Below are 57384 nucleotides of genomic sequence, written 5' to 3' on the forward strand. Positions count from 1 at the left end.
CCGATGGTACTGCCCTGGAGACGGGGTGGGAGAGTAGGACGCCGCCGGACAACCATTCCCGGAAGGGCCCCAGCACACGTGCTGGGGCCCTTCCGTCGTCGTCGTGGAGTGCCCCGCCTTTCCGCGGAGAAGCGGCCCGCACAACCGCGGAAAAGCAGGAGTGCAGGGAGGCGTCAGCGGCGGGGCTCCTTGGTGCTCGCCCCGACGTTGTCGGCCAGCCACGCGTTGAGCGTCGCCAGGTCCTGCCACGCCTCGCGGACGCGGGCGGCGACGGCGCGGGTGTGCAGCCAGTCCTCGTCCGGGGTCCAGCTCCGGGTGGCGTGCAGCGCCTTGTGCTTGAGCAGCTCGATGCGGTCGGCGTCGGCCGGGTACCCGGCGGGTACGCGCACCAGCCGGTCGCCCTCGATCGTCCAGCCGGCCTCCCTGAGCCGCTGGACCTCCCGCTCCAGGCGCCCACCCTGGACCGGATCGGCGACCGCACGGCGGTAGCGCGCCACCTGGTCGCTCTCCAGCCGCCAGCTCCCGCCGGAGACCAGCAGGCCGTCGGCCGAGATCTGCACGTACCAGGAACCGGCACCCCGCCCCTCGGGCGTCACGACCGCACCCTGGTGCGTCTTGTACGGCGTCTTGTCGTGCGAGAAGCGCACGTCGCGGTAGGGCCGGAACACCTTCGCCGCCCCGAAGTCGGACAGCTCCTCGAGCAGGGCCAGCACCGGTGCGCGGACGAACGCCTCGTAGTCCGCCTTGTGCGCCGTCCAGTAGGCCTTGGTGTTGTCGGCCTCGAGGCCCTCGTAGAACACCAGCCCCTCGTCCGGGAAACCGGAGAAGCTCACGTCGGGTCTCCTCCCTCGTCGTCGCCGAGCACGGTGTGCCAGCGGAGCTCGCGCAGGGGCGTCCCGCCGGTGTCGAGCGTGCGGGCCCACCCGTCGGGCTCCCAGCCGGCCGACTCCAGGAACGAGGCGGTCACGGCATCCGCCTCCGGCACCCATGTGCGCAGCCGGACGACGCCCTGCGACCGGACGAGGTCGACGACGGCGGCCAGGAGGCGGCTGCCGTGACCGCGCCGGCCCCAGCGCGGCTCGACCAGCAGCGTGGAGACGTCCGACATGGGGCCGGCCGGGTCCGCGGGCTCGCCGTCGGTGAGGTCGGCGGGACCGAAGGCGGTGAAGCCGACGACGGTGTCGCCCTCCAGCGCCACGAGCACCAGGTGCGCCGGTGTCGGAGGCGATCGCACCGCGGCCCGCCACGTGTCGGCGGCGGCCTGCTCGTCCCAGGTGTCCAGCAGCTCGGGGGGCAGCACCGAGCGGTAGGCGGTCCGCCAGGCGATCGCCTGCACCCGGGCGATGTCGGCGGCCTCGTCCGCGCGGGCCGGCCGCACCTGCACGTCGGCGGAGCCGGTCAGGCGGGGGAACGGCGAGGGGTCCACGTCCGCGAGCCTAGGCAGCTCCGGGCAGCGCGTTGTCGGTGGTGGACGGCAGGATCGCCCCGTGACGTCCGGAGAACGGCTGCCCGCAGCACTCGCCCGCCGCATCGCGCTGGGCGCGCAGGGCTTCGCCGTCCCCCGCCCGGCGACGCCGGTCGGCACCCGGCAGCTGCGCGGGCTCGCCGATCGGCTCGGCGTCGTGCAGATCGACTCGGTCAACGTGCTCTCCCGCGCGCACTACCTGCCCTTCTTCAGCCGGCTCGGCTGCTACCCCCGGGAGGCCCTGGACTCGCTCACCGACGGCCGCGGCGCGCTCTTCGAGTACTGGGCGCACGAGGCCTCGTTCCTGCCGGTCCGGCTGCACCCCCACCTCCGCTGGCGGATGGCCGACGCCCAGAGCCAGGCCTGGGGGTCGATGACCCGGGTGGCGCGCGAGCGACCCGAGTACGTCGCCGGCCTGGTCGAGCGGGTGCGCACCGGGGGCCCGCTCCGGGCGGCGGAGCTCGGCGAGGAGCGGCCAGACCGGCCCGGCAGCATGTGGAACTGGCACGCCGGCAAGGCCGCGCTCGAGTACCTCTTCTTCACCGGCGTCCTGACCACCCGCGGGCGGACCGCCGGCTTCGAGCGGGTCTACGACCTCACCGAGCGGGTGATCCCCGCCGCGGTGCTCGCCCAGCCGGTGCCCGACCGGGCCGACGCGGTGCGCGAGCTGGTCCGCACCGCGGCCCGCGCCCTCGGCGTCGCCACCGCGACCGACCTGCGCGACTACTTCCGGTTGACCCCCTCCGACGCGCGCACCGCGATCGAGGAGCTCACCGACGCGGGGGAACTGGTCCCCGTGCAGGTGGACGGTTGGGGGAAGCCGGCCTGGCTGGACCCGGCGGCGCGCCGCCCGCGCTGGATCCGGGCCCGGGCGCTGCTCAGCCCGTTCGACTCGCTGGTCTGGGAACGGCCGCGGGTGGAGCGGATCTTCGGCTTCCGCTACCGGCTGGAGATCTACACCCCGGCAGCCAAGCGGGTGCACGGCTACTACGTCCTGCCCTTCCTGCTGGGCGACCGGCTGGTCGGCCGTGTGGACCTCAAGGCCGACCGGCAAGCGTCGGTGCTGCGCGTGCAGTCGGCCTTCGCCGAGGAGGGCGCGCCACGCGCCGAGGTCGCCGCGGAGCTCGCCGCGGAGCTGCGGCTGATGGCGGACTGGCTGCAGCTGGAGGACGTCGAGGTCGTCGGGCGGGGTGACCTGGCCGGGGAGCTCAGCCGCGCGGTGGCCCCGCCGCGGGCAGCCCGGCCAGCCGGCTGACGAGCGCCAGCCCCCGCGGGTCGCCCGGCCAGTGCCGGGCCAGCGCGTCGGGCCCGGCGGTCCGGACGACCGAGCGCAGCGTCCAGGCGACCAGCACCACGTCGTCCGCGTGCCCGAGCAGGGGGATGACGTCGGGCACCAGGTCCAGCGGGGAGACCAGGTAGCCGAGCAGCAGCCACAACCGGACGCGCACGCCCCGGGGCAGCGTCCGGTCCGCGGCGAGGCGGCGCACCAGCCGGACGAGGTCGGGGAGCAGGCGCAGCGCCTCCCGGGGCGCCAGGGCGCGCGACCGCCAGACAGCGAGGAGGAGGGCCAGCCACAGCAGCACCAGCCCACCGAGGACGGCGACCACGGTGCCCAGCAGGTCCACGCCGGCAGTCTGCCGTGCGGCCCGGGGGCGCGGGTGCACCGCCGTAGGCTCGGCGGCGTGCCCGACATCGTGCCGCTGAAGGTCCAGGTCGTCGCCCAGACGCAGTTCACCCCGCCGGCCGACGTCCCGTGGCGGACCGACGCCGACGGCGGGCAGGCACTGGCCGAGTTCGCCGGGCGGGCGTGCTACCAGTCGTGGGGCAGGCCCAACCCGGCCACCGCCACGAACGCCGGGTACCTGCGGCACATCCTCGAGGTCGGCCACCTCTCCGTGCTCGAGCACGGGACGGTGAGCATGTACCTGACCGGGGTCTCCCGGTCGCTGAGCCACGAGCTGGTCCGGCACCGCCACTTCTCCTACAGCCAGCTCTCCCAGCGCTACGTGCCCGAGGGTGACGCCGACGTCGTCGAGCCCGCGGTCATCGCCGAGGACCCGGAGCTGCACGCGCTGTTCCTCGCCTCCACCGCGGCCGCCCTGGAGGCCTACGAGCAGCTGCTCGCCGGGCTGGAGCAGCGGTTCGCCGACGCGCCCAACGCCACCCTGCGGCGCAAGCAGGCGCGGCAGGCCGCGCGGTCGGTGCTGCCCAACGCCACGGAGACCCGGATCGTGGTCACCGGCAACTACCGCGCCTGGCGGCACTTCGTCGCCATGCGCGCCAGCGAGCACGCGGACGTCGAGATCCGAGAGCTGGCCATCGCGTGCCTGCGGGAGCTGCAGCGGGTGGCCGGCAACGTGTTCGGGGACTTCCGCATCAGCGCGCTGGCCGACGGCACCGAGGTGGCCGCGAGCCCGCTCGTCGGGGAGGGCTGAGCCGCCTGGGGCGGGTGCGCCGGGCCGCTGCCGGTCGTCCGACCCCGGCCGTAGTCTCGGGCACGTGGCAGCGCCGATCGACACCCAGTACGAAGACCTCCTCCGACGGATCCTGGAGCAGGGCACGCCGAAGCAGGACCGCACGGGCACCGGCACGGTGAGCCTGTTCGGCGAGCGGCTGCGCTACGACCTGTCGGAGACCTTCCCGCTGGTGACCACCAAGAAGGTGCACTTCAAGTCGATCGCCGTCGAGCTGCTGTGGTTCCTGCGCGGCGAGAGCAACGTCGGCTGGCTGCGCGACCAGGGCGTGACCATCTGGGACGAGTGGGCGTCCCCGGAGGGCGAGCTCGGCCCCGTCTACGGCGTGCAGTGGCGGTCCTGGCCGGCGCCGGACGGGCAGCAGATCGACCAGATCTCCGCGGTGCTCGACACCCTGCGCTCGGACCCGGACTCGCGGCGGATGATCGTCTCGGCCTGGAACGTGGGCGCGCTGCCGGAGATGGCGCTGGCGCCCTGCCACGCGCTGTTCCAGTTCTACGTCGCCGACGGGAAGCTCTCCTGCCAGCTCTACCAGCGCAGCGCCGACATGTTCCTCGGCGTCCCCTTCAACATCGCCAGCTACGCGCTGCTCACCCGGATGGTCGCCGACCAGGTGGGGCTGGCGCCCGGCGACTTCATCTGGGTCGGCGGGGACTGCCACGTCTACAGCAACCACGTCGAGCAGGTGACCGAGCAGCTCTCCCGCGAGGCGCTGCCGTTCCCCACCCTGGAGCTCGCCCCGGCGCCGTCGCTGTTCGACTACACCTACGAGCACTTCGGCCTCCGCGACTACCGCTCCCACCCCGCCATCCGCGGCGCCGTGGCCGTCTGACGGCGGGCGGCCGGTGGTGACCGTGGGCATGGTGTGGGCGCAGGCGCGCGGCGGCGTGATCGGCGCCGACGGCGGGCTGCCCTGGCACCTGCCCGAGGACCTCGCGCTCTTCCGCCGGCTCACGACCGGGTCGACGGTGGTCATGGGGCGCCGCACCTGGGAGTCGCTGCCCGAGCGGTTCCGCCCCCTGCCGGGCCGGACGAACGTCGTGCTGACCTCGGACGAGGGCTGGGCGGCCGACGGCGCGGAGCGCGTCGGCTCGGTGGACGAGGTGCTCGCCCGCCACGGCTCGTTCTGGGTGATCGGCGGGGGAGAGGTCTACGCCGCGTTCCTGCCGCACGCCGACCGGCTCGTGGTCACCGAGGTCGACCTCGCCGTCGACGGCGACACGTGGGCGCCGCCGCTGGACGGCGGCTGGACGTGCACCGTCCGGACGCCGAGCAGCGGCTGGACGCGGTCCGGGTCGGGCGGCCCGGCGTTCGCCGTGTCCGAGTACGAGCGCGCCGACGCCACCGGGACCGTGCCCCCGCGACCGGCTCGGTAGATTCAGCCCATGCCCACCGACCCCGCCCGGCCCTTCGGTCGCGTGCTGACGGCGATGGTCACGCCGCTGGCCGAGGACGGCTCGATCGACCTGGCCGGGGCGCAGGAGCTGGCGGCGCACCTCGTCGACCGCCAGGCGCACGACGGGCTCGTCGTGCTCGGCACGACCGGTGAGGCGCCCACCCTGAGCGACGGGGAGTCGCACGCCGTCCTCGAGGCGGTGCTCGACGCCGTCGGCGACCGGGCCGCCGTCCTGGCCGGGGTCGGCACCAACGACACGGCGCACACGGTGGAGCGCGCCCAGGCGGCCGAGCGGCTCGGCGCCGACGGCCTGCTCGTCGTCACGCCGTACTACAACAAGCCCCCGCAGGCCGGTCTGCTGCGCCACTTCGGCACGGTCGCCGACAGCACCGACCTGCCGGTGATGCTCTACGACATCCCGCACCGCTCGGTCGTCCCGATCGAGGTCGAGACGCTCGTGCGCCTGGCCGAGCACCCGCGCATCGTCGCGGTGAAGGACGCCAAGGGCGACTTCGGCGACCTGGCGTGGACGCGATCGCGCACGGACCTGGCCTTCTACAGCGGCGACGACATGCTCAACCTGCCGATCCTGGCCATGGGCGGCGTCGGCGTGGTCAGCGTGGTCGGCCACCTGGTGGGGCCCCGGCTGGCCGAGCTGGTGGCCGCCGTGGAGGCCGGCGACCTGACCCGGGCCCGGACGCTCAACGACAGCCTGCTGCCGGTGTACACCGGCATCTTCCGCACCCAGGGCGCGATCCTGGTCAAGGCGGCGCTCAACGCTCTCGGCCTGCCGGCCGGCCCCCTGCGGCCGCCGCTGGTCGAGGCGACCGACGAACAGCTCGCGCAACTGCGCATCGACCTCGCCGACGGAGGCGTTGACCTGTGAGTGGCACCCGATGAGCGGCGTGGTCACCCAGCCGCACCTGGACCTCAAGGCCCCGCCCCCGCTGCCCGAGGGCGGCCTGCGCGTCATGGCGCTGGGCGGACTGGGTGAGATCGGCCGCAACATGGCCGTCCTCGAGTTCGACGGGCAGCTGCTCGTCATCGACTGCGGGGTGCTCTTCCCCGAGGCCGAGCAGCCCGGCGTCGACCTGATCCTGCCGGACTTCGGCGTCATCGAGCACCGCCTCGACGACATCGCCGCCGTCGTCCTCACCCACGGGCACGAGGACCACATCGGCGCCATCCCCTACCTGCTGCGGCTGCGGGGGGACATCCCGCTGGTCGGCTCCCGGTTCACGCTGGCGCTGGTCAGGGCCAAGCTGCGCGAGCACCGCATCGACCCGACGCTGGTCGAGGTCGCGGCCGGTGACGACCACCTCGCCGGGCCGTTCCACTGCGAGTTCATCTCGGTGAACCACTCGATCCCCGACGCGCTGGCCGTCGCGGTGCACACCCCGGCGGGGCTGCTCGTGCACACCGGCGACTTCAAGATGGACCAGCTGCCCCTCGACGGCGTCCTCACCGACCTGGGCGCGTTCGCCCGGCTCGGCGTCTCCGGCATCGACCTGCTGCTGGCCGACTCGACCAACGCCGAGGTGCCCGGCTTCGTCACCCCCGAGCGCAGCATCGGCCCGGTGCTGGACGACGTCTTCGCCCGTGCGACCCAGCGGCTGATCGTCTCCAGCTTCGCCAGCCACGTGCACCGCATCCAGCAGGTGCTCGACTGCGCGCACAAGCACGGCCGCAAGGTGGCGCTCGTCGGCCGCTCCATGGTCCGCAACATGGGTGTCGCCCGCGATCTCGGGCTGCTGCACGTGGCGCCGGGCCTCATGGTGTCGCTGGACGACGCGGCCAAGATGCCGCCCGAGCAGGTGGTGCTGGTCAGCACCGGCTCCCAGGGCGAGCCGCTGTCGGCGCTGGGCCGCATGGCCCGGGGAGACCACCACCAGGTCACCATCGAGGCAGGCGACACCGTCGTGCTCGCCTCCTCGCTCGTGCCGGGCAACGAGACCGCCGTCTACAAGGTCATCAACGGGCTGTCCCGGCTCGGCGCGACGGTGGTGCACAAGGAGACCGCGCGCGTGCACGTCTCCGGGCACGCGCCGGCCGGCGAGCTGCGCACGCTGCTCAACGTCGCCAAGCCCCGCTACCTGATGCCGGTGCACGGCGAGTGGCGGCACCTGCGCGCGCACGCCAAGCTCGCCGAGGAGACCGGCATGCCGGCCGACCGGGTGCTGCTCGCCGAGGACGGCGTGGTCATCGACCTGGTCGACGGCAAGGCCTCGATCGTGGGCAGCGTCCCGATCGGTGACGTCTACGTCGACGGGCTCAACGTGGGCGACGTCGGCGAGGAGTCGCTGCAGGCCCGCCGCATCCTCGGCGACGAGGGCTTCGTGGCGCTCACCGTGGTCGTCGAGCCGTCGACGCGCACCATCGTGCGGCCGGTCCACCTGTCCACCAAGGGCTTCTCCGACGACCCGTCGGCCTTCGACGAGGTGCTCAGGCTGGTGGAGGAGAACCTGCGCCGCGCCCTCCAGGACGACGACGAGGTCGACGCCCACCGCATGTCGCAGATCATCCGCCGGACCGTGGGCAAGTGGGTGTCGGACAAGCACCGCCGCCGCCCGATGATCATCCCGACGGTGCTGGAGGTCTGAGCTCGAGCACCATGGCCGTCCGCGGCCAGCGGTCCAGGCCGTGCGCGGCCTCGTGCCGGCGGATCTCCCGCAGGCCGGGGGTGAGCTCCGCCGGGTCAAGCGGCCGGAAGCCGAGCCGCCGGTAGTACGGGCCGTTCCACGGGACGTCGTCGTACGTGGTCAGCGTGACGGCGGGCAAGCCGCAGCTGCGGGCCCACGCCACCAGGTGCTCGACGAGCACGCGGCCGTGGCCGGCGCCGGCGGCGTCCGGGTGGACGCTCACCTGCTCGAGGTGCGCGCAGCCGTCGACGACGTCGGCCAGCAGGTAGGCCAGCGGGCGGTCGGCGCCGTCCGCGCGCACCCACGCGCGGCCGTCCTCGGCGTACCCGCGCAGCGTCTCGAGCGACGGGGGCTCGTCCTCGGCCACGAGCTGCATGCCGAGCGCGGCGAAGGCCTGCCCGGCAGCGCGCTCGATGTCGCGCAGCCGCGGCAGGTCGTCGTCGCGCGCCGGGCGGGTCGTGGTCACGGCCCCACGACGGCGATCGGGACCACGGCCTCGTCCGCCGGCAGGTCGAAGCCCCACACCTGCGCGTAGAAGGACAGCTCGCCGTCCAGCGCGGCGCGGATGTTCTCCGCCTTGCGGAAGCCGTGCTGCTCGCCGGGGAAGAGCAGGTAGGCGTGCGGCACGCCCTTCGCGCGCAGCGCGGCGACGATCGCCTCGGCCTGGTCGGGCGGCACGATCGCGTCCTCGTCGCCCTGGAAGACCGCGAGCGGGGTGCCCAGCGCGTCGACGTGGTTGATCGGCGAGCGCTCCGCGTAGACCTCGGCACCCGCGGGCCACGGTGCGACCAGCCCGTCGAGGTACCGGGACTCGAACTTGTGCGTCTCCGCGGCCAGGGCGCCGAGGTCGGCGACGCCGTAGTGGCTGGCGCCCGCGGTGAAGACGCCGGGGCGCATCGAGAGGGCGGCCAGCGTCGTGTACCCACCCGCCGAGCCGCCGCGGATCGCCATCCGGGCGGGGTCGACCCGGCCGGCGTCCGCGAGGGAGCGGGCGCAGGCGACGACGTCGTCGAGGTCCACCACCCCCCACCGGCCCTGCAGCGCGTCGCGGTACCGGCGCCCGTAGCCGGTGGAGCCCCGGTAGTCGACGTCCGCGACGCAGAAGCCGCGGGAGGTCCAGTACTGCACGGCGAGGTTGAGCACCGGGGACGCCGCCGACGTCGGGCCGCCGTGGACGAGGACGAGCAGCGGTGGGAGCTCGCCGTCCGGGACGACCGCGTCGGGGTTGGCCGGCGGGTAGACCAGCGCGTGCGCCTCGCCGATGCCGGTGCCGGCGTCCTCGGTCGGGAAGGTCATGTGCTCCGGACGGGAGAACCACGCCGGGTCCAGCCCGAGGTCGCGGGCCGGGCGAAGCACCTCCGGCGCGGTCCCGTCGAGGGGCACCCGCAGGACCACCGGCTCGCTGTCCGGCCCACCGGCCACGCACACGACGCCGTCGCCGTGCGCCGCCAGGTTCCGCAGCGAGGCGTAGGGGACGTCGACCTCGCGCAGCGACCCGTCCGCCTCGACCACGGCGAGCCGGTCGTGCCCGGCGCGGCCGTACGCGAGCACGACCCGGCCGTCGGCGAGCAGCGCGACGCGGCTCTGCCCGAACACCCACTGCGGCCCGGCGATGTCGGCGCCCACGTCGACGACGGGCTCGGCGGTCCCGTGCGGGCGCTTCCGGTACAGCGACCAGAAGTTCGTGCGGTCGCTGAACCACCACAGCGCCAGGTCCCCGCCCCACGTGGGCTGGACCACCGACTCGCCGGGCCCGCCGGCCAGCACGTGCTCGGAGCCGTCGGCGGCCCGCACGACGAGCTGGGCTGCGTCCCACGGCATGTGCGGGTGGTCCCACTGCAGCCAGGACAGGGTGACGCCGTCCGGGGCGAGGCGCGGATCGGAGACGAAGTCCGGACCCGAGACCAGGACCTCGGTGCCGCCGTCGGTGACGCGGACGACCTCGTTGACCACGTCGGCCGCCCCGCCGTGGGCCGGGTGGGTCTCCCGCACGGCGAGGATCCCCGCGGGGGTGACGTGCAGGTCGGCGTAGCGGACGCCCGACGGGACCTCGGGCGCCGGGGTGACGGCCACGGGTGCCTCGGCGCCGGCGTCGAGCCGGTACAGCCGCTGGTCGGAGAACTCGGTGAACCACAGCGTGCCGTCCGCGACGGTCCACGCCCCGCCGCCGTACTCGTGCACGCGGGTGCGGGCGTTCCACGGGGCGGGCAGCGCGTCGGTCACCGTGCCGTCCGGGCGGCGGCGGACCACGACCGACCGGCCGCCCTCGTCGGGCCGGGACTCCGACCACCACACGTCGGCGCCGTCGACGACGACCTCGCCGATCCGGGCGGCCGCGCGGACCACGAGCTCGGAGGTGATCGGGGTCGGCCAGCTGCCGGGCCGGCGGGGGAGCGAGGGGCTCATGCCTGTGACGTTATGAGATGGGCGACCGGTGCGGGACACGACGCCCGGCCTGCCCGTCCGGGACCTCCACGCGGATTACCGTTCGACGCATGCCTGCCCGCAGCACGTCCACGCGCCCGGCGTCCGGCCGGAGCCGCTCGGGGTCGACCGCGGCGAGCAAGAAGCGGCCGGCCGCCAAGCGCTCCGGCAACCGCCGTCCCGCCGCCGCAGCCCGGAAGAAGCAGTCCTCCGGGCTCTGGGGCGTGGTCTCCGGCAGCTGGAACCTGCTCGCCCGCGGCGCCGGCGGGCTGGCCCGGTCGGTCGCCCGCCCGGAGGAGGCCGAGCCGCTCGCGCCCGAGCACCGCCGCGACGGCGTCGGGCTCGCCGTCCTCGGGCTGGCCGTCGTCCTCGGCGCCGCCGCCTGGAGCAACGGCATCGGCCCCGTCGGCGCCGCCCTGACCGACGGCGTCCGGTGGGTCATCGGCGCGCTGGTCGTGGTGCTGCCGGTCGTCCTGTTCTTCACCGCGCTCCGGCTGCTGCGCCGCGGCCCCCGACCGGAGGCCCGCGGCCGGCTGGTCATCGGCTGGGTGTGCACCGTCGCCTCGGTGCTCGGCATCGCGCAGGTCGTGGGCGACCCCGCCGTCCCCGAGGCCGGGGTGCCCGGGTCGGGTGGCCTCATCGGCTGGGGCGTCGGGACGCCGCTGGTCACCGGGATGGGCAGCGCCGTCACCGTCGTGCTGCTCGTCCTGCTGGCCTTCTTCGGGCTGCTCGTCATCACCGCGACCCCGGTGCACCAGATCCCCGAGCGGATGCGGGAGCTGGCCGACCGGCTGCTCGGGCGCAACGACGAGTACGACGACGACGAGTACGACGACTTCGACGAGTACGAGGACGAGCAGGCCGAGCCCGCGCCGACCGGCCGCCGGTCCCGCCGCAAGCTGTCCGAGGACCTGCTCTCCACCGGGCCGATCGACCACGGGGCGATGGCCGCGGCCGCCGACGCCACCCTCACCACCGAGCCCGAGCACACCGAGCTCCGCCCGGCCCCGCCCCGGCCGCCGGTGGTCGACCGCACCTCCCCGCCGGAGGACCTGCCGCCGATCACCGAGCCGCAGCAGCTCTCCATCCAGCCGGTCGAGGGCGACTACGCGCTCCCCGCGCTGTCGATGCTGCGGCCCGGCGACCCGCCGCGGGCCCGGTCCAAGGCCAACGACGTCGCCATCGAGGCGATCAGCGGGGTGCTCGAGCAGTTCAACATCGACGCCGCGGTCACCGGCTTCACCCGCGGCCCGACGGTCACGCGCTACGAGGTGGAGCTCGGCCAGGGCGTCAAGGTCGAGAAGATCACCCAGCTCACCAAGAACATGGCCTACGCGGTGGCCAACGACAACATCCGCATCCTGGCGCCGATCCCGGGCAAGTCGGCCGTCGGCATCGAGGTGCCCAACACCGACCGCGAGAAGGTCAGCCTCGGCGACGTCCTCCGGTCCGGTGCCGCCAAGCAGGACCCGCACCCGATGCTGGTCGGCCTGGGCAAGGACATCGAGGGCGGCTTCGTCTGCGCCAACCTGGCGAAGATGCCGCACCTGCTGGTCGCCGGCGCCACCGGTGCCGGTAAGTCCAGCTGCGTCAACTCGATCCTGACCTCGCTGCTGCTGCGGGCCACGCCCGACCAGCTGCGCATGATCCTGGTCGACCCGAAGATGGTGGAGCTGACGCCCTACGACGGCATCCCGCACCTGATCACGCCGATCATCACCGACCCGAAGAAGGCGGCCACCGCGCTGGCCTGGCTGGTCGAGGAGATGGAGCAGCGCTACCAGGACATGAAGTCCACCGGCGTGCGGCACATCGACGACTTCAACCGCAAGGTCGAGAAGGGCGAGATCACCGCGCCCCCCGGCAGCGAGCGGGTCTACCGGCCCTACCCCTACATCCTCGCGATCGTCGACGAGCTCGCGGACCTGATGATGGTGGCCCCGCGCGACGTCGAGGAGCACATCGTCCGCATCACGCAGAAGGCGCGCGCCGCGGGCATCCACCTCATCCTCGCCACGCAGCGCCCGTCGGTCGACGTCGTCACCGGCCTGATCAAGGCCAACGTGCCCTCGCGGCTGGCGTTCTCGACCTCCAGCCTCACCGACAGCCGGGTCATCCTCGACCAGCCGGGCGCGGAGAAGCTCATCGGCATGGGTGACGCGCTGTTCATGCCGATCGGCGCGGGCAAGCCGATGCGCGTGCAGGGCGCCTTCGTCACCGACGCCGAGATCGAGGCGGTCGTCGAGTTCACCAAGCGACAGGCCGAGCCGGAGTACCGCGAGGAGGTCTTCTCCGCCGGGGCGGCGGGCGAGAAGAAGGAGATCGACGAGGACATCGGCGGCGACCTCGACCTGCTGCTGCAGGCCGTGGAGCTCATCGTCACCAGCCAGTTCGGCTCGACCTCGATGCTGCAGCGCAAGCTGCGCGTCGGGTTCGCCAAGGCCGGCCGGCTGATGGACCTGATGGAGAGCCGCGGCATCGTCGGACCCTCCGAGGGCTCCAAGGCGCGCGACGTGCTGATCAAGCCCGACGAGCTGGAGTCGGTGTTGTTCACGTTGCGCGGGGGAGAAGCCTGAGCAACGTCACCCTCGCCGACGCCGGGGAGTCCGCCCCCGGCGACTACGATGGCCGGGTGACACCTGCGCCGCAGCCTGCCCGGACCGTGGCGGTGGTGACCCTCGGGTGCGCCCGCAACGAGGTCGACTCCGAGGAACTGGCCGGGCGGTTGGCCGCCGGCGGCTACCAGCTGGTCGAGGACGCCGACGCCGCCGACGCGGTGCTCGTCAACACCTGCGGCTTCATCGAGTCGGCCAAGAAGGACTCCGTCGACGCGATCCTCGCCGCCACCGACAGCGGGGCGCCCGTCGTCGCCGTCGGCTGCATGGCCGAGCGGTACGGCTCCGAGCTCGCCGGCGCGCTGCCCGAGGCGACCGTCCTGGGCTTCGACGACTACGCGCAGATCGGCGACCGGCTCGATGACGTCCTCGCCGGGCGCCCGCTGGTCCCGCACACCCCGCGGGACCGACGCACGCTGCTCCCGATCAGCCCGGTGCAGCGCACCGCCGCCACCGTCGCCCCCGACGCCCCCGCGATCCCGGGCCACGGCTGGTTGCGCCGGCAGCGCCTGGCCTCCGGCCCCACCGCGGCGCTGAAGCTGGCCTCGGGCTGCGACCGGCGCTGCGCGTTCTGCGCCATCCCCACCTTCCGGGGCGCCTTCGTGTCCCGCCCGCCGGCCGAGGTGCTCGGCGAGGCCCGGTGGCTGGCCGAGCAGGGCGTCACCGAGCTGGTGCTGGTCAGCGAGAACTCGACCTCCTACGGCAAGGACCTCGGGGACCTGCGCTCGCTGGAGAAGCTCCTGCCCGAGCTGGCCGCCGTCCCGGGGATCGCCCGGGTGCGGGTGGCCTACCTGCAGCCGGCCGAGCTGCGGCCGGGGCTGCTGGAGCTGATCGCCGGGACCAGCGGCGTCGCGCCCTACTTCGACCTGTCTTTCCAGCACTCCTCGCCCACGCTGCTGCGCCGCATGCGCCGGTTCGGCGGCACCGACGACTTCCTCGCGCTGATCGCACGCGCCCGGGCACTGGCCCCGGGCGCCGGTTTCCGCACCAACGTCATCCTCGGGTTCCCCGGCGAGACCGAGGAGGACGTCGCCGAGCTCGAGCGCTTCCTCACCGAGGGGCGGCTCGACGCGGTCGGTGTCTTCGGGTACTCCGACGAGGAGGGCACCGAGGCCATCGGGCTGCCGGGCAAGCTCGACCAGGCCGAGATCGACGCCCGCGTCCGCCGCATCACCGACCTCGTCGAGGAGCTGACCGCCCAGCGGGCCGAGGACCGGGTCGGCGAGCGGGTCGAGGTGCTGCTGACCGAGGACCTCTCCGCCGACGATGGCCCCGGGGTGTGGCTGGGGCACGCCGCCCACCAGGACCCCGACGCCGACGGCACGACGACCGTCGCCGAGGTACCCGCGGGAGCGGTGGCCGGCGAGCTGGTGCAGGCGCTGGTGGTCGGCACCGAGGGCATCGACCTCGTGGCCCGGGCCGTCGTCCCCGCCGTGGCCGGATCCGGTCGGTGACCGCATGAGCGAGGTGCTGCCCGACCCGGCGGCGACGCCGCCGCAGACGGCGCGCCTCGTGAACCTGCCCAACGCGCTCACCGTGCTGCGGCTGGCGGTCGTGCCGCTGTTCGCCTACCTGCTGCTCCGCGACGACGGCCTCGACGACGCCGGCCGCTACTGGGCGACGCTGGTCTTCGGGCTGGCCATCATCACCGACCGGTACGACGGGATGATCGCCCGCCGCACCGGCCAGGTGACCGAGTTCGGCAAGCTGGCCGACCCCATCGCGGACAAGGCGCTCACCGGCACGGCGCTGATCGGGCTCTCCGCGCTGGGGATGCTGCCCTGGTGGGTCACCGGGGTGATCCTGGTCCGCGAGGTCGGCGTCACCGTGCTGCGCTTCTGGGTCATCCGGCACGGGGTGATCGCGGCCAGCCGCGGCGGCAAGGCCAAGACCGTGGCCCAGGCGCTGGCCATCGGCCTCTACATCCTGCCCCTGACCGGGCTGGCGGCCACCGGCCGCTGGTGGGTCATGGCGATCGCGCTCGTGCTCACCGTCGTCACCGGGCTGGACTACGTCGTGCGCGCGCTGCGGCTGCGCCGGACCAGCGCCCGTGCCATGCGGGCCGCGGCCGCGCGTCGCTCGGCCGCGGACAGCGCGGGCACCGCCGACGCGCGGACCGACACCGCCGCCTGATGGCCTCGTCCGCCGAGCTGCACCGGGCGCTGCTCGCGCGGGGCGAGACGGTGGCGGCGGCCGAGTCGCTGACCGCAGGGCTGTTCTGCGCCGGGCTGGCCGAGGTGCCCGGTGCCAGCGCCACGCTGCGCGGGGGCGTGGTCGTCTACGCGACCGACCTCAAGGCGGCGCTCGCCGGCGTCCCGTCCGGGCTGCTGGCCCAGCACGGGCCGGTGAGCCGGCCGACGGCCGCCGCGCTCGCCGAGGGCGTGCGCGAGCGGTGCACCGCCACCTGGGGCGTCGGCCTGACCGGTGTCGCCGGCCCCGCCGCCGTCGACGGGCACGCGCCCGGCCGGGTGTACGTCGGCATCTCCGACGGCCGGCGCACCGACGTCGTCGAGCTCGACCTGCCCGGCGACCGGGCGGCGGTGCGCGCGGCCGCGGTCGCCGCGGCGACCGATGCGCTGCTCGTCCGGCTGGGCCGCGGCGGGAACGCCATCCCGCCCGGCCGCGTTACGCCGTGAGAGGACGCGAGCCGGGTGGGCCAGCCACCGGCCGCGGCGCCGCGTACGGTGGGCGCACGGCGCCCGCGAAGGGCTCCGTGCTTCCCCGCTCGCAGGACAGGAGAGTGGCCATGTTGCTGCTGCGTACACAGCTCGGGAGCACCCTGCGGGGTCACCGGCTGCGTCAGCACCGGACGCTGCGCGACGTCTCGGGCGCAGCGAGGGTCAGCCTCGGCTACCTCTCCGAGGTCGAGCGCGGGCAGAAGGAGGCCTCCTCCGAGCTGCTCGCCTCCATCTGCGACGCCCTCGACGTGGAGCTCGCCGACCTGCTCGCCGAGGTGAGCCTGGAGCTGCGCGTGGCCGGTGCCGGTGGCGTGCGCGCGCTGGCCCACCCCGTCCCGGACGACGCCGCCGACGCGGCCGCGTCCGCCACCGAGGCCCCGGCCGAGGAGGCCGGGGTGCCCGCGGCCGAGCCCGCGCTGGCCCTGGTCGGTGCGCCCGCCCGCTCGGCCCTGCGCCGGGGCGAGGCGGTCTCGCTCGCCGCCTGATGCGGCACGGCGTCCCGGCGGCGCCGTCGTGAACCCGACCCGCCGCGGCCTGCTCGAGGGCGCCGCCCGGGCGTTCGCCGAGAGCGGCGTCCGGCGCAGCACCATGCAGTCGATCGCCGCCGCCGCGGGCGTCGCGAAGGCCACGCTGTACAACCACTTCCGGACCAAGGACGAGGTCGCCCGCGAGCTCCTGGCGCGCGAGCTGGACCGGCTCGGTCAGCTGGCCTCTGGGCTCCCGCCGGCGCAGGCGCTGGCCGCGCTCTCCGACGAGCTGGGCGGTCACCCGGTGCTGCGCCGCGTCGCCGGCACCGAGCCGGAGCTGCTCGCGGGCCTGCTCGCCGTCGACCCGGACGGCTGGCGGGCCCTCTGCGGCCGGCTCGCCGCGGCGCTGTCCACCGACGACGACGGGGCCGAGCTGGCGGCGCGGTGGCTGCTGGGCGTGGTGCTGCAGCCCGGCCGGTCGATCGACCGGCACCGCCAGGCGGCGCGGCTCGCGGCGGCACTGACCGGGCGTCAGGCGGCTCGCACGGAGCGGGTGTAGACGACCCGGTCGGCACCCGGGCCCGCGTGGTCCGGGGACGGCGCCGACGACGCGCCGACGCGCTCGGCGAGCCCGCGCGCCGCGGCGTCGTCCGGGCGCGCCACGGCCTGGACCGCCCGCGCGCCGGCACCCGCCGCGAGCCCGGTGAACCGGTCGAGCAGGCGCGCGGCCACCCCGCGGCCCCGGTGGTCGGGGTGCACCGCGACGGCGTGCACGACGGCCAGCCGGTCGGCGCTGACCACGCCCAGCAGGTAGCCGGCGTCCTGGTCCGTCGGGGTCAGGGCGACCGCGCCGAAGCCGCCGAGCTGGTGGAAGAACAGCGGGTCGTGCAGGCACCGGACCTCGTCGTCGGCCAGCACGCTGCTGGACCAGAACTCACCGCGGCGGGCGAGCAGGCGGGCGCGCAGGACGCTCGCGGACAGCTCCTCGAAGCCGACCAGCCGGAGGCTCCCGGTCATCCGGCGGCCCGGGCTGCGTCGAGCTCGGCCCGGGTGGGCGGGTCGGCGCCCACGCGCGTGCAGTTCAGGGCGGCGACCAGGGCGGCGTCGTCGACGACCGCGAGCAGCCGGTGGTCGTCCAGGGCCTCCAGGGCGGCCCGGTCGGTGACGCCTGCTGCCAACAGCCCGGTGAGCAGCCCGGCGGCCAGCGAGTCGCCCGCGCCCACGGTGTCGGCCACCTCGACGGTCGAGGGCTCGCGGTGCAGCACCGGCCGCCCGGGCCGGGCGACCCGCAGGGGGGCGCCGCCGTCGGTGAGCAGCACCAGCGCCGGGCCGCGGTCGGCCCAGCGGCGGGCGGCGTCGTCGAGGTCCCGGGCGCCCGGCTCGAGCCACTCGAGGTCCTCCGCGCTCACCTTGACCACGTCGGCGCGGGCGACGAGGCGGTCGAGCCGCGCGGTGACGCCCGCGCGGTCGTTGCCGAGCGGTGCGGCGACGGGCCCGTCGGCCAGCGGCGGCCGGATGTTGGGGTCGACGCTGATCAGCGCCGTCCCGGCGAGCCGGTCCACCAGCGCTGCGATCGCGCCGGCACCCGGCTCCGTCCAGCTGGAGATGGAACCGACGTGCAGGACGGCGGTGCTCTCCGGGAGCGACCGGTCCAGCTCCTCGCCGGTCCACTGCCAGTCGGCGGCACCGAGCACGTGGAAGCCGTAGTCGGGGGAGCCGTCCGGGTGCAGGCCGATGACGGCGAGGCTCACCGGTTCCGCGGCGTCCACGAAGCCACGGACGTCCACCCCGGCGAGCTCGGCGTGCCGGCGGAGGGCCGCGCCCAGCGGGCCGGTGCCCAGCCGCGCCACCAGGGCCACCGGGGCGTCCAGCCGGCCGGCGGCCACCGCCACGTTCAGGGCGTTCCCGCCCGGTCGGGCGACGTACTGCGGTGCGGTTCCCTCCGGGCCGGCGTCGGCTCCCGGGACGGGCAGCAGGTCGACGACCAGCTCACCCAGGACGCACAGGGTCGGCGGGGCTGCGGGCACGGGGTCAACCGTAGGGGGCCGCGTCCGTGTCGACCCGTTGGCCAGTCCGGGCAGTCACCTGGGACGATGGGGGCGACGAACACCGCCGCGCCGGCCACCCACCCCCGGCCCCGGTGCCGGAGCAGGAGGAACCCATGCCCAACCCGTTCGTGAAGTTGTGGAAGTACCTGACGGCGTCGGCCAACGCGCAGATCGACCAGCGGGCCGATCCCAAGATCCAAATCGCGCAGGCGATCGAGGCCGAGCAGCAGCGGCACCAGTCGCTGGCCAACCAGGCGGCGGCCGTGCTGGGCAACCAGCGCCAGCTGGAGATGCGGCTGAACCGGCAGCTCGGCGAGGTCGAGAAGCTGCAGGCGTCGGCCCGCCAGGCCCTGACGCTGGCGGACAAGTCGCGCGCCGGGGGCGACGCGGCGAAGGCCGGCGAGTACGAGAACGCCGCCCAGGCCTTCGCGACCCAGCTGGTCGCGGCCGAGCAGGCCATGGAGGACCTCAAGCGCAGCCACGACGAGGCGCTGCAGGCCGCCGAGCAGGCGCGCGGCGCGGTCGAGCAGAGCCGCATGCGGCTCCAGACGACGCTGGCCGAGCGCACCAAGCTGATGAGCCAGCTCGAGCAGGCCAAGATGCAGGAGCACGTGGCCAGCTCGCTCAAGCAGGTCAACGAGCTGTCGGCGCCGGGCAACACCCCGAGCCTGTCCGAGGTCCGCGACAAGATCGAGGCGCGCTACGCCAACGCCCTCGGGCAGGCCGAGCTGGCCCAGAACTCGGTCGAGGGCCGCATGCTCGAGGTCGAGAAGGCCACCCTGGACGTGGCCGGTGCCTCGCGGCTGGACGCCATCCGCGCCTCGATGGGCGGCGGCACCCCGGCCGTGGAGAGCGGCGCCCCGGCGGCGGCGCTCGAGCAGGGCTCCCCGGCGGTCGGCCAGCCGGCCGCCACGCAGCAGGAGGCGCAGCCGGCCGAGCGGCCCGCCCAGCCGTAGCGGCCGGTGGCGGCGCCGGTCAGCCCGGCGTCGCCACCGGGCGCGGCCGGCCCGGCTCCCCGGTGCGCGCGAGCGGGTCGACCGGGGAACGCGCCGCCTGGCAGCGCGGGCACCAGTAGGTGACGCGTTCCTGCAGGTGCGGACCCTGGTCGCCGACGAGGACCGGCGTGCCGCAGCGGCGGCACGGCTTGCCCTTGCGACCGTAGACCCAGTGGTCCTGGCCGCGGCGCAGGTCGCCGGTGGTGCTCTGCTCCGGGTGGTCGCGGTTGGCCAGCATGAGGGTGCGGGCGCGCGTGACCAGCGGCTCGAGCCGGTCGTCGACGTCGGCCACCCGCGCCCACGGGTGGACCCCGCAGAGGAACAGCGCCTCGGCCTTGTACAGGTTCCCCGGACCGCAGAGGTTGCGCTGGTCGAGGATGGCGACGCCGACCTGCTCGTCCGGGTGGCCGCGCAGCCGCCGCAGCGCCTCGTCCAGGTCCCAGTCCGGCCCGAGGACGTCGGGGCCGAGATGCCCCACCAGCCGCCCCTCGTCGGCGGTCGGCACGATCTCGACGTCGTGCAGCCGGTAGCCGACGCACTCCCACTCGTCGGTCGCCAGCACCACCCGGACGTCGTGGGCCGGCCCGCCGCGCCACCGCGCGCCCGGCCGGTAGATGTGCCAGCTGCCGTCCATCCGGTAGTGGGTGCGCAGCGTGCGGTCGTCGGCCAGCCGGATGAGCATGTGCTTGCCGCGCGGCACGACCTCCCGGACCGTGACGCCGGCGAGGTCGAGCGCGGCGAGCTGGGGCAGGCGGAACTCACCCCGGCGCAGGGTCGCGCCGGCCAGGGCCTGGTCCATGCGCTTGGCCGCCAACCAGACGGTGTCTCCCTCGGGCACGCCGACCATGATCCCCTCGCGGTGGGAGCACCGCTGCCCGGTGTGCGGGCCGCTGCGTCCGCGCCCGGACGTGGCAGCATCGCCGGGATGACAGCGGGGCCGCCCACCGAGCCGGTGCCGGTGCCCTCGGCCGTGGCCGCCGTGGCCGGCGCGGTGCCGCTGCGCGCGGTCTGGCGCAACCAGCTCGGCGGGCTCACCTGGCAGCTGGGCGAGGGCCCCGGGCGGCGCTTCGCCAAGTGGGCGCCGGCCGGCAGCGGGCTGCAGCTCGGCGACGAGGCCGAGCGGCTGCGCTGGGCCACCGGCTTCGCGGCGGTGCCGGTCGTCCTCGCGCACGGTCGCGACCGCGAAGGCGAGTGGCTGGTGACCGCGGGGCTGCCCGGTCGCAGCGCCGTCGACGAGCGCTGGCTGGCCGAGCCGGGCGTCGCCGTCCGGGCGGTCGGCGCCGGGCTGCGGGCGCTGCACGACGCGCTTCCGGCGGACGGGTGCCCGTTCGACTGGTCGGCGCCGGCCCGGGTGGCCGAGGCGCGGCAGCACGCGGCGCGGCGGCCGAGGGACCTGTGGCAGCCCGAGCACGCCGGGCTGTCCGCGGTCGAGGTGCTGGCCCGCCTGGCCGATGTGCCCGACGTCGACCGGCTGGTCGTCTGCCACGGCGACGCCTGCGCACCGAACACCCTGGTCGGTGACGACGGGACGTGGTCCGGGCACGTCGACCTCGGCGCCCTGGGCGTCGCCGACCGCTGGGCCGACCTCGCGGTGGCCGCGTGGAGCGCCGGGTGGAACTACGGGCCGGGCTGGGAGCGGCCGCTGCTCGACGCGTACGGCGTCGACCCCGACCCCGAGCGGATGGCGTACTACCGGTTGCTCTGGGACGCCGGCCCCTGAGCCGTCCGCTCGGGCTGCCGCCGCTCAGCCGCGCAGCCGCAGCCCCCGCGGCGTGGCGCTGAAGCCGGCCGCCTGCAGCGCCGCGGACAGCGGTGTCGACTCGTGCACGGAGGCGCCGTCGGCCTTCTGCACGATCATCCGGCCCAGTGCTCCGGCGCTGACGGCTCCGGACAAGGCGGTGGCGGCCTCCTTGAGGGTCTGCTCGTCCTCGGTCCAGGAGAGCAGCGTCTTGCCGCCGCGCTCGACGTAGAGGACGAGCTCGCCGTCGACCAGGACGACCAGTGCCCCGGCCTTGCGCCCCGCCCGGTGGCCGTTCGCCTTGCGGGTGGATCCGGTGCCCTCACCGAGGTCGACGGCGTCGACATCGGCCGCGGAGGGCCGGTCCGGCCACGGCAGCGCGGCGCCGTAGACGTTCGCCGGATCGGTGGCGGCGAGCACGACCGCGCCGCCGGGTCCCCGGTCCGGCGCGGCGAAGCTGCGCAGCCGGTCGACCGAGCCCGGGGTGCCGAACTGCGCGGCCCCGAGGGTCTCGACGAAGTACCCGCGCCGGGCGCGGCCGTTCTCCTCGAAGGCGCGCAGCACCGGGTAGACCGCGGGGAAGCCGCCGGCCACCTGCTCGGCCATCACCGCGCCGCGGGTCAGCACGCCGTGCCGCTCGATCAGCGCCTCGGCCCGGGCGGTCGTCCGCCGGGTGGCGTTGGGCTCGCGGTCGGGCAGCCGGGACCAGCGCCCGGCGACCGTGGGCGGGCCGGTGCGGGTGGGCATCGCCGGCCGGCCCAGCCGGGTGCGCCCGGCCCGGCCCCGGTCCAGCCGGGCCCGCGGCGGCGCGGGCGCCCTCTTGTGCGTGCCCCCGCCGCCCAGCCGGGTGCGCAGCGGCGCCAGGGTGTCGTTGGTCAGCGCGCCGGCCCAGACGAGGTCCCAGACCAGGTCGGCCAGCCCGGTGTCGTCGGTCGCGCCGAGCAGGTCGGACAGGCCGCGGAAGAACAGCGCCTGGCCCCCGGCGAGCAGGTCGAGCAGCGGACCCCCGGCCTCGGGCAGCTCCAGCGGCTCGGGCAGCAGCAGCGGGGCGAGGTCGGCCGGCACGAGGCTGATCCAGCCGTCCCCACCGGGCAGGCCACCGGCACCGGCCCAGAGCACCTCGCCGGCGCTGGTGAGCTCGTCGAGCATCGCGGGGGAGTAGTCGCGCACCCGCGAGGGCAGCACCAGCGACTCCAGCGCGCTGGCCGGCACGATCGCGCCGGCCAGCTGCTCGACGACGGCGAGGACCCCGTCGGTGCCGCGCAGCCGGCCCCCGATGCCCTGCCAGGAGGGGGTGAAGCGGGCCAGCGTGCCGATGGGGACGGGCTCGACCTCCTGGCGGAGCCTGGCCAGGCTCCGCCGGCGGATGGAGCGCAGCACCTCGGCGTCGCACCACTCCTGCCCGGTGCCGCCCGGCCGGAACTCGCCGGCCACCAGCCGGCCGGTGGCGGTGAGCCGCTGCAGGGTCGCGGTGACCACGGCGACGCCCAGCCCCAGCCGGGCCGCCACCTCGGCCGGCTGGAAGGGGCCGTGGGTGCGGGCGTACCGGCCGACGAGGTCGCCGAGCGGGTCGGCGACCGGCTCGGTGAAGACCTCGGGCACGCCGACGGGGAGCGCCGTGCCCAGGGCGTCGCGCAGCCGGCCGGCGTCCTCGATGGCGACGTGCCGTTCCTCGCCGGCGATGCGCACCCGCAGGGCACGCCGGGCGTCGACCAGCTCGTCCAGCCACTCCTGCGGCACTCCGCGGAGCGCCGCCTCGGCCGGGCTCAGGTCGCCGAGGCCGCGCAGCAGGTCCGAGGCGCCGTCCACGTCGCGCGGGTGCCGCTGCTCGGGGAGCCGCTGCAGCTCGGACTCGACTTCGGCCATCGCCTCGCCGTCGAGCAGCTCGCGCAGCTCGGTGCGGCCGAGCAGCTCGGCGAGCAGACCGGTGTCGAGGGCCAGCGCCTGGGCGCGGCGCTCGGCCAGCGGCGCGTCGCCCTCGTACAGGAACTGTCCGACGTACCCGAACAGCAGCGACTGGGCGAAGGGCGAGGCGGTGTCGGTCTGCACGTCGACCACGCGCACCCGGCGGGACCGCACGTCGCGCATCAGCTCGACCAGCCCCGGGACGTCGTAGACGTCCTGCAGCACCTCGCGGGCCGCTTCCAGCGTGATGGGGAACGACGCGAACTCGCTGGCGACCGAGAGCAGCTGGGCGGCCCGCTGGCGCTGCTGCCACAGCGGCGTGCGGCGGCGCGGGTCGCGGCGGGGCAGCAGCAGGGCGCGCGCGGCGCACTCGCGGAAGCGGCTGGCGAACAGCGCCGAGGTGCCGACCTCCGCGGTCACCTCGCGCTCGACGTCGTCGGGGTCCAGGACGGCGAGGTCGGCCTCGGGCGGCTCCCCGGTGGTGTCGGGCAGGCGGAGCACGATGCCGTCGTCGGAGTGCATGCTCGCCACGTCCACGCCGTAGCGCTCGCGCAGCCGCGCGGCGAGCACGAGCGCCCAGGGCGCGTTGACCTGCGCGCCGAAGGGGGAGTGGACCACCAGCCGCCAGTCGCCGAGCTCGTCGCGGAACCGCTCGACCAGCAGCGTCCGGTCGTCGGGGAGGTGGCCGGTCGCGGCCTTCTGCTCGGTCAGGTAGGCGAGCAGGTTGGCCGCGCCCCACTCGTCGAGCCCGGCGGCCGCCGCACGCTCGAGGCCGGTCTCGGGCGCCGCCGTCCCCACCTCGCGCAGGAAGGCGCCCAGCGCCCGCCCGAGCTCCAGCGGCCGGCCGGGGGCGTCGCCGTGCCAGAACGGCATCTTGCCGGGCTGCCCGGGGGCCGGCGTGACGAGCACCCGGTCGTGGGTGATGTCCTCGATCCGCCAGGAGGAGGAGCCCAGCAGGAAGACGTCGCCCACGCGCGACTCGTAGACCATCTCCTCGTCCAGCTCGCCGACCCGGCGTCCACCGGTGCCCTCGCCGCCCACGAGGAAGACGCCGAAGAGCCCGCGGTCGGGGATCGTGCCGCCGCTGGTGACCGCCAGCCGCTGCGCACCCGCCCGCGCGGTGAGGGTGTCGGTGACCCGGTCCCACGTCAGCCGCGGGCGCAGCTCGGCGAAGGCGTCGGAGGGGTAGCGCCCGGCCAGCATGTCGAGGACGGCGTGCAGCGCGGAGTCCGGCAGCGAGCTGAAGGCGGCCGACCGGCGCACCAGTCCGGCGACCTCGTCGACGGTGCGGGGGCGCTCCGAGACGATGGCGACGACCTGCTGGGCGAGGACGTCGAGCGGGTTGCGCAGGTAGCGGATCGACTCGATCGCGCCCTCCTTCATGCGCTCGGCGACCAGGGCGCACTGCACCAGGTCGCCGCGGTACTTGGGGAACAGCACGCCGCGGCTGACCGCGCCGACCTGGTGCCCGGCGCGGCCGACGCGCTGCAGCCCGGCCGCGACCGTGGGCGGGGACTCGACCTGCACGACGAGGTCGACCGCGCCCATGTCGATGCCGAGCTCGAGGCTGGAGGTCGCGACGACGGCGGGCAGCCGCCCGGACTTGAGCGCCTCCTCCACGATGGCCCGCTGCTCGCGGGAGACCGAGCCGTGGTGGGCGGCGGCGACCGGCTGGAAGCCCTCGGGCGTGCCGCCGCCCGAGCCGGCCTGCGCCATGAGGGCGGCCGCGTTGGTCCCCGGTGGGACCGGTTCACCGGTGGCGCGCTCGTACGCCAGCTCATTGAGCCGGCTCGTCAGCCGCTCGGCCAGCCGCCGGGAGTTGGCGAAGACGATGGTGCTGCGGTGCGCCTCGACCAGGTCAAGCACCCGCTCCTCGACCGCCGGCCAGATGGAGCTGCGCGGCTGGTTGCCGGCCGCCGAGCCCTCCAGCTCGCCGGTGGGCTGCCCCAGCTCGCTCATGTCCTCGACCGGGACGACCACCGAGAGGTCCCACTGCTTGGTGGAGGCCGGGGCGACCACGCGCACCGGCCGGCCGCCGGCGAGGAAGGAGGACACCTCCTCGATCGGCCGCACCGTCGCGGACAGGCCGATCCGCTGCGCGGGGCGCTCGAGCAGCTCGTCGAGCCGGTCGAGCGTGACCGCCATGTGCGCGCCGCGCTTGGTGGAGGCGACGGCGTGCACCTCGTCGACGATCACCGTCTCGACGCCGCGGAGCGCCTCGCGGGCGGCGCTGGTCATCAGCAGGAACAGCGACTCGGGCGTGGTGATGAGGATGTCTGTGGGCCGCTTGGCGAAGGCGCGCCGCTCGTCGGCGGGGGTGTCGCCGGACCGGATGCCGACGCGGATCTCGGGGCGGGGCAGGCCGAGGCGGGCCGCGGCCTGCCCGATGCCGGTCAGCGGGGCGCGCAGGTTGCGCTCGACGTCGACGGCGAGCGCCTTGAGGGGGGACACGTAGAGCACGCGGCAACGCGACTGCTCGTCCACCGGCTCGGTCGTGCTGAGCCGGTCCAGCGACCAGAGGAAGGCGGCCAGCGTCTTGCCCGACCCGGTCGGGGCCACGACGAGGGCGTGCTCGCCGCTGCTGATCGCGTCCCAGGCGCCGTCCTGCGCCGCGGTCGGCTGCTGGAAGGCGCCCGTGAACCAGGCTCGGGTCGGTTCCGAGAACCGGTCGAGCGCCGAGGTGGGGGCGGGACGGCGGGCCACGCGACCAGTGTCCCCGCGGGGTACGACAGTTCGCCGGTCGGAACGGGCCGGGACACCCGACCGGGGACCTGCTGGTGCGGTGCCCGGGACCGGTCCGGTGCGGCAGACTCCCGGCCGTGCGGCCGGAGGCTGGGATCGAGGGCACCGACGTCGCTGCGGCGCAGCAGCGGACGGTGCGCGTCCTCGGCGGCGCGGTGGCCCTCGCCGGGCTGGGCGTGACCGTCGGCATCACCGCCGGCGGGCTGCTGGCCCGCGACGTCGCCGGCACCGACAGCGCGGCCGGGCTCGGCCAGACCGCCGGCGTGCTGGGCGCCGCCGTCCTCGCCGTCCCGCTCGCGCGGATCAGCGGCACCGCCGGCCGGCGCGCCGGGCTGGCGGTGGGCTACGCGCTGGGCGTCCTCGGCGCGGTGCTCACCGTCGCGGCCGCCGCGGCCTCCTCGCTCCTGCTCCTGCTGGTCGGGCTGTTCCTCTTCGGCGCGGCCACCGCGTGCGGGTTGCAGGCCCGCTACGCGGCGGCCGACCTGGCCACGCCCGAGCACCGCGGGCGGGCGCTGTCGCTCGTGGTCTGGGCGACGACCGTCGGATCGGTCCTCGGGCCGAACCTGGCGGCGCCCGGCGCGGACCTGGGCACCGCGCTCGGGCTGCCGGCGCTGGCCGGGGCCTTCGTCGTCTCCGCGGTGGTCTTCGCCGTCGTCGCCCTCGGGCTGTGGGCGCTGCTGCGCCCCGACCCGCTGCTGGTCGCCCGCCGCCTGGGGGGCGGGACCGGCGGGCCGCCCCCGCGCACCGGGACCGGGACGGCGCTGCGCGCGGTCTGGGCCACCCCGGCCGGGCGACTGGGTCTGGTCTCGGTCGTCGTCGCCCACTCGGTGATGGTCGGCGTCATGGTCATGACCCCGGTGCACATGGGCCACGCCGGGGGAGCGGAGGACGCCGTCCTGCGCGTCGTCGGCCTGGTCATCAGCGTGCACGTCGCCGGCATGTACCTGTTCTCCCCGCTGGTCGGGCTGCTGGCCGACCGGGTGGGCGCCGCGACCGTCGTGGCGCTGGGCGGGGTCCTCCTGCTGGCCGCTGCGGCGGTGGCCGGGACGGCCGGGCCCGCGGACTCGGTCCGGCTGGGCGCCGGCCTGCTGCTGCTCGGGATCGGGTGGTCCTGCGGCCTGATCGCCGGGTCGGCGCTGGTGACCGGGGCCGTGGACGCCGACCTGCGACCGACCGCCCAGGGCGGCGCGGACCTGCTGATGGGGCTCGGCGCGGCCCTGGCCGGCGTGGTCGGCGGTCCGCTCCTGGCGGAGGGCGGCTTCGGGCTGGTGGCCGGGGTGTCCGCGGCGCTCGTCCTGCCGCTGGCCCTCGTCTGGGCGCAGGTGACCGTGGGCGGTCAGCGGTCCCGGTAGTTGCGGATGAGCAGGATGATCGTCACCACCAGGGCGGCGGCGATGCCGATCTGCAGCACGAGGTCGAGCGTCCCGGACCCGCTGCTCGGCACCACCTGCTCATCGTATCGGCGGACGGCCGCGGCGGGCAGGCGCTGCGGCGCGCTAGCGTCGGGGTGTGCGTCTGCAGGAGTTCTGGTCCCGCCTGGAGGAGCAGTTCGGGGCGATGCGCGCCCAGAGCGTCACCCGCGACCACCACTTCTCCGGCCTGGGCGGGCGCACCGCGCTCGAGGCGATCGACGCCGGCGTCCCCGTGCGGAAGGTCTGGCTGGCGATCTGCGAGGCCTACGACGTACCGCCGAAGGAGCGCTGAACCGGGCTCGTCGGCGGGCCGTCCGGTGCCGGTGTGACCGGTGGTCCGCGGTCGGCACGGCGTGGGCGTGTCGACCTGGCAGTCGAACACGTGTTCGGCCTACAGTGGCGTCCACAGGTGATCGGGATGTCCACAGTTCCGGTCGCCACCCGAGAACTGTCGGTGGCTCGTCCTAGCGTCGGACCCGACCCGCTTCCCCGCGAACCGAAGGTGACCACGATGGCGACACTGGACCGCGACAAGGCCCTCGACATGGCCCTCGCCCAGATCGACAAGCAGTTCGGCAAGGGCTCCGTCATGCGCCTGGGCGACAGCCCCGAGGTGGCCATGAAGGTCATCCCGACCGGCTCGATCTCCCTCGACATCGCCCTGGGCATCGGCGGCCTCCCGCGCGGCCGCGTGATCGAGGTCTACGGCCCGGAGTCCTCCGGCAAGACCACGGTCGCGCTGCACGCGGTGGCCAACGCCCAGGCCGCCGGCGGCATCGCCGCCTTCGTCGACGCCGAGCACGCGCTCGACCCGGAGTACGCCCGCGCCATCGGCGTGGACACCGACGCCCTGCTGGTCAGCCAGCCGGACACCGGTGAGCAGGCGCTCGAGATCGCGGACATGCTAATCCGCTCGGGTGCGCTGGACATCATCGTCATCGACTCGGTCGCCGCCCTGGTGCCCCGCGCCGAGATCGAGGGCGAGATGGGTGACAGCCACGTCGGTCTGCAGGCCCGCCTCATGAGCCAGGCGCTGCGCAAGATCACCGGTGCGCTGAGCAACTCCGGCACGACCGCGATCTTCATCAACCAGCTGCGCGAGAAGGTGGGCGTCGTCTACGGCTCGCCCGAGGTGACCACCGGTGGTCGCGCGCTGAAGTTCTACTCGTCGGTCCGCCTCGACGTGCGCCGCATCGAGACCCTGAAGCAGGGCACCGACGCGGTCGGCAGCCGCACGCGCGTCAAGGTCGTCAAGAACAAGGTGGCCGCCCCCTTCAAGCAGGCCGAGCTCGACATCCTGTGGGGTCAGGGCTTCAGCCGCGAGGGCGGGCTCATCGACGTGGGCGTCGAGCAGGGCATGGTGAAGAAGTCCGGCGCTTGGTACACGTACGAGGGCGACCAGCTCGGGCAGGGCAAGGAGAACGCCCGCAACTTCCTGAAGGACAACCCCGACCTCGCCGACGAGATCGAGAAGCGCATCAAGGAGAAGCTGGGCATCGGCCCGACGCTCGACGCGCCGGTGACCGACGCCGTCGACTTCTGAGTCGCCGGTGACCGAGCGATCCGCCGGCCGCCGTCGCGGCCCCGGGAGTTCCTGGGGCACGCGGCGGCGGACCACCCCGGCCGCCGGCGCCGAGGGCGCCGAGGGCGCGGACGGAGTCGACGGCTCGGGTGCCGGCCCGGCGGTGATGAAGGACCCCGAGTCGGTCGCCCGCGACCTGTGCTTGCGGGCGCTCACGGGCGCTCCGAAGACACGGCAGCAGCTGGCCGATCTGCTCGAGCAGCGCGAGGTCCCCGCGGACGCCGCCGAGAGGGTGCTCGACCGGCTCGTCGAGGTCGGCCTCATCGACGACGAGGCGTTCGCGGAGGCGTGGGTCCGGTCGCGCCAGTCCGGCCGGGGTCTGGCCCGTCGGGCGCTCAAGGCCGAGCTGCGGGCCAAGGGCGTCGACGACGAGGTCGCCGCCACCGCGGTGCTCGCGGTCGACGACGACGACGAGCGGGAGACCGCCCGGCGGCTCGTGGACCGGAAGCTGCCGAGCATGCGGCGGCTCGACCGGGCGACCGCGACCCGGCGGCTGATGGGCATGCTCGCCCGCAAGGGCTACAGCGGCGGGCTGGCCGCCGGCGTGGTCCGCGAGGCCCTCGACGACGACGGCGCGGACGAGGCCGCGGTCCCGGGCTTCGACGAGCTCGACGAGGACGCGCTGCTCCCCTGACGGAGGCACCCTCGTGCCCTCACCGCCCGCGAGCCCGCGGCCTGCCCGTGCAGAGCCCGTGGGGTCAGGTGGGGTCGGGGTCGTTGGGGCCCTGACGGGGGCCTGCACTGGCGCCCACCTCGCTGACGCCGGCGTAGGGCTCGTGGCGCTTGCCCGCGTGCGCCTCGTCCTGCAGCCGGTCGATCAGGTGCGGGTAGTGCGCCTCGAACGCGGGCCGCTCGGAGCGGATCCGCGGGATCTCGACGAAGTTGTGCCGCGGCGGGGGAGAGGAGGTCGCCCACTCCAGGGAGTTGCCGTGGCCCCAGGGGTCGTCCCGGAGTGCCAGCTTCCCGTACTTCCACGACCGCACCACGTTGTAGAGGAACGGGATGATCGAGGCGCCGAGCACGAAGCTGAAGATCGTCGAGATCATGTTCAGCGTGGTGAACGTGTCGGTCGGCAGGTAGTCCACGTACCGGCGCGGCATGCCCTCGTTGCCCAGCCAGTGCTGCACGAGGAACGTGCCGTGGAAGCCGACGAAGGTCATCCAGAACTGCAACTTGCCCAGCCGCTCGTCGAGCATCCGGCCGCACATCTTCGGGAACCAGAAGGCGATGCCGGCGTTCGCCGCGAAGACCACGGTGCCGAAGACGACGTAGTGGAAGTGCGCCACCACGAAGTACGAGTCGTTGACGTGCCAGTCCAGCGGCGGGCTGGCCAGCAGCACGCCGGTCAGGCCTCCGAGCAGGAACGTCACCATGAAGCCGATCGACCAGAGCATCGGCGTCTCGAAGCTCATCTGGCCGCGCCACATGGTGCCGATCCAGTTGAAGAACTTCAGCCCGGTGGGCACGGCGATCAGGTAGGTCAGGAAGGCGAAGAAGGGCAGCAGCACCGCGCCGGTGGCGAACATGTGGTGCGCCCACACCGCGAGCGAGAGGAACCCGATCGCGAGCGTGGCCCCGACCATGCCCTTGTAGCCGAACAGCGGCTTGCGGGCGAAGACCGGGATGATCTCGGTGATGATGCCGAAGAACGGCAGCGCGATGATGTAGACCTCGGGGTGGCCGAAGAACCAGAACAGGTGCTGCCACAGCATCGGCCCCCCGTTCTCCGAGGAGTACACGAGCGACCCGAGGTTCCGGTCGGCGAGCAGCGCCATCAGCGCCGCGGTGAGGATCGGGAAGGCCAGCAGCACGAGGACCGACGTCACCAGGGTGTTCCAGGTGAAGATCGGCATCCGGAACATCGTCATGCCCGGGGCGCGCAGGCAGACGATCGTGGTGATGAAGTTGACGCCACCGAGGATCGTGCCCAGGCCGCTGACGGCCAGCCCGCCGATCCACAGGTTGCCCCCCACACCCGGCGAGTGCACGACGTTGGACAGCGGCGTGTAGGCCGTCCAGCCGAAGTCGGCCGCCCCGCCGGGCGTCAGGAAGCCGGAGACCACGGTCAGGCTGCCGAAGAGGAACAGCCAGAACGACAGCGCGTTCAGCCGCGGGAAGGCCACATCGGGGGCGCCGATCTGCAGCGGCATGATCAGGTTCGAGAACGCGAAGAACAGCGGCGTCGCGAACATGAGCAGCATCAGCGTGCCGTGCATCGTGAACAGCTGGTTGTACTGCTCCGGCGACAGGAACTGCAGCTCCGGCCGGCCCAGCTCGGCGCGGATCAGCATCGCCATCAGGCCGCCGAGGATGAAGAACGCGAACGACGTGACCAGGTACATCAGGCCGATGGTCTTGTGGTCGGTCGTGCGCAGCAGGTTCGACAGCCGGGAGCCGCGGGTCGGCGCGGCGGCGGGGCTCGGCCGGCTGACGATGGGCCGGGGGGCGATGGCGGTCACGCGGCTGCCCTCCCCGTGCGGCGGGCGCCCACCCGGCGGTGGTCGGTGCAGGTGCGGGACATGCTGAGCCCCCGGAGGTCAGTTCCACGGTGCGGTCGCCGACCGGCTGTACGAGCGGCACCGCCATCGTCGCCCACCTCGGCGGGTTCGGAAACCCGGAACGCCCCGTTCCCTCGCCCCGGCGTGCCGTCGCACCCGGCGGGTCGTGTCAGCGCGCTGCGCGCCAGGCGCTCAGGTCGACGGCCACGCCGTCGGGCGAATCGGTGTCGGGCACGAGCCAGGCCGCGTCACGGGCCTGGCCGGCCGCCAGCCACCCGCTGATGTCGAGGTCGAACCGCGGGTGCTCGTCGGCGGAGGGCCGGCCGACCGCGCCGAGGAAGGTCACGTCGGTCTCGCGGCCGTCGGCCGAGCGCAGCACCACCCGGCAGCGCGACCGCCGGTGCCGGGCCGGGGGGACGGCCTCCCGCACGACGGCGGACTCGGCGCCCGCTGCGGCGGCGAACGCGCCGGCCGCGCCCCGGAGGCGGGCCACGAAGCGCTGGGCGTCGTCCACGGCCGCGTCGTCCAGCGGCGCGGCGGGCTCGACCAGGGCCAGGAGGGCGCTGGCGCTCGCGACGGTCTCCAGGGGCAGCGCGCTGTCGATGGCGGTGCGTGGAACGGGGGGAAGGCTGCGGCGCCGACCGGCGTGGATGGTCTCCATGGTGACGGTCAGTCTCATCACGACGACACGCCGTGCTGCGAGGGCGCGCCGACCATGGGACCCGAGGGGCGGGCGGGGTACCGGTGGGACGGTCGGGCCTCAGGCGGTGGCGAACGCGACGACGTCGTCCGCGGTGCCCGCCGCCGACCTGCGCCCCCGAGTCGTGACGCCGACCAGCACCAGCACGGCGCCGGCACCCAGCACCGCGACCCCGCCGACGACGTCGAGCAGGTAGTGGTTGCCCGAGCCCAGGACGACGAAGAACGTGCTCAGCGGGTAGCCCGCGCCGACGAGCCGGACCCAGGTGCGCCGGGCCAGCAGCAGCACGACGGCCCCGCACCACACCGCCCACGCGCAGTGCAGCGAGGGCATGGCGGCGAACTGGTTGGAGATGGCGTCGGACCCCGGTGTCCCGGATGCGGGCCACCAGCCCCAGGTGGAGGTCTGGCTCATCACGTCGACGAAGCCCTCGTCGGAGAGCAGCCGCGGCGGCGCCGTCGGCAGCCAGTAGAAGCCGATCAGCGCCAGGGCGGTGGAGACCATCAGGACGCCGCTGGCCACCCGGTAGCGGGCGGGGCGGGCGAAGAACAGCCAGACGAGCACCGCCGGCGTCACCAGGAAGTGCAGCGTGGCGTAGTGCAGCGCGACCGCGCCCGCGACGACCTCGGTGCGGTGCACCCAGTCGTTGAGCGCCCGCTCGAGGGCCAGCCCCCAGCCGTCCTCGACGGCGAGGATGCGGCGGCCGTTGGCGTACGCCCGCGCGACGACGTCGCCGACGCTGTTGCGCACCAGCGAGTAGACGCCGTAGAGGACGCCGATGATCGCGAACTCGGCCCACCAGCGGGGGCGGGTGGGCGACGGGTCGGCGACGGGTGCGGGGGCAGCCGGTACCGGCGGGGCGGTGGTCACCGGGGAGGGGCCCACGGTTGCGGTCACGGTCGCATCGGCCCTTCCGGTCGGGGGCTGCCTGCCTCTCCCATCGGACGGCGACCCGGTCTCCTTGACCCGTGCGCCGCAACGATCTGAGCGGTCGACCGCGGAACCCTAGCGGTCGAGCGGCCCCCGGTGGTGCCTCCGCGGCGTATCAGACCGGTCCGCCGCCTCCGCCCATCTGCACATCGGCAGGCAGCTCGAGGTCGTCGGTGGCCGCGGCCTTCCGGTTCCGGCGGGTGCGCTGCTCGAGGTACTTGGCCAGCTGCGAGAGCAGCACGTTGACCAGGATGTAGATGAGCGCCGCACCGACGTAGAGCTGGAACGTGTAGGTGTTGCCGAAGCCGAGGTTGTAGAACTCGACCAGGCTGCGCGCCTGACGGAGCAGCTCGAAGTAGCCGATGATGAAGCCCAGCGAGCTGTCCTTGAGCAGGACGACGAGCTGGGCGACGAGGACCGGCAGCATCCGGCGGACCGCCTGGGGGAGCAGCACCAGGGTCATGACCTGTGACTTGCGCATGCCCAGCGCGAAGCCGGCCTCGCGCTGCCCGCGGTCGACCGACAGGATGCCGGCCCGGAAGATCTCGGCGAGGACGGCGGAGTTGTAGAGGACCAGCCCGCCGGTCAGGGCCGTGAAGGCGCTCAGGTCGATGCCGAAGCCGGGCAGCACGAAGAACAGCGCGAAGATGACCACCAGCAGGGGCACAGCGCGGAAGAACTCGATGAAGGTCGCCGACGGGATGCGGACCCACCGGTGGTCCGACAGTCGGCCCACGGCCAGCAGCAGCCCGAAGAGGGTCGCGAACACCATGCCGACCGCGGCCACCTGGAGGGTGCGCAGCAGAGCCTCCCAGAGGCGCTGCGGCACGCCGCTGTTCGCGTCGAAGAGGATGGCCCAGCGCTGGCCCTCGAGCTGGCCGTTGGCGTTCAGCCGCACCAGCACGAAGGCGAGGATGCCCAGGATGGCCAGGACGCCGATCGCCGTGCCGATGCGGATGCGGCGGCGGGCCCGCGGGCCCGGGACGTCGAACAGGACCGGGGTGCTCATCGAAGGATCGCCACCCGTCGCTCGAGGCGGTGCACGGCCCAGGCCGACGGCACCGTGATGATCATGTAGCCCACGACCACGCCCACGAGCACCAGCAGCAGGTCGCCGGGGTCGGCGTTGACCAGCCGGGGCAGCAACGAGCTGAGCTCGGTCACCGAGAAGCCGGCGGCGATCGAGGTGTTCTTCACCATCGCGATCCACACGTTGCCCAGCGGCGGGACGACGGTGCGGAACGCCTGCGGCAGCACGACCTCACGGAGCGTCTGCCCGAACGTGAGCCCGACGGCTCGGGCGGCCTCGGCCTGACCCGGCGACACGGCGTTGATGCCCGACCGGACGGCCTCGCAGACGAACGCCGCGGTGTACAGGCCCACCGACAGCACCGCGCCGGGGAAGAAGCCCACGACGAAGTCGATCTGCGGCAGACCGAAGATCATGAAGAAGAAGACGACGGTGAGCGGGGTGTTGCGGAAGACCTCGACGTAGAAGGTCGACAGCCCGCGCAGCGGCGGGATGGGGCTGACCCGCATCGCGGCCAGCAACGTGCCCAGCACGAGCGCCAGCGCGCCGGCGAGCAGGGAGAGGCTCAGCGTCGTCAGGAAGGCGTCCCTGAACAGGTCGAAGTTGTCGACGAAGAACTGCACCGGGCCTCCTCTCCGGGTCGGGTCAGCGGTGCGGCGGTCGGACGGCGGTCAGCGGCGCGGGCGCCGCGCGGCACCGCCGGGTGGGGGAGGCCCACCCGGCGGTGCCGGGGGTGCGATCAGTAGCGGTCGACCGCCGGCGGCTCGGGGGCCTCGGTGCCGGTGATGGAGCCCGCGGTGCGGTCCCAGGCCTCGGCCCAGCGGCCGTCCTCGTAGGCGGCCTCGAGCGTGTCGTTGATGAAGGCGCGGAACTCGTCGTCGCCCTTCGTCAGGCCGATGCCGTAGGGCTCCTCCGTGAAGGGGTTGCCGACGAGCTCGAAGGCTCCGGCGCCGCCCTCGACCAGGCCGGTGAGGATGACGTTGTCGGTAGTGACGGCGTCGACCTGGCCGTTGCGCAGCGCGTCGGCGCACTTGGAGTAGACGTCGAACAGCGTCAGCTGCGCCTGCGGGTACTCGTCGCGGATCTTCTGCGCCGGGGTCGAGCCCTCGACCGAGCAGACGTTCTTGCCGGCGAGGTCGTCGGGACCCTCGATGCCCTCGGGGTTGCCCGCGGCGACCATGATGTCCTGCCCGGCCTCGTAGTACGGGCCGGCGAAGTCGATCCGCTGCTTGCGGGTGTCGTTGATCGTGTAGGTCGCGACCACGATGTCGACCTGGCCGTTCTCGATGAACGACTCGCGGTTGGCCGAGACCGTCTCGGTCCACTCGATGTCGTCGGCCTCGATGCCCAGCTCGGCGGCGATGATCTTGCCGATCTCGACGTCGAAGCCCTCGGGGGTGCTGGTGTTCGGGTTCAGCAGACCGAAGCCCGGCTGGTCGAACTTGGTGCCGATGGTGATCGAGCCGGCCTCGTTGAGCTCGGCCATGGTGGTCCCGGCGTCGAACTCGACCTCGGTGTTGACCTCGGCGGTGTTCTCGGCGGCCTCCTCGGCCTCGTTGCCGGCGTCGCTCGAGCAGGCGGCGAGCGCGAGGCTCAGCAGCGCCGCGGACGCGGCGTAGCGGGTGATGCGCATGGGTGATCCCTTCGGGGTCAGTGGTTGAGGATCTTGGACAGGAAGTCCTTGGCCCGGTCGGACCGCGGGTTGGTGAAGAACGACTCCGGATCGGCGGACTCCACGATCCGGCCGCCGTCCATGAAGACGACGCGGTTGGCCGCGCGGCGGGCGAAGCCCATCTCGTGCGTGACGACGACCATGGTCATGCCGTCCCGGGCCAGCGACGTCATCACGTCGAGGACCTCGTTGATCATCTCGGGGTCCAGCGCCGAGGTCGGCTCGTCGAAGAGCATGACCTTCGGGTCCATGGCCAGTGCGCGCGCGATGGCCACGCGCTGCTGCTGGCCACCGGAGAGCTGCGCCGGGTACTTGTCGGCCTGGGCGGAGACGCCCACCCGCTCGAGCAGCTCGCGGGCGCGCTTCTCGGCGTCGGCCTTCGACTGCTTGCGGACCTTGACCGGCCCGAGGCTGACGTTCTCGAGGATCGTCTTGTGCGCGAACAGGTTGAAGCTCTGGAACACCATGCCGACGTCGCTGCGCAGGCGGGCGAGCTCCTTGCCCTCCTCGGGCAGCCGCTGGCCGTCGATGGTGATCTCGCCCTGCTCGATGCCCTCGAGCCGGTTGATCGTGCGGCACAGCGTCGACTTGCCCGAGCCCGAGGGGCCGATGACCACGACGACCTCGCCGCGGTCGATGCTCAGGTCGATGTCCTGCAGGACGTGGAGTTCGCCGAACCACTTGTTGACGCCGGACAGGCGGACGAGAGGCTCTCCGAACGGAGCGCTGGTCACCCCGGGGACCCTAAGCGCGGATGGTCTCGGATCCCGAACCGTGGGATCACGAAGCCGTAACGAAGGCCGATCTTCCACCCGGCCGGGGCACACGCGGTCGGCCGGGGCGGTGCCCGCCGGGCGCGCCGTACCCTCGCTGCTGTCATGGAGAGCCCAGTCGAGAGCCCCTCGCGCACCTACCGGGTGCGCACCTACGGGTGCCAGATGAACGTGCACGACTCCGAGCGGCTGTCCGGGCTGCTCGAGGACGCCGGCTACCGCGCCGCCGCGGACGGGGACGACGCGGACGTCGTCGTCCTCAACACCTGCGCGGTGCGGGAGAACGCCGACAACCGGCTCTACGGCAACCTGGGCCACCTGCGGCCGGTCAAGGACGCCCACCCCGGCATGCAGATCGCCGTCGGCGGGTGCCTGGCGCAGAAGGACCGCGGCGAGATCGTGCGCCGCGCGCCGTGGGTGGACGTCGTCTTCGGCACGCACAACGTCGGCTCGCTGCCGGCGCTGCTGGACCGTGCGCGGCACAACGCCGAGGCGCAGGTGGAGATCGTCGAGTCCCTCGAGGTCTTCCCGTCGACGCTGCCGGCGAAGCGGGACTCGGCCTACTCGGGCTGGGTGTCGATCAGCGTCGGGTGCAACAACACCTGCACGTTCTGCATCGTGCCGGCGCTGCGCGGCAAGGAGAAGGACCGCCGGCCCGGCGAGATCCTGGCCGAGGTGCAGGCGCTGGTGGACCAGGGCGTGCTCGAGGTGACCCTGCTCGGCCAGAACGTCAACGCCTACGGCGTGGAGTTCCGCGACCGCGGCGCCTTCGCCGACCTGCTGCGCGCCACCGGGGCGATCGAGGGCCTCGAGCGGGTGCGCTTCACCAGCCCGCACCCGCGCGAGTTCACCGACGACGTCATCGACGCGATGGCGGAGACCCCCGCGGTCTGCCACCAGCTGCACATGCCGCTGCAGAGCGGGTCGGACGAGGTGCTGCGCCGGATGCGCCGCGGGTACCGGCAGGAGCGCTACCTCGGGATCATCGACCGCGTCCGCGCGGCGATGCCCGACGCGGCGATCACCACCGACATCATCGTCGGCTTCCCGGGCGAGACCGAGGCCGACTTCGAGCAGACCCTCGAGGTCGTGCGGCAGGCCCGTTTCGCCGGCGCCTTCACGTTCCAGTACTCCAAGCGCCCCGGGACGCCCGCCGCGGAGATGGACGAGCAGCTGCCCAAGGAGGTCGTCCAGGAGCGCTACCTGCGCCTGACCGCCCTCCAGGACGAGATCAGCTGGTCGGAGAACCGCGCCCAGGTCGGCCGTCGGGTGGAGCTGCTGGTCGCCGCGGGGGAGGGCAGCAAGGACGCCGCCACCGGCCGGCTCTCCGGCCGCGCCCGCGACGGCCGGCTGGTGCACTTCACGCACCACCCCGGCGTCCGCGCCGGGGACGTCGTCGAGACCGTCGTGACCGACGCCAAGCCGCACTTCCTGGTGGCCGACGGCGTGCTGCTGTCCCACCGCCGCACCCGGGCCGGCGACGCGAGCGAGGCGGGCACCCGCCCGACGACGCCGGGCGTCTCCCTCGGCATGCCGCGGATCGGCGTCCCCGAGCCGCTGCCGGTGCTCGCGAACGGCTGCTGACCGGGCCCTGACGACGACGCCCCCGCCCGGTTCCCGGGCGGGGGCGTCGTGTCGTGCAGGGTGCTCAGCGGCGGGCGGACTTCTCCGCCTCGGCCAGCCACTCGCGGCGGGTGGCGAGATTGGCCTGCGCCTCGTCGATCCGCCGCTGGTCACCGGCGGCCTCGGCCTTGGCCAGCTGCTCCTCGGCCTTGGTCACGGCGGCGCGCATGGAGGTGACCATCGGGTTCTCCGCCGCGGCACGCGGGCGGCCGGCGTCGGCGGCGCCGCGCACCTTCTGCTCGACGGCCTGCATGCGGTCCTCGAGCTGCCGCATGACACCGCGCGGGACGTGCCCGATGGCGTCGTAGCGCTCCTGCAGCTTGCGCAGCGCGTTCTGCGCACCGCGCAGGTCCTTCGACGGGTCGAGGCGCTCGGCCTCGGCCAGCAGTTCCTCCTTGAGCGCCTGGTTGGCGATCTCCTCGTTGGTGCGGGCCTTGTCCGACTCGCCTCGGGCGGTGAAGAAGACGTCCTGCGCGGCGCGGAACTGCTTCCACAGGTCGTCGTCGCCGTCGCGGCCGGTCCGTGGCACCGCCTTCCAGCGGTCCATGAGGGAGCGCATCGCCGCGCTCGTCGGGCCCCACTCGGTCGAGGTCGACAGCCGCTGCGCCTCCTTGATCAGCTCCTGCTTGGCCGCGCGGGCCTCGCCCTTCTGGGCGTCGAGCTGGGCGAAGTGCGCGCCCCGGCGGCGGCCGAAGGCGTCGCGCGCCGCGGCGAAGCGCGTCCACAGGGCCTCGTCGGTCTTGCGGTCGATGCCGCGGATGGTCTTCCACTCCTCGACGATGGCCTTGAGCCGGTCGCCGGCGGCCTTCCAGGAGGTCGACTCGGCGGCGATCTGCTCGGCCTCGGCGGCGAGCGCCTCCTTGCGGGCCACCTGGGCCGCGCGCGCGGCGGCCTTCTCGGCGCGCGACTCGGCCGCGGCGGAGTCGGCCGTGCCGACCATCGCCCGGGCGCGCGCGGCGAGCCCGTCGAGGTCGCCGACGGCGGCGGCGGTCGGGATCGAGTCGGCGAGGGTCTGCGCCTTGCTCTTGATCTCGGCCGGGTTGCCGGTGTGCGCCTTGAGGCGGGCCTCGAGCAGCGAGACCTCGGTGGCGAGGTCGTCGTAGCGGCGGGCGTAGTGGGCCAGGCCGGCCACGGGCTCGCCCGCCTGCCAGGACCCGACGGCTCGCTCGCCCTCGGCGGTGCGGACGTAGACGGTGCCGTCCTCGTCGACCCGGCCCCACTGGGACGGGTCGCCGGCGGGGCCCGAGGGGTGCGCGATCGACGCGGGCGTCGGCACCGCCGGTGCGGGTGTCGGCGTGGCCGGTCCGGCCGCACCGGCGGCGGCCGGCGCCTCTGCGTCGGGGACCGCTGCGACGGCCGCCTCGGGGGCCACCGTCTCCAGCGTCTCCGCCGCCGGGACGGCCACCTCGTGCTCCGCCGCCGGCCCGGCAGCGTCGCCGGTCGGGTCGGCGAGGGCGGCCTCGGCGGGCGTCGCCGCCTCGGGGGTGCCCGCCTCCGGCGTCACCGCGAGGGGTGCCTGCTCCACCTCCGGGCTCGCCACGTCGGGAGTCTCCACAACCGGTGGAGAGGCCTGCTGCGCCCCGATGCCGGGGTCGTCCGTGCTCGACACTCCGGCAGTGTCCCACGTCGCATCGGCGACACTGCTCGCTGTGAGTGCCGTTCCCGGGAGGCCGCCGGTCCCGTTCGCCCCCGACGGGGTCACCGTCGCCTTCTGCCCGGCCGCGCCGCTCCTGGTGCCGGCGGTCGAGGGCTCGGCCGACCCGGACACGGCGGCCCTCCGCCGGGCGTGCGCCGACGCGGTCGCGGCGATGCTCGCGTTCGGTCCCGAGGTGGTCGTCGTGGCGGGGGCCGGCGCGCCCACCGGGGTCCGCTTCGGCGACGGCGACGCCGGTGACCTGCGGGGCTTCGGCGTCGACCTGGAGGTCCCCTTCACCGGGCGGGTCCGCCCCGGTGGACGGCGGCTGCCCTTGCCGCACCTGCTGGGCGCCTGGCTGCTGGGCGAGGCCGGGTACGCCGGGACGCGGCTGGGCACCGGTCCCGACGACGTCGCCGGGCTGGTGCGGTCCCTCCCCGGTGCGGTCGGCGTGCTGGCGATGGGGGACGGCTCCGCCCGGCGCAGCATCAAGGCACCCGGTCACCTCGACCCCGCCGCGGAGCCGTTCGACGACGCCGTCGCCACCGCGCTGGCCGGCGGGGACGCGGCCGCGCTCGCCGCGCTGGACGCAGCCGAGGGCGAGCGCCTGCTGGCCGCCGGCGTCCCCGTCTGGCGGGCCGTCGGCACCGCTCTGGCCGACCGCCCGGTCGTGGCGCACCTGCACGCGGCGACCGCCCCGTTCGGTGTCGGCTACCTGGTAGCCGACTGGGCAGCGCGGTGAGCGCAGCACCGCCGGTGCTGGCCGTCGTCGGGCCGACGGCCACGGGAAAGACGGCGCTCGCCGTGGAGCTCGCCCGCCGGCTGGGCGGCGAGGTCGTCAACGCCGACTCGATGCAGCTCTACCGCGGCATGGACATCGGCACCGCCAAGCCGGACGAGGCCGAGCGCGGTGGCGTGCCGCACCACCTGTTGGACCTGTGGCACGTGCGGGAGCCGGCGTCGGTCGCCGAGTACCGGGACCGGGCGCGCGCGGAGATCGACCGGCTGCGCGCCGCCGGCGTCGTCCCGCTGCTGGTGGGCGGGTCCGGGCTGTACGTCCGCGCCGTCCTCGACGAGCTGGACTTCCCGGGCACGGACGCCGCCGTCCGGTCGCGGCTGGAGGAGGAGTTGGCCGCCCTCGGCCCGGCGGCGCTGCACGCCCGGCTCGCCGAGGTCGACCCCGCCGCCGCGGCGGCCGTGCTGCCGAGCAACGGGCGGCGCATCGTCCGCGCGCTCGAGGTCGTCGAGATCACCGGCCGGCCGTTCCGCGCCACGATGCCCGAGCCGGCACCCCGCTACCCGGCGGTGGTGGTGGGCCTGGACCGCGAGCCCGCCGAGCTCGACGGGCGCATCGCGCGGCGGGTCGACCGCATGTGGGCCGCCGGCTTCGTCGACGAGGTCGCCGCCCTGGACGCGGACGGGCTGCGCGAGGGGCCGACGGCGTCGCGCGCGCTCGGCTACGCCCAGGTGCTCGCTCAGTTCGACGGCGCGCTGACCCCCGACGAGGCGCGCGAGCGGACGGTGACCACCACCCGGCGCTTCGTGCGGCGGCAGCGCTCGTGGTTCCGCCGCGACCCGGCCACCACCTGGCTAGACGCCGGGCGACCGGACCTGGTCTACGCCGCGGCCGCCCTGGTCGCCGACCGTACGATCGGCCGGTGACCGCCACCCCGCGCGTGCTGATCGGGCACGGCACCGAGAACGACTTCGTCGTGCTGCCCGACCCCGACGGCACGGTGTGGGACGGCACGCGGCTGGACGCCGCCGTGGTGCGGCGGCTCTGCGACCGCCGCGCCGGCCTCGGTGGCGACGGCGTCCTCCGCCTGGTCCGCAGCGTGCACGTGCCCGACGCCGCAACCGTGCTGGGCGCGGACCTCGACGCGTGCGAGTGGTTCATGGACCACCGCAACGCCGACGGCTCCTACGCCGAGATGTGCGGCAACGGCATCCGGCTGTTCCTCCACGCGCTCGTCGCCGAGGGGCTGCTCGACCGCGCGGCGTGCACCGACGGCGTGCTGGTCGGCACCCGCGGCGGCCCGCGCCGCGTCGGCGCCGCCGCTGACGGCCGCTACTGGGTGGACATGGGCCCGGCGCGCGAGTTCGGCACCGGGACCGCGCTGCTCGACGGGCACGAGTTCACCGGCCGCGCTGTGTCGATGGGCAACCCGCACCTCGCCGCGCTGACCGGCATCGACGTCGACACCCTGGACCTGGGCCGTGAGCCCTCCTTCGACGCCGCGCTGTTCCCCGAGGGCGTCAACGTCGAGGTGGTCAACGTCCTCGAGCCCGGCGCGCACATCCGGCTGCGGGTGTTCGAGCGCGGGGTGGGGGAGACCCGCTCGTGCGGGACCGGTGCGTGCGCGGCGGCCTTCGCCGCCCTCGCCGACGCGGGGCTCGCCGAGGGGACGGTCGTGGTGGACGTGCCCGGGGGCCGCCTCACGGTGGAGATCGGCCCCCGGACGACGGTGCTCACCGGCCCGGCGGTGCTGGTGTCGACCGGTTCGCTGTGCCCGGAGTGGCTGGACGCCTGAGCGTCAGGGCGAGTCGGGGGTGTCCGCCCGGCTCTCCGGGTCCTCGGTCGGCGCCTCGGGCTTGTCGCCCGGTCCGACGTTGCCCGTGCCCCGCGGCTCGCCGCGGCCGGTGTCCTGGTCGGCTCCGCCGAAGGGGTTCCGCGGCGGTCCGCCGATGCCCTCGGGGTCCCGGCCCGGGTCGTCCACCTCGCTGTTCGCCCCGAGGCTGCTCGATCCGCTTTCACCCATGTCCGCTCCTCGTCCGTGGTGGCCGTGCGTGCTGCTCGTCCGTCGACGGCTACCCGGCGGGCGGCCGGCGCACGCGTGGGTGGTGTCCCGCGGCGCGGCCGTCCATGCTCGCGGGATGACCGGTCGCCCTCCGCGGGTGGTGGTCGTCGGCGGCGGCTTCGCCGGCTTCCACGCCCTGCGCGCCCTCGAGAAGCGCCTCCCGGCCGACGCCGCCGAGCTGGTGCTGGTCAACACCACCGACTACATGCTCTACAGCCCGCTGCTGCCCGACGTGACCGCCGGCCTGCTCGAGCCGCGGCACATCGCCGTCTCGCTGCGGCAGCGGCTGCCGCGCACCCGGCTGGTGCTGGGCCGCGCCACCGACCTCGACGTCGCCGGCCGCACGGTGCGCGTGGACCTGCTCGAGGACGGCGCGGTCGTCTCCCGCACCACCTCGCTCGAGTGGGACCGGCTGGTCCTCGTCCCCGGCTCGGTCACCCGGCAGTTCGACATCCCGGGTGTCGCCGAGCGGGCGCACGGGGTGAAGACGCTGGTGGAGGCCCGCTACCTGCGCGACCACCTGCTCACCCAGATGGACCGCGCCGACGTGCTGCCCGACACGCCCGAGGGTCGCGCGGAGAAGGAGCAGCGGATGACCGTGGTCGCGGTCGGCGCGGGCTACACGGGCACCGAGATCGTCGCCCAGCTGCAGCACCAGCTCGCCGCCGTCGCCTCGCGCTGGGAGCGGGTCACGCCCTCCGACGTCCGCTTCGTGCTCGTCGACCTCGCGCCGACCGTGCTCCCCGAGCTGGGCCCGCAGCTGGGCGACATCGCGCTGTCCGCGCTGCGCCGCCGCGGTGTGGACGTGCGCCTGGGCGTGACCGTCCGCGAGGCCCGGGACACCGAGATCGACCTGACCGACGGCACCACCGTGCCCAGCCGCACCCTCATCTGGGGCGCCGGGATCGTGGCCAGCCCGCTGGTCACCCGGGTGGGCAGCGAGCTGCAGCGGGGCCGCCTCGTCGTCGACCCCTTCCTGCGGGTGCCGGCGGCGCCCGGCGTCTACGCCGCCGGGGACGCCGCGGCGGTGCCGGATCTGGTCGTCGCGGAGAGGAACCGGGGCGAGGGTCCACCGCCGGTGACGCCGCCCACCGCTCAGCACGCCCAGCGGCACGGGCACGCGCTGGGCCGGAACGTCGCGGCGGACCTGGGCTTCGGCCGCGCCCGCCCGTACCGGCACCGCGACCTCGGCCTGGTCGCGGACCTCGGCGGGTGGGACGCCGTCGCCAAGCCGCTCGGCATCAGGCTGCGCGGGCCGCTGGCCAAGGCGGTGGCCCGCGGCTACCACCTGTACGCGCTGCCGGCGGTCACCAACCGGGTGCGGGTGGCCGTCGACTGGGCGCTGGCCGCGGCGCTGCCGGCCCAGGACGTGCAGATCGGCGCGATCCCGCGCGAGGCCGCCCTCGTGAGCACCGCGCAGCAGACGGAGCGGTACCTCGCGGGCTGACCGCCTGCCGTACCCGGGATGGACCCGGGCGGGTGGTGCGTTGTACCCGGCGATGACAACTCAGGTGCTTGGAACGCACGACCGTGCAACGCTGGAGACGATGACAACCGCTCAGAACCGCGCCATCCTCGACGACGCCGAGGCTCGCGTGGACAAGGCCGCGGCAGCCCGCGCCGCCGACGTGCGTCCGGCGCGCGACGAGGCCGACGACACCACCGGCAGCTACGACCTCGAGGCCCGTGGGGCGCTGCGCCGCGTCGCCGGTCTGTCGACCGAGCTGGCCGACGTCACCGAGGTCGAGTACCGGCAGCTGCGCCTGGAGCGCGTCGTGCTGGTCGGTGTCTGGACCGAGGGCACCCAGGCCGACGCCGACCGCTCCCTGGCCGAGCTCGCCGCCCTCGCCGAGACCGCCGGCTCGGAGGTCCTCGAGGCCGTGAGCCAGCGCCGCGACAAGCCCGACGCCGCCACCTACGTCGGCTCGGGCAAGGCCGCCGAGATTCGCGACATCGTCGCCGCGACCGGCGCGGACACCGTGATCTGCGACGGCGAGCTCACCCCCGGCCAGCTCAACCAGCTGGAGAAGGTGCTCAAGGTCAAGGTCGTCGACCGGACGGCGCTGATCCTGGACATCTTCGCCCAGCACGCGACGAGCCGGGAGGGCAAGGCGCAGGTCGAGCTGGCGCAGATGCAGTACATGCTGCCGCGGCTGCGCGGCTGGGGTGAGTCGATGTCCCGGCAGGCCGGTGGCCGCGTGGCCGGCGGTGGCGGCATCGGTACCCGCGGTCCGGGTGAGACCAAGATCGAGACCGACCGGCGGCGCATCCGCGCGCGGGTGAGCAAGCTGCGCCGGGAGATCGCCGGCATGTCCACGGCCCGCACCACGCAGCGGAGCAGCCGCGACCGCAACGCCACCCCCAGCGTCGCGATCGCCGGGTACACCAACGCGGGCAAGTCGAGCCTGCTCAACCAGCTGACCGGTGCCGGCGTGCTGGTGGAGAACGCGCTGTTCGCCACCCTGGACCCGACCGTGCGGCGGGCCGAGGGGCCCGACGGCCGGGAGTACACGCTCACCGACACCGTCGGGTTCGTGCGGCACCTGCCCCACCAGCTCGTCGACGCCTTCCGGTCGACGCTGGAGGAGGTCGCGGCGGCCGACCTGCTGCTGCACGTGGTCGACGGCTCGGACTCCGACCCGCTGGGCCAGATCAACGCCGTGCACGTCGTGCTGCAGGAGATCGACGCCTCCGCCGTGCCCGAGGTGATCGTCGTGAACAAGGTCGACGCGATGGACGAGGAAGCCGTCCTGACCCTGCGCCAGGCGCTGCCCGGTGCGGTCTGGGTGTCCGCCCGCACCGGCGCCGGCATGGACCAGCTGCGCGAGCTCATCGCCGCCCGCCTGCCGCACCCGGACGTCGACGTCGACGTGCTGGTCCCGTACGACCGGGGTGACCTGGTCGCCCGCGTCCACCGCGACGGCGAGGTGCTCGCCGAGGCGCACGAGGCCGGGGGAACCCGGCTCACCGCGCGGGTCGACGGCGCCCTCGCCGCGGCACTCGAGGGTTTCGCCGTCCCGGTCGGCTGACCGGGACGGCCGCGACCGGCTCGTCCAGGTCACGACGAGGTCACAGCCCGGTACGGTGAGCCCGTGACGAGCGGCGTGGTGCGCGACGCCGGCCCCCGGGGGACCACCTCCGGGCAGCCGGTGGGGCGGCCGTCGTGGTGGGCGGTGGTGGTCTGCCTCCTCGCCGGGGGGCTGATCACCCTGGACCTGCTGACCTGGGGGGCCACCGAGCGCCTCGACCTGCGGGTGTCCGACGTGGTGACGAGCTGGGGGCTGGCCGATTCGGCCGCCTACCCGCTGGTCTGGGTCGTGACGCAGCTGGGCGGCCGGGTGACGATCCTGGCCGTGCTGGTCGGGCTGGTCGGCTACCTCGCCTGGAGCCGGCGGACGCTGCTGCCCGTGCTCCGCGTGCTGGTCGCCGTGGTGCTGCTGACCGGTGCCGTCTACGCCATGAAGTACGGCACCGGTCGCACCGCACCGCGGTTCCCGGGCAGCTACTTCTTCCACGACGACGGCGCCTCGTTCCCGTCCGGGCACGTCGCCAACGCCGTGCTGATGTGGGGCGTGGCGCGGTGGCAGGCCGTCGAGTACGGGCTGCCCGTCCGGGTGCAGCAGGCGTTCTGGTGGCTGAGCGTCGTCGGGCCGGTGCTCACCGGGCTGTCGATGATCTCGCTGAACTTCCACTGGGTGACCGACGCCGTCGTCGGGGCGGCGGTGGGCGTCGTGCTGCTGGGCGTGGTTCACGCACTCGACGCAATCGTTCTGTCACGCTGGGTTCGTGCCCGAGCAGGCCGGCAGACCGCCTAGCGGCTTCGGAGGACGGCGAGCCACGCGAGCCATCCGGCTCGGCGCGGTGGTCCTCCTGGGTTCCCTCACGCCCGTCGCCGGCGCGGCCGGGGTCGCCGCGGCCGAGGAGGCCGCCCCGGCGGTGCGGTGCCAGATCACCGATCCCGCCCTCGCCGAGATATCCGGCCTGGTCGACCTCGGCGACCGGATGCTGGTCATGAACGACGGCGGGGACCGGCTCGGCGTCTCGGTGCTCGACGCGGCCTGCCAGGTCCTCGAGACCCGGACCGCGGCTGTCGACCCCTACGACCCGGAGGACCTCGCGCTCGGTGGCGACGGCACCCTCTGGCTGGCCGATGCCGGAGACAACACGGCCGTGCGCTCGACCGTGGCGCTGCTCGCGCTCCGCCCCGACGGTTCCGCGGGCGTCCACCGGCTCACCTACCCGGACGGCGCGCACGACTCCGAGGCGCTGCTGCTGGCGCCGGACGGCACGCCGTTCCTCGTCACGAAGGACGTGCTCGGCTCCAGCGGCGTCTACCGGCCCACCGCGCCGCTGTCGGCGGAGGCGACCGTGCCGATGGAGCGGGTGGCGACGGTCAACATGACGCTCACCGGGACCCCGGGCGGCCCGGTCGGCCGCGCCGGTCAGCTGATGATCACCGGGGGAGCGGTGGCCGGCGACGGGCACGCGCTGGCGCTGCGCACCTACACCGATGCCTACGTCTGGCCGCTGACCGGCTCCGACGTCCCGGCCGCCCTCGCCGGCACACCGGTGCGCATCCCGCTGCCGGAGTCGCCGCAGGGAGAAGCCATCAGCTTCACCGCCGACAACCAGCAGCTGGTCGTCGCCAGTGAGGGCGTGCCCAGCGACGTCGTGGTCGTCCCGATCCCCGCCGCCACCCCGGGGAGCGCGCCGGCGTCCTCGGGCGCTGCGGTGCCCACGCTCAGCGAGCTGACCGGCGACGGGAGGTCGGCCATCACCTCGGCGATCATCGCCGCGGTCGTCGCCACCCTGGTGGTGTGGATCTGGGGACTGGTGCGCCGGAGCAGGACCCGTCCCTGACCCGGGGCGGACGTCCGCGCCGGCCCCGTGGGGTGGGGCCGGCGGGGAGCTCGGATCAGACGCGCCGCAGGACGGAGACGACCCGGCCGAGGACCGTCGCGTCGTCGCCGGGGATGGGCTCGTACGCGGGGTTGTGCGGCAGCAGCCAGACGTGGCCGTCGCGGCGCTTGTAGGTCTTGACCGTCGCCTCGCCGTCGATCATGGCGGCGACGATCTCCCCGTTCTCCGCCGTCGGCTGCTGGCGCACGACGACCCAGTCGCCGTCGCAGATCGCCGCCTCGACCATCGAGTCACCGGCGACCTTCAGCATGAACAGGGTGCCCTCGCCGACCAGCTCGCGGGGGAGGGGGAACACGTCCTCCACCGCCTGCTCGGCCAGCACCGGACCACCGGCGGCGATCCGGCCGACCAGCGGCACGTAGGTCGGCGCCGAGAGCGGCTCGTCGGTGCCCGGAGCGGCCTCGGCCAGGGGCGCGGCCGGGCTCGAGGTGTCACCGGGCAGCCGGACGTCGAGCGCGCGCGGACGGTTGGGGTCGCGCCGCAGCCAGCCCTTCTTCTGCAGCACCGAGAGCTGGTGGGCCACCGACGAGGCCGACGACAGGCCGACCGCCTCGCCGATCTCGCGGACCGAGGGCGGGTACCCGCGCCGGTCGATGGAGTCGCGGATGACCTCGAGCACCCTGCGCTGGCGCTGGGTCAGCCCGTCGCCGTCGGTGCCGCGGTCGGGGAAGGAGCGCACCGACGCGGTGCTGCTGCCGGTGTCCGGTTCCGTCGTCGCGCTGCGCGTCCGCCGGCCGCCCGACGTCCCGCTGGTCTCCGCCACGTCTCCTCCTCGCCGGCCGCCGGTGCGGCCGTGCTGGTCGTCTCGCAGAGACCGTAGCGCCGATCATCGCGGCTTTCAAACAGGTGTTCGAAGAAAGTCGTCGCGTCGGGTCGCTTCTGTCGGTGGCGTCCGGTAGACATCGCACAGACGTTCGATTCGAACAACCGTTCGAGGACGTGGTGGGCATGCCGGGTCGGAGGAGTGGTCATGGGAAGCGTGGCGCAGGCCGTGGTGGAGTTCGACGAGGCCGTGCAGGCGCCGTGGCGCCCGCCGCTGGCGGGGGGCACGGCTCGGCGCGGGCAGTTGCGCGCTGTGCCGGACCCGGTCCGGCAGCCGTCGCCTCCCCGCCCGCCGGTGGAGCGGGCCGCGGTCGCGCCGGCGGCGGTGCGCCGCACCCCGTCGACGCCGGCGGCCCGGCCCGCGCGGCCCGCTCGTCCCGCGCCCCGGATGGCGCCCCCGGGTCACGGTCCGGTCGTCCCGGCCGCGCCCGGCCTCCGGCTCACCCGCCGCGCCCGGCGCCTGGGCGTCGTGCTCGGGCTGGCCGTCGGTGTCGTCCTCGGCTCGTGGGTGGGCTCGGCGGTCGCCGGCGGAGAGGAGGGCCTCCGCCTGGCCGGGGAGGTCAGCGTCGTGGTCGAGCAGGGCGACACGCTGTGGTCGATCGCGGCGGCCGTCGCGGGGGACGAGGAGGACGTGCGCGCCGTCGTCGCCGAGATCAGGGAGCGCAACGAGCTCCGCGACGCCGCCCTGGTCCCCGGCCAGGTGCTCGTCCTGCCGTGACCGGCTCGCGCACCCTGACCGACCCTCTCGGCGACAGGGCAACACCTCTCCAACCGGACGAGGTCGCTTCGTCAATCCTCGGTCCGGGCGCCTCCACGCAGAGTGGTGGAGCCAGCGCTTACGGTCATCGCGTGTCAGGTACCACGGACAGCCGCGCCGCTGTGTTCACCGGTTCCCCGCAGTCGGTCGAGGTCTACCAGGCCGGCACGTGGTGGTCGGGCGAGCTGCTGGGCTGGCGGCACGACGCCTCGGGCAGCTGTCAGATGTGGGTGCGCGTGGTCGTGGGCGGGGTCGAGGAGACGGCCTGGATCGACCTGGCCGCCCTCCGGCTCCCCGGCGCCGCCGCGCCGGCCCCGGGGGTCGGGGTGATCGACTCCCGCGTGAAGCAGGAGCTGCCGACCGCCCAGGCGGTCTCGGCCCTGCGCGGCCGGGCGCGCACCGGTGAGCCCGCCGCCACCGACGCGCTGCCGCTGCTCCGCGACGAGCCCGCTGCGGCCGGCGCGCCCGCCGTGGACGCCCCCACGGTCGCGGTCGCCCGCCCCGGCGGCCGTCGTCGCGCCCCCGAGACCGGCGAGGTGCCCGTGCTGTCCGCCCCGGCCGCCGTCCCGGCTGCCGCGTCGGCCGGGCGCCACCGTGCCCCCGCCGACCCCGGCCGGCACCGAGCTGCCGACACCGAGGTCTTCGCGGCCGTCTCCGACGCGACCGCCCAGCTGTCCGCCGTGGGCGCCGAGCACGCGCCCCCCGTCGAGGCGCGCCGCGCGGTCCGGCCGCACGCCGGCGCCGGGTGGACCGTCCCCGCTGCGCGCAGCCCCCGGGCGGAGGAGTCCTACGGCCGGTCGGAGGTCTGCACCGGCCGCATCGAGGTCGAGCCCGACCTCCTCACCCGTCCCATGCGGCTGAGCGACCTGGCACCGCACGCGCGGCGTCCCCGGGTGAGCGGCGCCGTCTCCGGCGCCTGACGGGCCGGCCCCTCGGCGGTTGACCCCGGGTCGGCCGCCGTCGGCTGTCCGCTGGTGTGCCCTCGCATGCCGCCGGTGTCCTCCACCCCTCCGCGGGTTGCCGAGTCGGCATGTCGCCGAGTCGACCCGTCGCCATGTCGACGGGTCGGTGCAGCGCGTCGCCGTCCTGGTCCGGCGCGTCGCGCGGGCGTGTCGTGTGACTGCTGGGAAGGCGTGTTCCTGCGGGTGACAGCAGTGTCGGGGCGGAACACGCCGACCGATGCACGTCTTGCACATCTAGTGGGGCCAGGCTTAGGGTTCCACTAGATCTAGTAGTTACAGAGCTGTAAGCCTTGTCCACACGCTGGTCCTCAGGTTCTCCCCGTGACGTCCACCGGATGTCCCCAGGAGGGTCCACAGGACGGCCGGGCGAGGCCGCCGAGGGAGGTGAACCGCGATGCGTTGCCCGTTCTGCCACAACCCCGACAGCCGTGTCATCGACTCGCGGGAGGCCGACGAGGGAGCCACCACCCGTCGTCGCCGGTCGTGCCCCCAGTGCAACCGCCGGTTCACCACCGTCGAGGAGGCCGTCCTCGCCGTCGTCAAGCGCAGCGGCGTGAGCGAGCCGTTCAACCGGTCCAAGGTGGTGGCCGGTGTCCGCCGGGCCTGCCAGGGCCGTCCCGTCGACGAGGACCAGCTGGCGCTGCTGGCCCAGCAGGTCGAGGACACCATCCGCGCCAGCGGAGCGGCGGAGGTGCCGGCCCACGAGGTGGGCCTGGCCATCCTGCGACCGCTCCGGGAGCTGGACGAGGTGGCCTACCTCCGCTTCGCCAGCGTCTACCGCGCCTTCACGTCGGTCGCCGACTTCGAGAAGGAGATCGCCGAGCTCAAGGCGCGGACGGCCGCGGGTGAGTCCGCCTCCGGCCCGCCCGGCGGCCCCTGAGAACTGTCAGCACCTCCGGGTAGACAGCACACCGAGCACCCCGATCGCGGCTCTTCCCCAGCCCTCCGATCCCGCACCGCGCGGCTCCATGGCGCGCACCGAGCACCACACCGAGCACCAGACGACCAGGGAGAGCTCCACACCATGACCGAGACCGACGACCGCTTGGCCGGCACCCGCGCGCGGCGCAGCTCGAAGGCGCCCAGCCGCAAGGGCCTCAAGATCAAGCGCGTCTTCACCACCGCCGGTGTGCACCCCTACGACGACGTGACGTGGGAGCGCCGCGACGTCGTCATGACCAACTGGCGCGACGGCTCGATCAACTTCGAGCAGCGCGGTGTCGAGTTCCCCGCCGAGTGGAGCATCAACGCCACCAACATCGTCACCACCAAGTACTTCCGCGGGGCGGTGGGCACGCCGCAGCGCGAGACGAGCCTGCGCCAGCTCATCGACCGGGTGGTGCTCACCTACGGCGCGGCCGGCCGCGAGCACGGCTACTTCGCCAGCGAGGGCGACGCCGAGATCTTCGAGCACGAGCTGACCTGGATGCTCATGCACCAGTACTTCAGCTTCAACTCGCCGGTGTGGTTCAACGTCGGCACGAGCTCGCCGCAGCAGGTCAGCGCCTGCTTCATCCTCGCCGTCGACGACGAGATGGACTCGATCCTCAACTGGTACCGCGAGGAGGGCCTGATCTTCAAGGGCGGCTCCGGTGCCGGCCTCAACCTCTCGCGCATCCGCTCCTCCAAGGAGCTGCTCTCCTCCGGTGGCACGGCCTCCGGCCCGGTCAGCTTCATGCGCGGCGCCGACGCCTCCGCCGGGACCATCAAGTCCGGTGGTGCCACCCGCCGCGCGGCGAAGATGGTCGTCCTCGACATCGACCACCCCGACATCGAGGAGTTCATCGAGACCAAGGCGCGCGAGGAGGACAAGATCCGCGCGCTGCGCGACGCCGGCTACGACATGGACCTCGGTGGCAAGGACATCACCAGCGTCCAGTACCAGAACGCCAACAACTCCGTGCGGGTCTCCGACGAGTTCATGCGCGCGGTCGACGAGGGCACCGAGTTCGGTCTGCGGGCCCGCATGGACGGGTCGGTCATCGAGACCGTCGACGCCCGCTCGCTGTTCCGCAAGGTCACCCAGGCCGCCTGGGAGTGCGCCGACCCGGGCATCCAGTACGACGACACGATCAACGACTGGCACACCAACCCCGAGACGGGCCGCATCAACGCGTCCAACCCGTGCTCGGAGTACATGAGCCTGGACAACAGCTCGTGCAACCTGGCGTCGCTGAACCTCATGAAGTTCCTCAAGGACGACGGCACGTTCGACAGCAAGAACTTCGTGAAGGCCGTCGAGCTGGTCATCACCGCGATGGACATCTCGATCTGCTTCGCCGACTTCCCGACCGAGCCGATCGGCGAGACGACCCGCGCCTACCGCCAGCTGGGCATCGGCTACGCCAACCTGGGCGCCCTGCTCATGGCGACCGGCCACGCCTACGACTCGCGCGGTGGCCAGAGCCTCGCCGCGGCCATCACCTCGCTGATGACCGGCACCGCCTACCGCCGCTCGGCCGAGCTGGCCGGCATCGTCGGTGCCTACGACGGCTACGCCCGGAACGCCGACGCGCACGCCCGGGTCATGCGCAAGCACTCCGCGGCCAACGACGCGATCCGCCCGGTCGGCGCCGACGACGCCGACGTGCTCCGCGCCGCCACCGCGCAGTGGCAGGAGTGCCTCGAGATCGGCGCCGAGAACGGCTGGCGCAACGCGCAGGCCTCGGTGCTCGCACCCACCGGCACCATCGGCTTCATGATGGACTGCGACACGACCGGCATCGAGCCGGACTTCGCGCTGGTCAAGTTCAAGAAGCTCGTCGGTGGCGGCTCGATGCAGATCGTCAACCAGACGGTGCCGCGGGCGCTGCGCAGCCTGGGCTACCAGGAGGAGCAGATCGAGGCGATCGTCGAGTACATCGCCGAGCACGGCCACGTCGTGGACGCGCCGAGCCTGCGCCCCGAGCACTACGAGGTCTTCGACTGCGCCATGGGCGAGCGGGCCATCTCCCCGATGGGCCACGTCCGCATGATGGCCGCGGTGCAGCCGTTCATCTCCGGCGCCATCAGCAAGACGGTGAACATGCCGGAGTCGGCGACCACCGAGGACGTCGAGAAGATCTACTTCGAGGGCTGGAAGCTCGGCCTCAAGGCGCTGGCGATCTACCGCGACAACTGCAAGGTCGGCCAGCCGCTGTCCGGCGGCAAGGGCAAGAACGACGGCAGCAAGGACGAGGTCGCGGTCGAGGCCGCCCCGGCCGCCGCGCTCTCGCACCCGGTGCGCAAGCGGCTGCCGAAGAAGCGGACGAGCGTCACCACCTCGTTCAGCGTCGCCGGCGCCGAGGGCTACATGACCGCGGGCATGTACGAGGACGGCAGCCTCGGTGAGGTGTTCCTGAAGCTCGGCAAGCAGGGCTCGACCCTGGCCGGCGTCATGGACGCCTTCTCGATCGGTATCTCGCTGGCGCTGCAGCACGGTGTGCCGCTGGAGACCTACATCCAGAAGTTCACCAACATGCGCTTCGAGCCGGCCGGCATGACCGACGACCCGGACATCCGGATCGCCCAGTCGGTGATGGACTACATCTTCCGTCGCCTGGCGCTGGACCACCTGCCCGTCGAGAAGCGGGCCGGCCTCGGCATCTTCACCGCCGAGGAGCGGGCCGCGCAGGTCTCCGGTTCCTACGGCACCTCGGCCAGCACCCCGGCCGTGACCGAGGAGGACGAGGTCGACCTCGAGGAGCTCCGCGGCTCCGCGCCGATCGAGACCGCCAAGCTGGAGGACAAGGTCACCCCGGCGGGCCCGAAGTCGGTCAAGGAGGCCCACTCCTCGGCCGAGCTGCTCGAGCTGGTCACCGGGACCGCCACCGACGCGCCGCTGTGCATGACCTGCGGCACGAAGATGCGCCCCGCCGGCAGCTGCTACGTCTGCGAGGGCTGCGGCTCCACCAGCGGCTGCAGCTGATGAGCTGACCGGTCGCCGGTAGGCGACGGCGAGAGGGGTGCGGAGACCAGGTCTCCGCACCCCTCTCGTGCGTTCGGCCGCGCGGGAGCGCCTACGGCGTGAGGACGACCCGTCCGACGGCCTTGCGGCTCTCGATGTACTCGTGCGCGGCGGCGGCCTCGGCGAGCGGGAAGGTGCGGTCGACCAGGACGGTCAGCCGGCCGGCGGCGACGTCGTCGACCAGGTCCTGCACCATCGCCTGGACCCGCGGCGTGGTGATCTCGCCACCGAGGTAGACGCCGGTCAGCGACTGGTTCTGCATGCCCAGGACCCCGGCGTTGAACGGCGTGACGTCCCGCCCGGCGTTGCCGACCGTGATGGCCCGGCCCCGGCGGCGCAGGCAGGCGACGGACTTCTGCAGGGTGGAGCCGCCGACGGAGTCGACGACGAGGTGGACCCCGCGCCCTCCCTCGGTGAGGGACCGCACCTCGTCCACCCAGCCGCTCCGGGAGTAGTCGACGGGGTGGTCGAGGCCGAGGTCGGCGAGCGGCTCGAGCCGGGCGAGGGACGACGCGGTCGCGATGACCGTCGCCCCCGCCCGCTTGGCGAGCTGGATCGCGGCCACACCGACGCCACCGGCACCGGCCTGGACGAGCACGGTCTCGCCCTCCTGCAGCCTCCCGAACTCGAACAGGCAGTCGTGCGCGGTGCCGTACGCGACCGGCACGCAGGCGGCCGCGACGATGTCGGCGCCCTCGGGGACCTTCCAGGTGGTCCGCGCGGAGACGGCGAAGAGCTCTGCGTGCGAACCGTGGCTGCTGGTGGCGACCACCCGGTCCCCGACGGCGCGGTCGGTCACGTCGTCGGCGACCGCGACGATCGTGCCCGCGGCCTGGTACCCGACGACGTGCGGCTGGGACAGCAGCGGACCGCCGAGCCGGTTGAGCGTGTCGCCACCCTCGATCGACACCGCCTCCACCCGGATGATCACGCCGCCCGGCGCGAGCTCCGGATCGGGGACCTCCTCGTACTGCAGGACGTCCGGGGGGCCGTTGCGGTGGTAGACGGCTGCCTTCATGCGTGCGCTCCTGATCGTCGAGTGGTCTGGATCACGGCAACGTCCTCGATCCGACCAGCAATCCCGCCGGCACGGGCACCGTCTTCGACCGCAGGTACTCGCCGACCGACTTGCCGATCTGGTCCACCCGCAGGTTCGACGAGCCGCCGGTGCCCAGCAGGCCGACCAGCACGAAGTGCACCGCCCGCAGGTGCGGGAACTCGTGCCGCACCACCGCCAGGTCCGCGGCCTCGGGCATCAGCTCCCGCAGCCGCTCGGTGGTCAGCGTCGTGCGCAGCCACTCCCAGTGCGCCGGGTCGCTCACCCACAGGCCGACGTTGCAGTTGCCGCCCTTGTCACCGGCGCGGGCGTGCGCGAGCTCGCCGAGCAGCGCCCGGCGGTCACCGGCAGGTGCCGCCGGCGGCTCGGGGTGCCGCGGCTGCGCGATCTCGTCGTCGGTCGCCGTCCGGGACGGCGACGGTGCGTCGATGACCGTGCCGTCGTCCAGGACCGCGCGGTGCACGAGCACCTCGGCCGGCAGGAGCGCCGGCCAGTAGTCGATCCGCGGCCACGGCTCCCGGGCGGCCTGGGCGTGCCCGTCGTGGTGGAAGCCCGGGAAGCCCTGCAGGTACAGGCTGCTGACCGCGGCCGGGAAGGACCGCAGCTGCTCGGGCTCTCGCCCGGTGGCGATGACCCGGATCGGCACCGTCGCCGCCCACTGCGACGACGGGTCCGCCGCGGCGCTGCCGAGCGCGGTCACGTCCAGCTCGTCGACGACGTCGCCGAGCACCAGCTCCAGCTGCTCGCGCAGCAGGGCCACCTTCTCCGCGACGTGCGGCGAGGTGCAGAACAGCATCGTGGAGATCTCGTAGCCGATCGGCGCGAAGACGGCCACCTTCGCCGTCGCCGGTGGCGGGGAGCCGGTCACCGGGCCGATCGCCACCCGGTCCGGCCCGACCTGCGTGAGCTGCACGGTCTCCAGGTGCACCGTGGCGTCCGGGTTCAGGTAGCGCGGGCCCTGGATCTCGTAGACCAGCTGCGCGGTGACCGTGTCGACGGTGACCATGCCACCGTCCCGCGCGTGCTTGGTGATGACGCTGCTCCCGTCCGCGGCGATCTCGGCGATCGGGAAGCCCGGCCGCGCCATCCCGGGCACGGTCAGGAACCCGGAGAAGTTGCCGCCGGTGGCGTGCGCGCCGCACTCGATGATGTGCCCCGCGGTCACGGCGCCGGCCAGCGCCCCCCAGTCGTCCGGTGTCCACCCGTGCCACCAGGCGGCGGGCCCGACGGTCAGCGAGGCGTCGGTGACCCGGCCGGTCACGACGATGTCGGCTCCGGCCCGCAGCGCCTCGGCGATGCCGAAGCCGCCGAGGTAGGCGTTGGCCGCGATCGGCTCCACGCCCCAGTCCTTCAGCGGGGCGTGCGTGTCCAGGTTCTCCAGCGCGAAACCCTCGGCGTGGAACTCCTCGAGCCGGCCGACCAGGTTGTCGCCCTCCACGTGCGCCACGCGCAGCTCCAGCCCGGCGTCGGTGACCAGCCCGCGCACCGCCGCGGCCAGCCCGGCGGGGTCGAACCCGCCGGCATTGGTGACGACCTTGATCCCGCGCTCGGCGATCACCGCGAGGTGCGGGGCCAGCTGGCGGAAGAAGGAGGGCGCGTACCCGCCGCGCTCCGGGTTCTGCCGGTGCGCGGTGGCCATGCCGGCGAGCGTCACCTCGGCCAGGTAATCGCCCATGAGCACGTCGACGGGGTCACCGGCCAGCGCCTCCTCGATCGCGGTGGACCGGTCACCGAGGTAGCCGGAGAAGTTGGCGATGCGCAGCGGCGGTCGATCGCTCATGGCCGGACCGTAGCGAACCGCCCCATCGGGACGGTGACCTGCGACATACGGCGGGATACGGTCGCCTTCCCGCCCGCCGACCCCGAAGGAACAGCCGACGTGAGCCCTGCCGACGTCCTCGCCGACCTGGACACCCTCTACCGGGACCTGCACGAGCACCCGGAGCTCGCCTTCGCCGAGCACCGCACGGCCGGCATCGTGGCCGAGCGGTTGGAGGCCCTCGGCTACGAGGTGACCACCGGGATCGGGCGGACCGGCGTCGTCGGCGTCCTGCGCAACGGGCCCGGCCCGACGGCGATGCTGCGCGCCGACATGGACGCCCTCCCGGTGCTCGAGGAGACCGGCCTGCCCTACGCCAGCGCGGCACGGGCGACCGCGGCCGACGGCACCGAGACCCCCGTGATGCACGCCTGCGGGCACGACGTCCACGTCACCTGCCTGCTCGGCGCGGCCGCCACCCTCGTCGCGGAGCGCGACACCTGGAGCGGCACCGTGCAGGTCCTCTTCCAGCCGGCCGAGGAGGTCGGCGGCGGCGCCCAGTCGATGATCGACGACGGCCTCTTCGACCGGGTCGGCCGCCCCGACGTGGTGCTCGGCCAGCACGTCGGCCCGCTGCCGGCCGGCCTGCTGGGCCTGCGGAAGGGCCCGGCGTTCGCCGGCGCCGACATGCTGCACATCGTGCTGCACGGCCGCGGCGGGCACGGCTCGCGGCCCGAGACGACCGTCGACCCGGTGGTCATGGCCGCGTCCACCGTCATGCGGCTGCAGACGATCGTGTCCCGCGAGGTGGCCGGAGGGGAGTCCGCCGTCGTCACCGTCGGGGCGCTGCACGCGGGGCACGCCGGCAACGTCATCCCGGAGCGGGCCGAGATGCGGGTAAGCCTGCGCTCCTACGACGCCGAG

The 57384-nt window shown here is 74.4% G+C and carries 52 protein-coding genes (1 of these 52 only partly in view); 31 read left to right on the forward strand and 21 right to left on the reverse strand.

The window, feature by feature from the left end:
• Positions 1-173: 173 nt before the first annotated feature.
• Both ACI79H_RS10945 and ACI79H_RS10950 read right to left on the reverse strand, forming a co-directional pair.
• Positions 174-833 (reverse strand): DUF2461 domain-containing protein, encoded by a 660-nt coding sequence (locus ACI79H_RS10945; protein WP_456554412.1) that lies wholly within the window; start codon positions 831-833, stop codon positions 174-176.
• Positions 830-1426 carry an N-acetyltransferase family protein gene (locus ACI79H_RS10950; protein ID WP_456554413.1) on the reverse strand — a complete coding sequence of 199 codons (597 nt, stop codon included), beginning with the start codon at positions 1424-1426 and terminating at the stop codon, positions 830-832. Before ACI79H_RS10950 ends, ACI79H_RS10945 begins: the two co-directional genes overlap by 4 nt.
• Positions 1427-1487: 61 nt before the next feature.
• Between ACI79H_RS10950 and ACI79H_RS10955 the strand changes: the two genes are divergently transcribed.
• Complete coding sequence (locus tag ACI79H_RS10955; RefSeq protein ID WP_456554414.1) at positions 1488-2720, forward strand: winged helix-turn-helix domain-containing protein; 1233 nt, start codon at positions 1488-1490, stop codon at positions 2718-2720.
• Here the strand turns inward: ACI79H_RS10955 and ACI79H_RS10960 are convergent.
• Positions 2674-3090: a YkvA family protein gene (locus tag ACI79H_RS10960; RefSeq protein ID WP_456554415.1), complete on the reverse strand. Its 417-nt coding sequence runs from the start codon at positions 3088-3090 to the stop codon at positions 2674-2676. The two genes, ACI79H_RS10955 and ACI79H_RS10960, sit on opposite strands and share 47 nt — an antisense overlap.
• 57 nt (positions 3091-3147) lie before the next feature.
• Between ACI79H_RS10960 and thyX the strand changes: the two genes are divergently transcribed.
• The 5 genes from thyX to ACI79H_RS10985 all read left to right on the forward strand — a co-directional run bounded on the left by thyX (position 3148) and on the right by ACI79H_RS10985 (position 7935).
• Positions 3148-3900 carry an FAD-dependent thymidylate synthase gene (gene thyX, locus ACI79H_RS10965; RefSeq protein ID WP_456554416.1) on the forward strand — a complete coding sequence of 251 codons (753 nt, stop codon included), beginning with the start codon at positions 3148-3150 and terminating at the stop codon, positions 3898-3900.
• A 64-nt stretch (positions 3901-3964) separates the two neighbouring features.
• Positions 3965-4771: a thymidylate synthase gene (locus ACI79H_RS10970; RefSeq protein WP_456554417.1), complete on the forward strand. Its 807-nt coding sequence runs from the start codon at positions 3965-3967 to the stop codon at positions 4769-4771.
• A 28-nt stretch (positions 4772-4799) separates the two neighbouring features.
• A complete protein-coding gene (locus ACI79H_RS10975) occupies positions 4800-5315 on the forward strand; it encodes a dihydrofolate reductase (RefSeq protein WP_456554667.1) in 516 nt (171 codons plus the stop codon).
• Between the two features lie 9 nt (positions 5316-5324).
• A complete protein-coding gene (gene dapA / locus ACI79H_RS10980; protein ID WP_456554418.1) occupies positions 5325-6221 on the forward strand; it encodes a 4-hydroxy-tetrahydrodipicolinate synthase in 897 nt (298 codons plus the stop codon).
• A gap of 10 nt (positions 6222-6231) precedes the next feature.
• Complete coding sequence (locus ACI79H_RS10985) at positions 6232-7935, forward strand: ribonuclease J (RefSeq protein ID WP_456554419.1); 1704 nt, start codon at positions 6232-6234, stop codon at positions 7933-7935.
• On the opposite strand, the gene ACI79H_RS10990 is transcribed toward ACI79H_RS10985, so the two are convergent.
• Together ACI79H_RS10990 and ACI79H_RS10995 are read right to left on the reverse strand one after the other, a co-directional pair.
• Positions 7910-8440, reverse strand: a complete 531-nt coding sequence (locus ACI79H_RS10990) for a GNAT family N-acetyltransferase (protein ID WP_456554420.1) — start codon at positions 8438-8440, stop codon at positions 7910-7912. The genes ACI79H_RS10985 and ACI79H_RS10990 overlap by 26 nt on opposite strands.
• On the reverse strand, positions 8437-10380 hold the full coding sequence (locus ACI79H_RS10995) for a prolyl oligopeptidase family serine peptidase (protein ID WP_456554421.1): 1944 nt from the start codon (positions 10378-10380) through the stop codon (positions 8437-8439). Before ACI79H_RS10995 ends, ACI79H_RS10990 begins: the two co-directional genes overlap by 4 nt.
• Before the next feature lie 89 nt (positions 10381-10469).
• Between ACI79H_RS10995 and ACI79H_RS11000 the strand changes: the two genes are divergently transcribed.
• The 6 genes from ACI79H_RS11000 (at position 10470) to ACI79H_RS11025 (ending at position 16717) form a co-directional block, all read left to right on the forward strand.
• Positions 10470-12974, forward strand: a complete 2505-nt coding sequence (locus ACI79H_RS11000) for a DNA translocase FtsK 4TM domain-containing protein (RefSeq protein WP_456554422.1) — start codon at positions 10470-10472, stop codon at positions 12972-12974.
• Between the two features lie 56 nt (positions 12975-13030).
• The gene (gene rimO, locus ACI79H_RS11005) at positions 13031-14467 is read left to right on the forward strand and encodes a 30S ribosomal protein S12 methylthiotransferase RimO (protein WP_456554423.1); all 1437 of its coding nucleotides are present in this window, start codon (positions 13031-13033) and stop codon (positions 14465-14467) included.
• Between the two features lie 4 nt (positions 14468-14471).
• Positions 14472-15146 (forward strand): CDP-diacylglycerol--glycerol-3-phosphate 3-phosphatidyltransferase, encoded by a 675-nt coding sequence (gene pgsA / locus ACI79H_RS11010; RefSeq protein WP_456554424.1) that lies wholly within the window; start codon positions 14472-14474, stop codon positions 15144-15146.
• Entirely contained in the window at positions 15146-15649 is a 504-nt protein-coding gene (locus ACI79H_RS11015; protein ID WP_456554425.1) for a CinA family protein, read from the forward strand. The genes pgsA and ACI79H_RS11015 overlap by 1 nt, the downstream gene beginning before the upstream one ends.
• A gap of 110 nt (positions 15650-15759) precedes the next feature.
• Complete coding sequence (locus ACI79H_RS11020; RefSeq protein WP_456554668.1) at positions 15760-16176, forward strand: helix-turn-helix domain-containing protein; 417 nt, start codon at positions 15760-15762, stop codon at positions 16174-16176.
• Positions 16177-16204: 28 nt separating this feature from the next.
• Complete coding sequence (locus tag ACI79H_RS11025) at positions 16205-16717, forward strand: TetR/AcrR family transcriptional regulator (protein WP_456554426.1); 513 nt, start codon at positions 16205-16207, stop codon at positions 16715-16717.
• On the opposite strand, the gene ACI79H_RS11030 is transcribed toward ACI79H_RS11025, so the two are convergent.
• Positions 16690-17175 carry a GNAT family N-acetyltransferase gene (locus ACI79H_RS11030; RefSeq protein WP_456554427.1) on the reverse strand — a complete coding sequence of 162 codons (486 nt, stop codon included), beginning with the start codon at positions 17173-17175 and terminating at the stop codon, positions 16690-16692. The genes ACI79H_RS11025 and ACI79H_RS11030 overlap by 28 nt on opposite strands.
• The gene (locus ACI79H_RS11035) at positions 17172-18185 is read right to left on the reverse strand and encodes a PfkB family carbohydrate kinase (RefSeq protein ID WP_456554428.1); all 1014 of its coding nucleotides are present in this window, start codon (positions 18183-18185) and stop codon (positions 17172-17174) included. The genes ACI79H_RS11030 and ACI79H_RS11035 overlap by 4 nt, the downstream gene beginning before the upstream one ends.
• 134 nt (positions 18186-18319) lie before the next feature.
• On the opposite strand from ACI79H_RS11035, the gene ACI79H_RS11040 reads away from it, so the two are divergent.
• The gene (locus ACI79H_RS11040) at positions 18320-19162 is read left to right on the forward strand and encodes a PspA/IM30 family protein (RefSeq protein WP_456554429.1); all 843 of its coding nucleotides are present in this window, start codon (positions 18320-18322) and stop codon (positions 19160-19162) included.
• Between the two features lie 19 nt (positions 19163-19181).
• Here the strand turns inward: ACI79H_RS11040 and ACI79H_RS11045 are convergent, their stop codons facing one another.
• Complete coding sequence (locus ACI79H_RS11045; RefSeq protein WP_456554430.1) at positions 19182-20039, reverse strand: DNA-formamidopyrimidine glycosylase family protein; 858 nt, start codon at positions 20037-20039, stop codon at positions 19182-19184.
• Positions 20040-20126: 87 nt separating this feature from the next.
• On the opposite strand from ACI79H_RS11045, the gene ACI79H_RS11050 reads away from it, so the two are divergent.
• The gene (locus ACI79H_RS11050) at positions 20127-20921 is read left to right on the forward strand and encodes a phosphotransferase (protein ID WP_456554431.1); all 795 of its coding nucleotides are present in this window, start codon (positions 20127-20129) and stop codon (positions 20919-20921) included.
• A gap of 24 nt (positions 20922-20945) precedes the next feature.
• On the opposite strand, the gene ACI79H_RS11055 is transcribed toward ACI79H_RS11050, so the two are convergent.
• A complete protein-coding gene (locus tag ACI79H_RS11055) occupies positions 20946-25547 on the reverse strand; it encodes an ATP-dependent helicase (RefSeq protein ID WP_456554432.1) in 4602 nt (1533 codons plus the stop codon).
• 116 nt (positions 25548-25663) lie between these two features.
• On the opposite strand from ACI79H_RS11055, the gene ACI79H_RS11060 reads away from it, so the two are divergent.
• From ACI79H_RS11060 to ACI79H_RS11075, 4 genes are all read left to right on the forward strand, one after another.
• On the forward strand, positions 25664-26938 hold the full coding sequence (locus tag ACI79H_RS11060; protein WP_456554433.1) for an MFS transporter: 1275 nt from the start codon (positions 25664-25666) through the stop codon (positions 26936-26938).
• Positions 26939-27095: 157 nt separating this feature from the next.
• The gene (locus ACI79H_RS11065; RefSeq protein WP_456554434.1) at positions 27096-27290 is read left to right on the forward strand and encodes a DUF3046 domain-containing protein; all 195 of its coding nucleotides are present in this window, start codon (positions 27096-27098) and stop codon (positions 27288-27290) included.
• A gap of 219 nt (positions 27291-27509) precedes the next feature.
• Complete coding sequence (gene recA / locus ACI79H_RS11070; protein WP_456554435.1) at positions 27510-28541, forward strand: recombinase RecA; 1032 nt, start codon at positions 27510-27512, stop codon at positions 28539-28541.
• A 7-nt stretch (positions 28542-28548) separates the two neighbouring features.
• Complete coding sequence (locus tag ACI79H_RS11075; RefSeq protein ID WP_456554436.1) at positions 28549-29214, forward strand: regulatory protein RecX; 666 nt, start codon at positions 28549-28551, stop codon at positions 29212-29214.
• Between the two features lie 64 nt (positions 29215-29278).
• Here ACI79H_RS11075 and ctaD read toward each other — a convergent pair whose 3' ends face one another.
• The 7 genes from ctaD to ACI79H_RS11110 all read right to left on the reverse strand — a co-directional run bounded on the left by ctaD (position 29279) and on the right by ACI79H_RS11110 (position 36144).
• Positions 29279-31039 (reverse strand): aa3-type cytochrome oxidase subunit I, encoded by a 1761-nt coding sequence (ctaD, locus tag ACI79H_RS11080; protein ID WP_456554437.1) that lies wholly within the window; start codon positions 31037-31039, stop codon positions 29279-29281.
• Between the two features lie 208 nt (positions 31040-31247).
• Positions 31248-31757: a hypothetical protein gene (locus tag ACI79H_RS11085; protein ID WP_456554438.1), complete on the reverse strand. Its 510-nt coding sequence runs from the start codon at positions 31755-31757 to the stop codon at positions 31248-31250.
• Positions 31758-31838: 81 nt separating this feature from the next.
• A complete protein-coding gene (locus tag ACI79H_RS11090; protein ID WP_456554439.1) occupies positions 31839-32675 on the reverse strand; it encodes a phosphatase PAP2 family protein in 837 nt (278 codons plus the stop codon).
• A gap of 148 nt (positions 32676-32823) precedes the next feature.
• Entirely contained in the window at positions 32824-33717 is an 894-nt protein-coding gene (locus ACI79H_RS11095; RefSeq protein WP_456554440.1) for an amino acid ABC transporter permease, read from the reverse strand.
• On the reverse strand, positions 33714-34361 hold the full coding sequence (locus ACI79H_RS11100) for an amino acid ABC transporter permease (RefSeq protein ID WP_456554441.1): 648 nt from the start codon (positions 34359-34361) through the stop codon (positions 33714-33716). Before ACI79H_RS11100 ends, ACI79H_RS11095 begins: the two co-directional genes overlap by 4 nt.
• A gap of 116 nt (positions 34362-34477) precedes the next feature.
• Positions 34478-35371 (reverse strand): glutamate ABC transporter substrate-binding protein, encoded by an 894-nt coding sequence (locus ACI79H_RS11105; RefSeq protein ID WP_456554442.1) that lies wholly within the window; start codon positions 35369-35371, stop codon positions 34478-34480.
• A gap of 17 nt (positions 35372-35388) precedes the next feature.
• Positions 35389-36144: an amino acid ABC transporter ATP-binding protein gene (locus ACI79H_RS11110; RefSeq protein ID WP_456554443.1), complete on the reverse strand. Its 756-nt coding sequence runs from the start codon at positions 36142-36144 to the stop codon at positions 35389-35391.
• A 144-nt stretch (positions 36145-36288) separates the two neighbouring features.
• On the opposite strand from ACI79H_RS11110, the gene miaB reads away from it, so the two are divergent.
• Complete coding sequence (gene miaB, locus ACI79H_RS11115; protein WP_456554444.1) at positions 36289-37767, forward strand: tRNA (N6-isopentenyl adenosine(37)-C2)-methylthiotransferase MiaB; 1479 nt, start codon at positions 36289-36291, stop codon at positions 37765-37767.
• A gap of 64 nt (positions 37768-37831) precedes the next feature.
• On the opposite strand, the gene ACI79H_RS11120 is transcribed toward miaB, so the two are convergent.
• Entirely contained in the window at positions 37832-39346 is a 1515-nt protein-coding gene (locus ACI79H_RS11120; protein ID WP_456554445.1) for a DUF349 domain-containing protein, read from the reverse strand.
• Positions 39347-39455: 109 nt separating this feature from the next.
• Between ACI79H_RS11120 and ACI79H_RS11125 the strand changes: the two genes are divergently transcribed.
• From ACI79H_RS11125 to dapF, 3 genes are read left to right on the forward strand one after another with little or no spacing between them, the layout of a single operon-like run.
• Positions 39456-40181, forward strand: coding sequence for a hypothetical protein (locus ACI79H_RS11125; RefSeq protein WP_456554446.1), 726 nt, complete (start codon positions 39456-39458; stop codon positions 40179-40181).
• Positions 40178-41101 carry a tRNA (adenosine(37)-N6)-dimethylallyltransferase MiaA gene (miaA, locus tag ACI79H_RS11130; RefSeq protein WP_456554447.1) on the forward strand — a complete coding sequence of 308 codons (924 nt, stop codon included), beginning with the start codon at positions 40178-40180 and terminating at the stop codon, positions 41099-41101. The genes ACI79H_RS11125 and miaA overlap by 4 nt, the downstream gene beginning before the upstream one ends.
• Positions 41098-41970: a diaminopimelate epimerase gene (gene dapF, locus ACI79H_RS11135; protein WP_456554448.1), complete on the forward strand. Its 873-nt coding sequence runs from the start codon at positions 41098-41100 to the stop codon at positions 41968-41970. The genes miaA and dapF overlap by 4 nt, the downstream gene beginning before the upstream one ends.
• Positions 41971-41973: 3 nt before the next feature.
• Here dapF and ACI79H_RS11140 read toward each other — a convergent pair whose 3' ends face one another.
• The gene (locus ACI79H_RS11140) at positions 41974-42198 is read right to left on the reverse strand and encodes a hypothetical protein (RefSeq protein WP_456554449.1); all 225 of its coding nucleotides are present in this window, start codon (positions 42196-42198) and stop codon (positions 41974-41976) included.
• A 115-nt stretch (positions 42199-42313) separates the two neighbouring features.
• Between ACI79H_RS11140 and ACI79H_RS11145 the strand changes: the two genes are divergently transcribed.
• The 4 genes from ACI79H_RS11145 (at position 42314) to ACI79H_RS11160 (ending at position 47097) form a co-directional block, all read left to right on the forward strand.
• Positions 42314-43684, forward strand: a complete 1371-nt coding sequence (locus ACI79H_RS11145) for an NAD(P)/FAD-dependent oxidoreductase (protein WP_456554450.1) — start codon at positions 42314-42316, stop codon at positions 43682-43684.
• A gap of 100 nt (positions 43685-43784) precedes the next feature.
• Complete coding sequence (gene hflX / locus ACI79H_RS11150; RefSeq protein WP_456554451.1) at positions 43785-45266, forward strand: GTPase HflX; 1482 nt, start codon at positions 43785-43787, stop codon at positions 45264-45266.
• 63 nt (positions 45267-45329) lie between these two features.
• Positions 45330-46052, forward strand: coding sequence for a phosphatase PAP2 family protein (locus ACI79H_RS11155; protein ID WP_456554452.1), 723 nt, complete (start codon positions 45330-45332; stop codon positions 46050-46052).
• Between the two features lie 46 nt (positions 46053-46098).
• Positions 46099-47097 carry a hypothetical protein gene (locus ACI79H_RS11160; protein WP_456554453.1) on the forward strand — a complete coding sequence of 333 codons (999 nt, stop codon included), beginning with the start codon at positions 46099-46101 and terminating at the stop codon, positions 47095-47097.
• A gap of 55 nt (positions 47098-47152) precedes the next feature.
• On the opposite strand, the gene lexA is transcribed toward ACI79H_RS11160, so the two are convergent.
• Positions 47153-47920 carry a transcriptional repressor LexA gene (gene lexA, locus ACI79H_RS11165; protein WP_456554454.1) on the reverse strand — a complete coding sequence of 256 codons (768 nt, stop codon included), beginning with the start codon at positions 47918-47920 and terminating at the stop codon, positions 47153-47155.
• Positions 47921-48127: 207 nt separating this feature from the next.
• Between lexA and ACI79H_RS11170 the strand changes: the two genes are divergently transcribed.
• From ACI79H_RS11170 to ACI79H_RS11185, 4 genes are all read left to right on the forward strand, one after another.
• The gene (locus ACI79H_RS11170) at positions 48128-48697 is read left to right on the forward strand and encodes a LysM peptidoglycan-binding domain-containing protein (RefSeq protein ID WP_456554455.1); all 570 of its coding nucleotides are present in this window, start codon (positions 48128-48130) and stop codon (positions 48695-48697) included.
• Between the two features lie 131 nt (positions 48698-48828).
• The gene (locus tag ACI79H_RS11175) at positions 48829-49656 is read left to right on the forward strand and encodes a hypothetical protein (protein ID WP_456554456.1); all 828 of its coding nucleotides are present in this window, start codon (positions 48829-48831) and stop codon (positions 49654-49656) included.
• Between the two features lie 436 nt (positions 49657-50092).
• Positions 50093-50578: a transcriptional regulator NrdR gene (nrdR, locus tag ACI79H_RS11180; protein WP_456554457.1), complete on the forward strand. Its 486-nt coding sequence runs from the start codon at positions 50093-50095 to the stop codon at positions 50576-50578.
• A 144-nt stretch (positions 50579-50722) separates the two neighbouring features.
• Positions 50723-53605 (forward strand): vitamin B12-dependent ribonucleotide reductase, encoded by a 2883-nt coding sequence (locus ACI79H_RS11185; RefSeq protein WP_456554458.1) that lies wholly within the window; start codon positions 50723-50725, stop codon positions 53603-53605.
• Between the two features lie 91 nt (positions 53606-53696).
• Here ACI79H_RS11185 and ACI79H_RS11190 read toward each other — a convergent pair whose 3' ends face one another.
• Entirely contained in the window at positions 53697-54662 is a 966-nt protein-coding gene (locus ACI79H_RS11190) for a quinone oxidoreductase family protein (protein WP_456554459.1), read from the reverse strand.
• Between the two features lie 31 nt (positions 54663-54693).
• Complete coding sequence (locus ACI79H_RS11195) at positions 54694-56481, reverse strand: acyclic terpene utilization AtuA family protein (RefSeq protein ID WP_456554460.1); 1788 nt, start codon at positions 56479-56481, stop codon at positions 54694-54696.
• Between the two features lie 99 nt (positions 56482-56580).
• Between ACI79H_RS11195 and ACI79H_RS11200 the strand changes: the two genes are divergently transcribed.
• Positions 56581-57384: the 5' portion of an amidohydrolase gene (locus tag ACI79H_RS11200; RefSeq protein WP_456554461.1), read on the forward strand. Its footprint extends 456 nt past the window's final position; the window shows 804 of its 1260 coding nt (coding positions 1-804); the start codon lies at positions 56581-56583; the stop codon falls past the right edge of the window.

The sequence above is a fragment of the Blastococcus sp. SYSU D01042 genome (genome assembly GCF_054050515.1).

Bases quoted from the DNA above. Each gene is read 5' to 3' on its own strand.
- ACI79H_RS11185 (WP_456554458.1), top strand. From the start codon at position 50,723: ATGACCGAGACCGACGACCGCTTGGCCGGCACCCGCGCGCGGCGCAGC.
- ACI79H_RS11195 (WP_456554460.1), bottom strand. From the start codon at position 56,481: ATGAGCGATCGACCGCCGCTGCGCATCGCCAACTTCTCCGGCTACCTC.
- ACI79H_RS11145 (WP_456554450.1), top strand. From the start codon at position 42,314: ATGACCGGTCGCCCTCCGCGGGTGGTGGTCGTCGGCGGCGGCTTCGCC.
- hflX (WP_456554451.1), top strand. From the start codon at position 43,785: ATGACAACCGCTCAGAACCGCGCCATCCTCGACGACGCCGAGGCTCGC.
- ACI79H_RS11040 (WP_456554429.1), top strand. From the start codon at position 18,320: ATGCCCAACCCGTTCGTGAAGTTGTGGAAGTACCTGACGGCGTCGGCC.
- ACI79H_RS11085 (WP_456554438.1), bottom strand. From the start codon at position 31,757: ATGAGACTGACCGTCACCATGGAGACCATCCACGCCGGTCGGCGCCGC.
- ACI79H_RS10975 (WP_456554667.1), top strand. From the start codon at position 4,800: ATGGTGTGGGCGCAGGCGCGCGGCGGCGTGATCGGCGCCGACGGCGGG.
- miaB (WP_456554444.1), top strand. From the start codon at position 36,289: ATGGAGAGCCCAGTCGAGAGCCCCTCGCGCACCTACCGGGTGCGCACC.
- ACI79H_RS10985 (WP_456554419.1), top strand. From the start codon at position 6,232: ATGAGCGGCGTGGTCACCCAGCCGCACCTGGACCTCAAGGCCCCGCCC.
- recA (WP_456554435.1), top strand. From the start codon at position 27,510: ATGGCGACACTGGACCGCGACAAGGCCCTCGACATGGCCCTCGCCCAG.
- ACI79H_RS11000 (WP_456554422.1), top strand. From the start codon at position 10,470: ATGCCTGCCCGCAGCACGTCCACGCGCCCGGCGTCCGGCCGGAGCCGC.
- dapA (WP_456554418.1), top strand. From the start codon at position 5,325: ATGCCCACCGACCCCGCCCGGCCCTTCGGTCGCGTGCTGACGGCGATG.
- ACI79H_RS11020 (WP_456554668.1), top strand. From the start codon at position 15,760: ATGTTGCTGCTGCGTACACAGCTCGGGAGCACCCTGCGGGGTCACCGG.
- ACI79H_RS11015 (WP_456554425.1), top strand. From the start codon at position 15,146: ATGGCCTCGTCCGCCGAGCTGCACCGGGCGCTGCTCGCGCGGGGCGAG.
- pgsA (WP_456554424.1), top strand. From the start codon at position 14,472: ATGAGCGAGGTGCTGCCCGACCCGGCGGCGACGCCGCCGCAGACGGCG.
- ACI79H_RS11140 (WP_456554449.1), bottom strand. From the start codon at position 42,198: ATGGGTGAAAGCGGATCGAGCAGCCTCGGGGCGAACAGCGAGGTGGAC.
- ACI79H_RS11190 (WP_456554459.1), bottom strand. From the start codon at position 54,662: ATGAAGGCAGCCGTCTACCACCGCAACGGCCCCCCGGACGTCCTGCAG.
- nrdR (WP_456554457.1), top strand. From the start codon at position 50,093: ATGCGTTGCCCGTTCTGCCACAACCCCGACAGCCGTGTCATCGACTCG.
- ACI79H_RS10995 (WP_456554421.1), bottom strand. From the start codon at position 10,380: ATGAGCCCCTCGCTCCCCCGCCGGCCCGGCAGCTGGCCGACCCCGATC.
- ACI79H_RS11170 (WP_456554455.1), top strand. From the start codon at position 48,128: ATGGGAAGCGTGGCGCAGGCCGTGGTGGAGTTCGACGAGGCCGTGCAG.
- ACI79H_RS11050 (WP_456554431.1), top strand. From the start codon at position 20,127: ATGACAGCGGGGCCGCCCACCGAGCCGGTGCCGGTGCCCTCGGCCGTG.
- ACI79H_RS11030 (WP_456554427.1), bottom strand. From the start codon at position 17,175: ATGACCGGGAGCCTCCGGCTGGTCGGCTTCGAGGAGCTGTCCGCGAGC.
- ACI79H_RS11095 (WP_456554440.1), bottom strand. From the start codon at position 33,717: ATGAGCACCCCGGTCCTGTTCGACGTCCCGGGCCCGCGGGCCCGCCGC.
- ACI79H_RS11105 (WP_456554442.1), bottom strand. From the start codon at position 35,371: ATGCGCATCACCCGCTACGCCGCGTCCGCGGCGCTGCTGAGCCTCGCG.